The following is a 53,537-nucleotide window of genomic DNA, read 5'->3' on the forward strand; positions in this document are numbered from 1 at the left end:
CAGCGATAAATCGTTCTGCCCCAGGGTGCCCACGCGGCCCAGTTCCACCGTGCTGGCGGCCGCGCCGAAATGCTCGGCCGAATAGTAGCTGTAGGTGCCGGCCGATTGCGGGTTCATGATGATGGCGCCGATGGCCGCCTGGCCCAGCCAGGCTATCAGCTGCGCCTTGGCGTCGTCGGCAACGAGGTCCGGCACGATGGCAAACGTGGGATACACGGAGGGCCGGATGGCCGTGTGCAAATCCAGGTGCCAGCGCACGGGGCCCGCCGCTTCAAAGAACGCCTTGGTCGCAGCGATCATTTCATCGGCGCGCGCGCTTTCCGCCGCTTGCGCCAGCGACCCGCGCACGGGACGGAACATGCGATTGAGGTCGGCGTCAATGAAACGCTTGCCGGCCCGGATCGCATCGACATTGCCCACGCAAACGAGCAAGTCGACGGCCAGTGCCGACGCATCGCGCGACAGCGCGTCGAGCAGATGCGCCAGCACTTCGATCGGCCCTGTCTCGTCGCCATGCACGCCCACCGAGACGGCCACGCTGGCGCGGCCCGCATCGGCTTGCGGCTTGACGATCCGCAGCATGCCGGGCGCCGGCAGGGCCACCGTGAAGCCGGCGTTGGCGAACAGCTGGGCCACGCCGCTGAAATCGGCCTGCGCCAGCGCCTGCACGGCCGGCGGCAAGCCGCCAGCGCCCTGCACTACCTGTGTGACTACCTGCGTTACATCTTGCGTCATTACACCGCCGCTTCCGCTGGGGCTTTTGCCGTGATTTTATTCACGGCCTCGGAGAGCGTCCACACGTCCAGCATGGCTTGCTCCAGCTCCGTCGCCGCCACATAGGCCGACAAACCCAGCGCGCCCGTCACGGCATCGACGGCCTGGCCTGCATTGCCTTGCTCGGCGCGCGCCAGCACCTGCGTCAGCAGACGCTGTTGCGTGCGGCGCAGCGCTTGCTGCGCGTAGTTGCGCAACTGTTCCTGCGACTTGCCTTGCGCGGCCAGTTTCAGGCCACGCTCCAGCGTATCGATGCCCGCCTGGCTGCGCAAGGCCAGGCCCACTTGCAGGAAGGCCGCCAGGTCCATCGAGGCGGGACGCGGCACGGACAGGGCCGGGAACAGGAAGCCGGCAACGACTTCCAGGGCATCGACGGCGTCCCATGCCAGCACGAAGGCCGGCCTCAAGCCAGGCACCAGCGCCGCTTCGGACTTGATGCCGACAGCCTTGAGCAGCTCGCGCTTCGATTCCGCGCCAAACAGGCGCGTCAATTCGGCCAGTCCCGCACCGCGCAGTTGCTCGGCCGGCACGGACAGCACGCCGGCGATCATCGTCTGCTGCAGCACGCGCGTTTGCGCATCGACCTTGATCGACACCGCGCGCGGCACCGTCAAGGCGTCCGCATCGAGCGCGTCGAACACGGGCGCCAGATTCAGCGCCACCCAGGCCTGGCCCCAGGCCAGGATTACGCTTGACTCGTCCACGCCATGTTCCGCCGCCAGGTTGCGGATCGTCAGCGGGCCGCAGCGGTTGATCACTTCATTGGCCAGCACGGTCGCCAGGATGGCATTGGCCAGCGGATGGTCGAGCGCCGAACGCGTTTCCACCAGCAGCGCGGGGAAGTACGGTTTCAGCACCGGCTCGGCCCACGTTTCGTCCGTCAACGGCAGCGCGGACAGGATGCGCTTGAAGCGGTTCTTCACGTTGGCGATCACCACAGCCAGTTCCGGCGTGGTCAGGCCACGCCCGTCGCTCTTCCTGCGCGCCAGTTCGGCCACCGACGGCAGTTGCTCCAGTTCGCGCGACAGGGCGCCCTCTTCTTCCAGGCTGGCGATCAGGGCGGCATAGCCATCCTGCACGGCGCTCTCGCTTTGCGCCTGCAACTCGCGCACCAGCAAATGCGTCTGCTGCGTGTTATCGCGCAAGACCAGGCGCTCGACGTCGTCCGTCATCGCATACAGCTCGCGGTTGCGCTCCGCTTCCGTCAGCTTGCCCGCATTGACTTCCACGTCCAGCCAGATTTTCACGTTGACTTCATGATCCGAGCAATCCACGCCGGCCGAGTTGTCGATCGCATCGGTGAAGATGCGCCCGCCCGTCAGCGCGAACTCGATGCGGCCGGCCTGGGTCGCACCCAAATTCCCCCCTTCGGCCACAACCTTCACGCGCAGCTCATTGCCATTGACGCGGATATGGTCATTCGCGCGGTCCTTCACCTGCGCGTGCGTCTCCGTCGAGGCCTTGATGTAGGTGCCGATGCCGCCGTTGTAGAACAGGTCCACCGGGGATTTCAGGATGCGGTGCATCAGTTCTTCCGGCGCCAGCGAGGTTTCGGCGATATCGAGCGCGGCGCGGATCTGCGGCGACAGCTCGATGGTGCGGCTTGAACGCGGATACACGCCGCCGCCGGCCGAAATCAGCTCCTTGTTATAGTCGTCCCACGAGGAGCGCGGCAAGGCGAACAGGCGCGCGCGTTCTTCGAACGAGACGGCGACGTCCGGTGTCGGGTCGAGGAAGATGTGGCGGTGGTCAAATGCGGCCACCAGTTTCAGCTGGCGCGACAGCAATACGCCATTGCCGAACACGTCGCCCGACATGTCGCCCACGCCGACCATGGTGATCGGGGTGGTGTTCAGGTCGTGGTCCATCTCATAGAAATGGCGTTTCACGGCTTCGAATGCGCCCTTCGCCGTGATGCCCAGTTTCTTGTGGTCGTAGCCGTTCGAGCCGCCCGAGGCGAACGCATCGCCGAGCCAGAAGCCGCGCTGCACGGCGATGCCGTTGGCGATGTCCGAGAACGTGGCCGTGCCCTTGTCGGCGGCCACCACCAGGTACGGGTCGGCGTCGTCGAAGCAGACGGTATCGACCGGCGGGACGATATTGCCCAGCGAGCGGTTGTCCGTCACTTCCAGCAGGCTGGAAATGAACAGGCGGTACACGGCTTCGCCTTCGGCCGCGATGGTTTCGCGCACGGCGTCCTTCGGCATCATCTTGCAGACAAAACCGCCCTTCGCGCCGGCCGGCACGATGACGGCGTTCTTGACCATCTGGGCCTTGACGAGGCCCAGCACTTCGGTGCGGTAGTCTTCCATGCGGTCGGACCAGCGCAAGCCGCCACGGGCGACGGGGCCGCCGCGCAGGTGCACGCCTTCAAAGCGGCGCGAGAAGACAAAAATCTCGCGGTACGGACGCGGCTCCGGCACCAGCGCCAGGCTGCTGGTGTCGAACTTGAAGATGATCTTGTCGCCTTGTTGATTGTTCTGGAAGTAGCTGGTGCGCAGGGTTGCGCTCATCAGGTCGGCCAGCGCGCCGAGGATTTCCTCGGTATCGGCATGGTTCACCGACGGCAGGCCGGCCTTGATGGTGGAAATCACCTCCAGGGCGGCCGCGTGCTGTGCGTCGGACAGCGCCGGATCGAAGCGCTGCAAAAAGGCCTCGACCAGGGCTTTTACGTGGGCCGGCTGCTTGCGCAGGCTTTCGGCGATGTAGCGCACCGAGAAACGGCTGCCCGTCTGGCGCCAGTAGCTGGTGTAGGCGCGCACCAGCTGCACTTCGCGCGTCGACAAGCCGCCTTCGATGACCAGACCATTCAGGCGGCCATCTTCGGCCGTGTCGTTGAACAGGGCGGCAAACAATTCCTGCGCCACGGCGACCACGGATGGCTGCGCCAGTTTCGCCGCGCTGGCAGCATCGACCGTCAGGCTGGTGACGAAATAGCGCGTGCCGTCGGACAGAGAAACCGAATACGCCTGTTCGCGGTCGATGGCCACGCCCGCATTGTGCAGGGCTGGCAGAATGGTCGACAGCGGCGGCACCTTGTTGGCCGAATACAGGCGGATGGTGGTGACGGCGCCCGTCTCGATGCGCACGGCCACGTGCGCCGGATCGGTGTTGCGCAGGATGGTGTCGAGATCGCGGAAGGCGACGGCCGGCGCCGTGGCGGCCACGTAATCGAGCGGTAAAGTAGCGCAGAGTTTGCGCAGGCTGGCGCGCAGGGCCACGTCGGGCACGGCGTCGGCCACGGCGGCAAAGCCGTTGTGCCAGCCATCGAGCACGCTAAGGAGCGGCTGTTCGATATCCGTTTCCAGGTCCAGCGGGTAACGGGCGGCGTGGGCGATCAGGTAGACGCGCGCCAGGGGACCGTCGGCCACCAGTGTTTGCGTGCTCACGTGCGTGGCGCCGGAACTGGCTTGCAGGGCTTTTGCCAGGCTCGATGCCACGCTGGCGCTGTAACGCTCGCGCGGCAGGTAGACCAGCACGTTCAGGTGGCGCGCGTACACGTCGCGGCGCGCGAAGACCTTGGTGCGCGGCTGCTTGTACAGCGAAACGACAGAACCGCACACTTGCGCCAGCCAGTCGAGGTCCGCTTCCAGCGCTTCGGTGCGCGGCAGGGATTCGAGGATTTCACGGAATTTCTCGGCGCGGAAGCCTTGCTGGCGCACGCCGGCCAGGCTCAGCACCTTGGCCACGCGGCCGCGCGCAAACGGCAGCGCCGCCAGCGGAGTGGAATTGCCGGCGCGGGTGAACAGGCCGACGAAGCAATGTTCGCCCAGGATGGCGCCTTGCGGGTCGGTGTCGCGCACGCCGATGAAATCGAGCTGCTGGTCGCGATGCAGGGTGCCTGCCACGTCGGCCTTGACGATGGACAGCGCCGATTCGCGCTTGGCCAGGGTGTCGAAGTCGCCCGGGATATTCGCCAGGCAGGTGCCGTACACAGGGTGCGCCGTATCCTGCAGCACGCCGACCCGGCTCGGGATATCGCGTTCGAGTTCGCGCACGCCCGGCTTGACGCGATAGTAGGCATAGCCGAACACTTCAAAGCCGCCGCTGCGGGCCCACTCCAGGAAAGCGGCCACTTCCGCGCCCTCTTCGCCATGCTGCGATGCAGCCGTGGCCACTGCGGCCAAACGCTCGCTCATGGAAGCGGCGTCGCGGCGCACGACGGCGGCGTCGCGCGCCACCATGTCCAGGGAGCCGACCAGCGCCGCCAGCGCTTCCGGCGCCAGTTCCTCATCGAGCAGCACCAGCACATACGATTCGAGCGGATCGCCAGCCTGGCGCACCGCGTCGACGCTGCCGTCAGCGGCGCGGCGCACGGGCAGCACGGTATTCATCACGCCGCGCACGGCCAGGTGCTGGCGGCGCATGGCCATGACGATGGAGTCGACCAGGTATGGCATGTCTTCGTTCAGGATCAGCAAGGCACTCGCCATGCCGCCACGGCCATCCGCATAGCGCAGGGTGGCGATCTGGCAACCGCTGCCAGTGCGCTTGGCCGCTTGCGTGAAACCGTCGACCAGTACGGGCGCCAGGCTGTCGGGCGCGATATCGGCCAGGTCTTCGGCGTCGAGCGAGTCCAGCCAGGCCTGCACCAGTTGCACGACAGGCGCTGCCGCCTTGTCCTTGATCAGCTCCAGCGTTTGTGTGCGCAAATCTTGTGGCGTGTGATTCATCTTGCATCTCCATTACGGTAATGTGAATGTCCAGCGCTGTCGTTCGGGCTTGTGGCTGGGCGGCAGCGGTGTCAAGAGACGGGGGTCGCCCGTCCAATTCTTTCGATACTGCGGATAGTGTGTCTCGGATTTTCTGTGTGTTTTTCTGTCGCCTACAAGTCGTACAATCCAGGTAAGTTGAGGATGATCGTCAATTCTTCAAGCGCTGCATGCACTTCCAGCGCCAGCTGCGGGTCGGCCAGGTCGCCCGGCTCCAGATGGTCGCGGTAGTGCTTTTCCACCCACTGCACCAGCCGATGGTACAGCGTTTCCGTCATGATCACGCCCTGGTGCATGGCGCGCGCCTCGGTTTGCGTCAGGGCCACGCGCAAACGCAGGCAGGCTGGCCCGCCGCCGTTGCGCATGCTCTGGCGCAGGTCGAAATGGATCAGTTCATCGATGGGACCGGCGCCTGCCACCAGGCCTTCCAGGTAGCGCGACACGGCGCGGTTTTCCTGGCATTCCTGCGGGATCACCAGCGCCATGCCGCCGCCCTCCTTCGTCAGCAACTGGCTGTTGAACAGATAACTGCTGACGGCATCCGTAATTGGCACCTGGCCCGTGTCCACGCGCAGCGCCTGCAGTTCGGTACCCGTACCGGCAACGGCGCGGCGCAGCTGCGACAAGCTCGCCTCTTCATCGGCAAACGCCTGTTCGTGATAGAACAGCACATTGCCGTTGCCGACGGCGATGACGTCGTTGTGGAACACGCCCTGGTCGATCACTTCCGGATTCTGCTGCACGTACACGGTGCGCTTTGCATCCAGGCCATGCAGGCGCGCCACGGCTTGCGACGCTTCCAGGGTCTGGCGCGCCGGGTAGCGCTTCGGCGACGGCGCGGAAGGATCGAACTCCACCCGGCCATACACGAACATCTCGACCGATGGCGCGCCGTGGCTCGCCCCCAGCCGCGTATGATTGGCCGCGCCCTCGTCGCCGAAGGCCGGCGTGGACGGCAGCGCGTCATGCACGGCGAAGTGCTTGTCGTCGCTGAAAATGGCGCGCAGGCTGCGCGCCGACTGCGCGTGCTCGAAGGCGCGGTGCAGCTTGTTATTCAGGTTGGCTGCCGTGAAGTGCACGCGGCCGTCCTGCGTGTCGGCCGACGGACTGACCGTGGCGGCGTTCGCCGTCCACATGGGCGAGGCCGAATACGCGCAGGCCAGGATGACGGGCGACTCCTTGTAGGCGCGCGCCAGCACCTCGGCATCGCTGCCCGTGAAACCGATGGAGCGCAGCAGGCGGAAATTCGGACGGTCCTGCGGCGGCAGCAAGGCTTGCCCAAAACCGCGCGCAGCCAGTGCGCGCATCTTGGCCAGGCCCTGCAAGGCAGCCTGCTTCGGATTCGAGGCGCTTTTCACATTGCTGAACGAGGCCACGTTGCCGAACGAGAGTCCGGCATAGTTATGCGATGGGCCGACCAGGCCGTCAAAGTTGTATTCGCGCGTGCTGTGCATGGGTATTCCTTGATAAACCTACTTAAAAATTCAGGCCGGGCGACAGCTTGGCCGGCATTTCCAGTACGCTGTTCTCGATCGAGGCGACCGGATAAGCGCAGTAGTCGGCCGCGTAGTAGGCGCTCGGCCGGTGGTTACCCGACTTGCCGATGCCGCCGAACGGCGCCGTGCTGGCCGCGCCCGTGGTCGGACGGTTCCAGTTGATGATGCCGGCGCGCGCGCGCGTTTGAAACAGCTGCCACAGCGCCGGATCGTCGGACAAGAGCGCTGCGGCCAGGCCGAATTCGGTGGCGTTGGCGACCTTCAGCGCCGCATCGAAATCGGCCACGCGGATCACTTGCAGCAGCGGGCCGAACCACTCCTCGTCGGGGATGCCGGCGGCATCGGTGACGTCGACGATGCCGGCCGTGACAAAGCCCGCCTCGGGATTCAACTGGCGCATCTGCAGCAGGGTCGTGCCGCCCTTGGCGGCCATGTCCGCCTGCGCCTGCACCAGGCGCGCGGCCACGGCACTCGACACGACTGGCCCCATGAACGGCTGCGGCTGGGCGTCGGAGGCGCCAATGCCCAGTTTCGCCGCCACTTCCACCAGGCGCGCCACGAAGGCAGACCCCGCTGCGCTATCTTGCACTACCAGGCGGCGCGCGCAGGTGCAGCGCTGGCCGGCCGAGACGAAGGCGGAGAAGATCGCGTGATGCACGGCCGCGTCCACGTCCTTCACGTCCCACACGACGAGCGCGTTGTTGCCGCCCATTTCCAGCGCCAGCATCTTGCCCGGCTGGCCGCCGAACTGGCGGTGCAGGCTGATGCCCGTCTGGCAGGAGCCCGTAAACAGCACGCCGTCGAGGTGCGCATTGGCGCCCAGCGCCACGCCCGTGTCGCGCCCGCCGTTGACGAGGTTGACGACGCCGTCCGGCAAGCCCGCCTGCTGCCACAGCTGCACGGTTTTCACTGCCGTGCGCGGCGCATATTCGCTGGGCTTGAAGACGATGGTGTTACCGGCGATCATGGCTGGCACGATGTGGCCATTCGGCAGGTGACCGGGGAAATTGTACGGGCCGAAGACGCCGAAGACGCCATGCGGGCGGTGGCGCAGCACGGCGTCGCCGTCGGCGATCTTGCCTTGCGTGATGCCGGTACGTGCGTGGTACGACTGCACCGAAATATCGATCTTGTTTGCCATGGTAGCGACTTCCGTGCGCGACTCCCACAATGGTTTACCCACTTCTTCCGAGATCAAGAGCGCCAGCGCTTCCGCATGTTCCTTGAGCAGCTCGCGAAAGCGCACGCAGATGGCGATGCGCTCTTCGACGGGCGTATCGGCCCACGCGTCGAAAGCCGCGCGGGCGGCCTGGCAGGCTTGTTCGACTTCTTTCTCCGTCGCTTCCAGGCTGGCCCAGGTCTGCTTGCCGTTCGACGGATCGATGGTGACGCGTTCCCGGCCCGTACCTGGCAGCCAGGCGCCATTGATGAAGTTCGATGCTGCAGTAGACGAATTAAACACATTAGACATGGGGATGCTTCCTCGGGTTGAGTGACAAGGTGCGCACGGTGTCGCCGTTGTGGCAACGCAGCAAATGCAATTCATCGTCGTCCAGCGCGATTTTTCCGCCATGCGGATTGGCGTTGGTGACGATCATGCGGAAATCTTTCAGGTCGGTGTTGGAGACCAGGTAAGGCTCGGCTTGCGCCACCTCGCCGGCGTCCAGCGCAGTCTCGGCATCGAGCACGGCCGGCATGCTGTCGCGCATGGCGCGCAGCTCGGACACGCGCGCCTGCAGCACGGGACCGGCGTCGAAAATGTCGACATAGCCTTCGAAGTGCAAGCCTTCCTGTTCCAGCAGGCGGCGCGCGGGCGCCGTGCTCAGATGCACCTTGCCGATCACTTCCTGCGCCTCGTCGGGCAGGTAGGCCACGTACATGGGCTGGCGTGGCATCAGTTCGGCGATGAACGATTTCTTGCCCAGGCTCGTCAAATCATCGACGTGATGGAAATCCATCTTGAAGAAATGGCGGCCCAGACCTTCGTAGAACGGCGAGCTGCCGTCCGGCGCCTGGTAGCCGCGCATTTCGGCAATCAGCTTTTCCGTGAACAGGTGCGGGAACTGGGCGATGAACAGAAACCGGCTTTTCGACAGCAGCTTGCCGTTGTTGCCGCTGCGGTAATCGGGGTGCAGAAACAGCGAGCACAGCTCCGTGCTGCCCGTCAGGTCGTTCGACAGGTACAGCGTCTCCATGCGTGTAAACACGTCGAGTTCGCGGCTCGAATGCACGAGGGTGCCGATGCGGTAGTTATAGAACGGCTCTTCCAGGCCCACGGCGCCCTTGATGGCGCATACGCCAGCCAGGCGGCCCGTGTCAGTATCCTCCATGACAAACATGTAGTCGCGCTTTTCGGGCGGGATGGTTTCGGCAAACGAGGCGCAGGCGATAGCCAGGCGGTCGCCCAGCATTTTCATGTCGGGCTTGAGGGTGGTCATGCCGGTGCCGACCTGGCTGGCCAGGCCGTACAGGGCATTCAGGTCAGAGGCGTTGATGGCGCGTACAACTAGCATAAGGTTCTCTCGGTTAAATGCGCACGCAGATGACGCTGTCGCCTTCGGCCACGGCCAGCGCTTCGAGCAGCTCGGCCGGCAAGCCGACGGTGTCCTGCGCTTCGAGCGCATCGCAGGCGAAGGTGACGGCGCGGAAGTTGCGCTCCGCGCCGGACGCAATCGCGTAATTGACTTTCAGGCCCGTACGGCTGGGCGCGGCGCCCGCAACCACGCGGCGCGTGAGCGAACCCGTAAACGAGCGCAGCGAATTCTTGTGTGCCTGCAGGATCGGGCCACCATCGAAAATATCGATGTAATCGTCCGCTTCAAAGCCTTCTTCCGTCAGCAGGTTGAACGCCAGTTCGCCACTCGGGTGGATCTGGCCCATGGCCGCCTGCGCGTCGCCAGGCAACAGCGGCACATACACGGGGTAATGGGGCATCAGCTCGACGATCAGGGTGCGGTTGCGCGCGCCGCCAATGACTTTTTCGGCGTCGAGGAAATCCATCTGGAAGAACTTGCGGCCCAGCGCATCCCAGAACGGCGACTGGCCATTGGCGTCCGTGATGCCCGCCAGCGGCACGAAGAAGCGGTCGCCGAAACGGTGCGGCGCCAGCACGGCGAACAGCAGCCGCGCGCGCGACAGCAGGGCCGCTTCCAGGCCCGCCTGCTCCATGTTGCGCACATAGAAGCCGGACAGCTGCGAGTACGCCGTCAGCTCCGAGCACAGGGTCAGCGCATGCACGCTGTGGCTGATGTTCAGGTCGCGCGAAACCTGCTGGATGACGTCATTGCGAAAGGAAAAATAGGTACCGTTCGAGCCGGCCGAGGCAAAGATGGCGGCCGTGCCAAAGATGCTCTTGTCGAGCAGGGATTCAAGCACGAAGAGATATGACTCTTCGCTGGGGATATCGACGTGGGCGGCAAACGAGGCGATGGAGCGCTCGACGGAGGCGGCGATTTTATCGCGCGTCTTCGGCAGGGTATGGACACCCGGCATGGTTACCGCGGCCAGCGCTTCGAGGGCTGCAATATCCGCAATTTCTACCGGACGGACAACATACATGGGTACTCCTTCAATGCTGACGATGCTGGGGTAGAACCAAGCCGGCCCGCAGCAAAGCAGCGGGCCGGTGATCAAACAGGGAGCTGGCCTGGCCTCAGGCCTTGAGCATGCCGTCGATGGCGGCGCGCAGCAGGCGGCCCGCTTCGACGATCTGTTCGTCCGAGACGATCAGTGCCGGCGCCAGGCGCACCACGTCCATGCCGGCGATCAGCACCATCAGGCCCTGCGCTTCTGCCGCCTTCTGGATATCCTTCGCACGGCCCTTGTAGGCGTCGCTGACCACGAGGCCCAGCAGCAGGCCGCTACCGCGCACCACGGAGAACACTTGCGGATAGTCCGTGATCAGGCCTTGCAGCATGGCGATGGTGCTGACGCTCGCTTCCTTCACGCGCGCCAGGAAGGCTGGCGTGTTGATCATTTCCAGCACTTTCAGGGCCACGGTGGCAGCCAGCGGATTGCCGCCGTAGGTGGTGCCGTGGGTACCGACTGCCAGGGTTTGCGCCAGCTCATTGGTGGTCAGCATGGCGCCGATCGGGTAGCCATTGCCCAGTGCCTTGGCGGCCGTCAGGATATCCGGCGTGACGCCGTAGCCCATATAGGCAAACAACGCGCCAGTGCGGCCCATGCCGCTCTGGACTTCGTCGAAAATCAGCAGGGCGCCTGTCTTGTCGCACAGGGCGCGCAGCTCCTTGAGGAATTCCGGATTGCCTGGCACCACGCCGCCTTCGCCCTGTACCGGCTCGACGATCACGGCGCACACGTCGTCACCGATGGCGGCGCGCGCCGCTTCGATGTCGTTGTAGGCGATGTGGTTGATTTCCTGCGGCAGCGGCTCGAAGCCTTCCGTGTACTTGGCCTGGCCGCCGACGGAGACGGTAAACAGCGTGCGGCCGTGGAAAGAGCTGAAGCAGGAGATGATGCGCGACTTGTGCGCGCCGAACTTGGTGTGCGCATACTTGCGCGCCAGTTTCAGGGCCGCTTCATTGGCTTCCGCGCCGGAGTTGCAGAAGAAGGCGCGGTCGGCAAACGTCGCTTCCGTCAGGGCCAGCGCCAGGCGCAGCACGGGCTCGTTGGTGTAGCCGTTGCCCAAATGCCACAGGGAATTGATTTGCTTGGTCAGCACGTCGACCAGGGCCGGATTGCAGTGCCCCAGGCTGGTGACGGCGATGCCGGACGTGAAGTCGAGGTAATGCTTGCCGGACTGGTCCCACAGATCCAGTCCGGAGGCACGCACCGGCACCATGGCGGCGGGAGCGTAGGTAGGAACCAGGACCTGGTCAAAGGTTTCCCGGGTGACTGGGCGAGCGGTTACGGTCGAATCAAGCTTGGCATTCATAGCATTCCCCATCAATATGTTAGGTACTCCCGCAGCTACGACAGCCACGTGTGTACAGCATTATAAAAAGCGGGATGCTAAAACTCTTTTGAATCTGCGACAAGGATTTTCACAATTCATCACAGGAAAATTCCCGTGCCGCCGCGTCCTACGGGGCTGGCATGAGCTTGCGCTGCCGCTCTTCGCGGGGCGTATTGCCAAACAGGGTACCGAAGGCCGTGGAAAAGTGCGAACCGGACGAAAAACCACACATCAACCCCACTTGCACGATGGAATAATGTGTATCAAGCAATAGTTGCCTGGAGCGTTGCAGCCGCAGTTCCAGGTAATAGCGCGACGGCAGGCTGCCCAGGTACTGCTTGAACAGCCGTTCCAACTGGCGCCGCGACAGGCCCACCAGGCTGGCGATATCGTCCGTCGACAGCGGTTCCTCGATATTGGCTTCCATCAAGGTCACCGCTTCAGACAGCTTCGGCTGCAGCACGCCGAAACGCGCCTGCAGCGCCACCCGCTGGCGCTCTTCCTTGCCGCGCACCTTGTCCACGCACAGCGCTTCCTTGACGAGCGCCTGCGCGTCGGCGCCAAACACGGTTTCGATCAGGGTCAGCGAAAAGTCGATGCTGGCCGCGCCACCGCAACACGTGATGTGGGGACCATCGATATCGAACAAATGCGGCGTCAGGATGGCGCGCTCGGCCTTCGCCTCGGCGTCCGCGTACAAGGCCCACGGCAGGGCGATGCGCACGCCGTCCATGACGCCCGCGTCGGCCAGCCACAGCACGGCCGCGCCTACGCCCCCCCAGAATGGCGCCGAACGGCAACGTTCGATCACGGCCCGGCACAGCTCGGCACGCAGCGGCGCCTCCGTCTCGTCGGCCACCAGCAGGGCGATATGCCAGTTGCCGCCCTGCTGCGCCACCTGCTCGGGCGTGCGCACATCGAGTTGCAGGGCATCGGGCCCCAGCGCCCGCGCGCACAGGCGCAAAGGCTGTACCAGGCCGGCCCAGGTGATCGATTCGGCATCGCCGGCATGGATCAGCAGAAGCCGCAACGGTTTGTCGAGGCCGATACGGGAAAGATTAGCGAGGGACATCGGCGGGGCGGGATCGGGGCTATGGCTACAGTTCGCCTATCATACCGGAGTTCGACGGCGCTGCGCCCGCCATGCAAGGCGCCCGCCCGATGCGCCGGAAAAAAGCGGGACGGAAGGATATAATCATGGCCTATGGGTGAACGATATTTAAAAAGTATCCGGCTGCTGGCCGAATGCATGCAGGGCTTCGAGCGGTTTTCCGGCGACTTCGTGCGCCAGTACGGCTTGACGCATGCGCAATTCGACATCATTGCCACGCTCGGCAACACCTGTGGCATGTCCTACAAGGAACTGGGGCAAAAAACCCTGATTACCAAGGGCACCCTGACAGGCGTCGTGGACCGGCTGGAACAAAAAGGTCTGGTAATACGCGAACGTTGTACGCGCGACAAGCGTTCCTACTTCGTACGCCTGAGCTGCGAGGGAGAGCAAGTGTTCCATGACGTATTTCCCAAGCTGACCAGACAAGGGCAGCACTTGTTTGCCGACTATACCGAAGACGATTTTATTCGTCTGGAAACGACCCTGGCGGGCCTGAAACAGGCCATTGCCAATGGCCAAGGCTGACAATTCATCACGCAAACATCAGATTCAAACAAGACAAAGGAAAACAAGTTGAAAACCACACTGCTCGAAGGCAAAAAGCCCGCTCATTTCGATAAACACATCATCGGCAACTTGTTGCTCAACGCCAGCACGCCAGAACTGGTACGCCAGGAAAAGCTGATCATCGGCGTGCGCAATGAAGACGGCGAAATCTACCGCCTGATCGGCGCGACCAAGCACAACAGCTTCATGAACGCCGTCGAGGAATTGTTCGACCTGGGCCTGACGGATGAGCTGGAAGACAGCGACGAGCTGGTCGAGGGCTGCGATGCCATCTTCAGCGAATCCCTGTAACAACGCATAACAAGACCTGCTGCGCGGTGGCCCTGTCCAGCGCTTTGACGATCGTTGTCGTTAGAAAAGGCATGCCGCTGATCCAGTGGCATGCCTTTTGCCGTTTACGGGGGCTTTGCTTGCCTTTTGCCAGGCTGTTTGCGAAAAGATCACGGCTAAAAAGTTCCACACGGAAATATTGCGAGTATAATTTTTTCAATGAACAGACTCGACGCCTTTAAAAGCATCGCCGCACAAGCCGCTCGTGGCGAGCTGACCTTCCCCGCCAATGTGGACGCTTCGCTCAAGCTGCAGCAGGCGCTGGCCGATCCCGACTGCCATATTGAAGCGGCCGCCAAGCTGGTGCAGGCAGACCCGCTGCTGGCCGCGCGCACGGTGGCCATCGCCAATTCCGCGGCCTTCAACCGTTCCGGCAACGAGATCACCAGCGTGCGCAATGCCGTGCAGCGCCTTGGCGTGCGCACCCTGCAGTCCGTGGTGGCCTCGCTGATCGTACGCCAGCTGGGCAGCACGATTACCGATCCCGTCCTGCAAGCCAAAGCCACCCAGCTGTGGGAGCATACGGCCCATGTGGCGGCACTGTCGCAGGTGCTGGCCCGCCGCGTCACCAAGGTCGATCCCGATACGGCCCTGTTTGCCGGCATCGTGCACGAAGTGGGCGGTTTTTATCTGCTGTCGCGCGCGGCCGAATTTCCCGGCATTCTCGACGGCGAACCGCAGGACTGGATCGAACATGGCGAGCAGGCCATCGGCCACGGCGTGTTGACCAAACTCAAGGTACCGGAAGCCGTGATGCACGCCATCGATTCCCTGTGGGAGGGCTTGCGCGCCATCCCGCCCGAATCGCTGGGCGACACCCTGTTGCTGGCGAACGATTTGGCGCCAGTGGCGTCACCGCTCAACGAAAGCCCGGCCGCCATCGCCGTCCGGGCCGCCCGCGCCGCCCGCAGCATCGACTGCGTGATCGGCGACGACATGACCCTGTCGAACATCCTCGCCGAATCGGACGACGAAGTGCAGTCGCTGCTGAAGGTGCTGGTGCACTAGCGTTTCTTGCTGGCCGGTGGCGGCGCCACCGGCTTGGCTGTCTCGACGATCAGCACATGCTTGTCCACGGCCTTGCTCGTTTGCTCCTGCTTGACGACTTGCATGGCAACAGCCCGGGTACGTAACAGCGGCTTCGGATGGCGCGGCATGAACATGGCGGATTTTCCTGAAAAGAGAATACGGTCCACATGCGGCGCACTTGTCAACTTTTCAAGCTCCAGCCAAACACAAGGCAAAAAAAACCCGCTCGAAAGCGGGTAAAGTCCAAAGCTAGGGATGTCCTGAAAGAGACAGCCCTATCTTATGCCGCGCCGCCGTGCCGGCTCCGTGCGCTGGCTCACTTAGCAGCCACATTTATTCTCCTATCAGCGTCACTTCCGTTTCCTGCCAGGCACGCAACTGCCGCACGCGCGCAAACCAGGCCTGGATGTTGGCGTACTGCCCCAGCGGCAGTTGCACGCGCTCGCTGTACATCAGCGGCGCGGCCACGGCGAAATCGGCCAGGGTCAGCGCCTCGCCGCTGAGCCAGCTGCGCCCGGCCAGGTAGGCATCGAGCACGACGGCGCATTCAGCCAGGTCGCGCTCGCCGCGCGCCACCTCCAGCGGGTCCGCCGGGCCGCCGCCCGTGATGCCCTTCCATGCATGCTCCCAGGTCAGCACGCTGATGGCAGGCGCGAAATGTTGCGCGGCCCAGAACAGCCAGCGGTTGACGTCGGCACGAGCTTGCGGCGCCTGCGGATAAAGCGTCTGGCCTGGCACCTGTTCCGCCAGATATTGCATGATGGCGCACGACTCCCACAGCAGGAAATCGCCATCGGCCAGCACCGGCACCTTGCCGTTCGGGTTCAGCTCGGCCAGGCGGCGGCGGTCGTCCGCATTCATCAGGTCGACTTCCGCCAGTTCCAGCGGCAAATCAAGGTGGATCGCCGTCATCAGGGCACGGCGGGCATTCGAGGACATGGGGTGGTGGTACAGGCGCATGATAGATGGCTCCGGTGAGTGAAGAAGCCACCATCGTACGAGCCATCACTGACAGTTTTTGTCAGGAGCGTGGCTGCGCTTCCGGCGCGCTAGCTTTCAGGATCAATATCGTGCGCCTTGCGCCAGGCGTCCAGCAGCACGTGGCGCCGCGTGGGATAACGTTCGGCATGCGGTGCCACGCTGGCGATGCGGTCGATGCGGAAATGCCGGTAGTCGCCGCGCAGCTCGCACCAGGCGGCCAGCAGGCGCTTGCCCTCAAAAAAGGCCAGGGCAAAGGGCCACACCGTGCGTTGCGTCGCACTGCCGTGCTCATCCTGGTAACCGAGCGTGATTTTCTGCTCATAGCGGATGGCCTCGCGCACCGGCTGCACATAGCGGTCGGCCGGCTGCGTGCCATCGGCGGGACGCCCCAGCGGCACCCACAGGCTGGTGTCGGCCATGTTGTCGCGCAAGTCGCGCGGCGAGGCGGCGGCGATCTTCGCCAGGGCATTGCTGGCCGCCTGCGCCAGGCCGGCATCGCCCTGCCGGCGCACCCAGCGCGCGCCCAGCACGAGCGCCTCCAGTTCATCGGGTCCGAACATCAGCGGCGGCAGGAAGGCGCCGCGGCGCAGCACATAGCCGATGCCGGCCTCGCCCTGCAATGGCGCGCCCAGTTCGGCCAGGGTCTGGATATCGCGGTAAATCGTACGCTCGGATACACCCAGTTGCTGCGCCAGCTGGGCCGCCGTGACGGGCACGCGCCTGGCCCGCATGGCGTCCATCAGCAGGAAAAGGCGGCCGCTGCGGCTCATGGACAGCCCTGCAGAGCGTGGTCGCCCATGACGAGGGCAGACAGGGCTGGCACATACAGGTAGTCGTCAGGCGCCAGGCGCGCCGCGCGCGCCCCCTCTTCCACGCCCGCGATGCCGTAGCAGCGCTGCAGGCGGGCGGCGGCCGGCCACCAGTAGACGGCGGCATCCTGGTCAGGAAAGCGCTGCCGCACGACGTCCGCCAGTGCGGCGACCTGCCGGAAGTCGCGATAGAAGGCGGGCGCGATGCCCAGCTCCGCGGCAAACGCCGCTTCCTGCACTGCCACGCCGGCCAGCCGCGCGGCCAGCGCTTGCGTCTCGCGGTTCAGGTCCTGGGCCGCCACGCCCGCGTCAACCAGGGTGCGGCGCATCTGTGCCGGTCTCGCCTGCGCGCGCAGAAAAGCCGATTCCTGCAGCGCCAGCACGGCGTCTGCGGGAATGTGCTTGCGGTAAGCTGCCGGGAAGACATACAGGGCGCAGCTGCCCGCGCACACCGTGTCGATGGCGAGATCAAGCCGTAGCTGGCGCACCAGGCGTCCCAGCTGCATCGCCGCCAGCGGCTCGCCGCCGTCACTATTGATGCGCAACAAGGTCGTCTCGTGCGTGTACAACTGGCGCAGCCGGTCCGCATCGCCATCGGCAATCGCGCCGCGCATGGCGATGCTGCCGGCGTCGACACGGCTGAAATCGGCCGCGCCGGCCAGCGCCGTCACGCCGGCCATCACACCTACCCATAAAAAACGCTTCATCATCATCCATTACAAAAAAAAACGACCACCGCAAACGGTGGTCGTTCTTCATTCAACCTGCAAAAGACCTGCGCTTACACCACGGCGCCGTCGGTTTCGTCTTTTTCCTTGACCGGCTTGATCAAGTCTTCGCGCTTGACGCCCAGCCACATGGCGATGGAGGCCGCGACGAACACGGACGAATAAATACCGAAGCAGATACCGATGGTCAGCGCCAGGGCGAAATGGTGCAGGGTCTGGCCGCCGAAGACCAGCATCGACAGCACCATCATCTGGGTCGAGCCGTGGGTGATGATGGTACGCGAAATGGTGCTGGTGATCGCGTTGTCGATCACTTCATGCACGGAAGCCTTGCGCTGCTTGCGGAAGTTTTCGCGGATACGGTCAAAAATCACCACCGATTCATTAACCGAATAGCCCAGCACCGCCAGGATGGCCGCCAGTACGGTCAGCGAGAATTCCCACTCGAAGAAGGCGAAGAAGCCCAGGATGATCACCACGTCATGCAAGTTGGCGATAATGGCCGAGACAGCGTATTTCCATTCAAAGCGCACGGCCAGGTAAATCATCACGCCGATAATCACCACCACCAGCGCATTCAAACCGTTCTGCGCCAGCTCCTCGCCCACTTGCGGGCCGACGAATTCGACTTTCTGCAGGACCACCGCTTCGCTGCCGGCAGCATCCATGCAGGCGCTCTTGAGCACATGTTCGCCCTTGGCGGTAACGGTGTCGATGGCCTTGGTCGTGCCTTGCTCGGCCTTGCACAACGCTTCAAACACGCGCTGCGAGGTGTTCGCGGCGCTGACGCCCTTTTCCACCGGCAGGCGGATCATCACATCGCGCGCCGTGTCGAAACTGGTCACGCCCGGCTCTTCATAGCCCATGGCGATCAGGGTGCCGCGTATGCCTTCAAGATTGGCCGCCTTGGGGTATTTCACCTCCATCAGGGTGCCGCCCTTGAATTCCACGGACAGGTGCAAGCCCTTGTGCACCAGGAAGAAGACGGCGGCAAGGAAGGTCACGGCCGAAATGACGTTGAAAATCAACGCATGGCGCATGAAGGGAATATCTTTTTTGATCCGGAAAAATTCCATGAAATCCTCTGAGTTCTATTCTGTGCGTCCGGCGGCTGGGCCACCGGACGCGATCGCTGTTGACGCTATTGGGTGAGTCGGGGCCGTCGCTTATTTGCTGGCGCCCGGCACCCACACCGTGCCGATCGACAAGGTCGTCAGCTTTTTCTTGCGGCCGTACCAGAGGTTGACCACGCCGCGCGACACGAAGACGGAGGAGAACATTGAGGTCAGGATACCCAGGCAATGCACGACAGCGAAGCCGCGCACGGGACCGCTGCCAAAGGCCAGCAGCGCCAGGCCGACGATCAGGGTGGTCACGTTCGAGTCCAGAATCGTCGCCCAGGCGCGGTCGAAGCCGGCAGCGATCGCCGCTTGCGGCGTATTGCCGGCACGTAGCTCTTCGCGGATACGTTCATTGATCAGCACGTTGGCGTCAATCGCCATGCCCAGCGCCAGCGCGATAGCGGCGATACCTGGCAAGGTCAAGGTCACCTGAATCATCGACAGCAAGCCGACCAGCAACAACAGGTTGGTGGCCAGGGCCAGCACGCTGAAGGCGCCGAACAGCATGTAGTAGGCGATCATGAAGATGGCGATGGCGATGAAGCCGTACAAGGTCGAGTGGAAGCCCTTGGCGATGTTTTCCGCGCCCAGCTGCGGTCCGATCGTGCGTTCTTCGATGACTGTCATCGGCGCCGACAGGGCGCCCGAGCGCAGCAGCAGCGCCAGTTCATTCGCGTTTTCCGCGCCGCCCATGCCGGTGATCTGGAAGCGCGAACCGAGTTCCTGCTGGATGGTCGCAACCGACAGCACTTCCGGCTTGCCCTTTTCAAACAGCACGATGGCCATGCGCTTGCCCACGCGTTCGCGCGTCGCTTCGCGCATCTTGCGTCCGCCGTCGCCGTTCAGGTCGATCGACACGGCCGCCTGCTGGTTCTGATCGAAGCTGGCCGTGGCGCTGGAGATATAGTCGCCCGTCAGGATCACGTCTTTCGCCAGCACGACAGGCACGCCCTTGCCGACGGTGAACAATTCCGAGTTGAACGGAATGGCGCTGGACAGTTCGGTGCCGGGCACGATGGTTTCGTCGACCAGGCGCACTTCCAGGGTCGCCGTGCGGCCGATGATGGCTTTCGCGCGGGCCACGTCCTGCACGCCAGGCAGTTGCACCACGATACGGTCGGGACCTTGCTGCTGGATCAGCGGCTCGGCCACGCCCAGCTCGTTGACGCGCTTGGACAGGGTGGAAATATTTTGCTTCACGCCTTCGTCAATGGTGGCCTTCAGGGCCGCCGGCTTCAGGGTGATGTTCAGTTTCAAATCGCTGCCTTCGCCCGCATCGGCAAAGGCCAGTTCCGACATCTGGTCGGACAACACATTTTTTGCCTTCAGGCGCGTTTCCGCGTCGCGGAAGTTGATCTGCACGCTGTCGCCCACGCGCTCGATGCCGGCGTGGCGAATATTTTTGTCGCGCAACACGCTACGCGCGGCGGACTGCACGCCCTGGACTTTCTTGTTGAGTACGGCTTTCGCATCGACCTGCATCAGGAAGTGCACGCCACCGCGCAAGTCCAGGCCCAGGAACATGGGCAAGGCATGCAGTTTCTGCATCCACATCGGCGTATTGGCTTGCAGATTGACCGTCACGATGTAGGCAGGGTCGCTGGCATCCGTATTCAGATCCTTTTCCAGCACCAGTTTTGCCTTGAACTGGGTATCGGGATCGGCAAAACGCACGCGCACGGAGGCGAGGTTGCCGGCGCCATCCATGGTGACACCTTCCGACTTGACGTTCTCTTTCGTCAATATTTGCTCGACTTGCGTCATCAGTTCGCCCGTCACTTTGACGGTCGACTTGCCGCTGGTTACTTGCAGCGCCGGTGATTCACCGAAATAATTGGGCGCCGTGTAGAGTGCGCCCAGCAATAAGGCGACGGCAATGATGATGTATTTCCAGGCAGGGTAGCGATTCATATTGATTCAGCGTTCAGTGTTGAGCGTCGGAGGCGTCGCGAGGGGCGGCGGGTAGCCGCCCCGGTGAATCATTGCCGAAGCAATGACAGCGAGGAATTACAGCGCCTTCAGGGTGCCTTTAGGCAGCAAGGTGGTGATGGCGCTCTTTTGCACCGTGATTTCGGTGCCGGTCGCCACTTCGATGGTGACGTAAGCGTCCACTACCTTGGATACACGGCCCAGCATGCCGCCAGCGGTCACGACTTCGTCACCTTTGGTCAGCGCATCCATCATCGCCCGTTGTTCTTTGGCGCGTTTTTGCTGTGGGCGGATCATCAGGAAATACATGACCACGAACATCAGTACCAGCGGCAGGAAGCTGGTCAGGTTGCCGCCGAAACCCAGGGCATCGGCAGGGGCTTGCGCATAAGCGTTGGAAATGAAAAACACGGTGACTCCAGTTCTAATCAGTTTGAAAAAATAGCGCTGTATTCTAGCATTGGCAATACGCCAAGCCCCCAATTGCAGGCATGGCAGCTTCAAATGGGGCTAAAAAGGCATTATGCAATGCTTTATCGCCTGCTCCAAGCATCTATCAAGAAATCCTCGGGACAAGACGCCCGTGCGCCTCGTCCTAAGCTTTTCTTAAGCACCCCGCGCCCGTTCGGCGTGAAATTGCAGCGTAAACGCGTGGAAACGGTCCTCGTCCAGCGCTTCACGCATCTGGCGCATCAGGTCCAGGTAGTAATGCAGGTTGTGGATGGTGTTCAGGCGCGCGCCGAGGATTTCCTTGGAGCGGTGCAAATGGTGCAGATAGGCGCGCGAGAAGTTGCGGCAGGCGTAGCAGCTGCAGGTCTCGTCCAGCGGCGCCTGGTCTTCCTTGTACTTGGCATTCTTGATCTTGATGTCGCCGAAACGGGTAAACAGCCAGCCGTTGCGGGCGTTACGCGTCGGCATGACGCAGTCGAACATGTCGATGCCGTTCGATACGCCCGCCACCAGGTCTTCCGGCGTGCCCACGCCCATCAGGTAATGCGGCTTGTTGGCCGGCAGGCGCGGACCCACGTGGGCCAGCATGCGCATCATGTCTTCCTTCGGCTCGCCGACGGACAGGCCGCCGATGGCGATGCCGGGGAAGTCGATTTCTTCGAGCTTGGCCAGCGACTCGTCGCGCAGCATCTCGAACATGCCGCCCTGCACAATGCCGAACAGCGCATTCGGGTTTTCGCCACGGTGGAACTCGTCCTTCGAGCGCTGCGCCCAGCGCAGCGACATGCGCATCGACTTGGCCGCTTCCTCGATGGTGGCCGGACGGCCCTGGATCTCGTACGGCGTGCATTCGTCGAACTGCATGACGATGTCGGAATTCAAGACGCGCTGCACCTGCATCGACACTTCCGGCGACAGGAACAGTTTATCGCCGTTGATGGGCGAATTGAAATGCACGCCCTCTTCCGTGATCTTGCGCATGGCGCCCAGCGAAAACACCTGGAAACCACCCGAATCCGTCAGGATCGGCTTGTTCCAGCCCATGAAACCGTGCAAGCCGCCGAATTTCTCCATGACAGTGTTGCCCGGACGCAACCACAGATGAAACGTGTTGCCCAGGATAATCTGCGCGTCGATCTCGTTGAGTTCCAGCGGCGACATGGCTTTCACGGAGCCGTAAGTGCCCACTGGCATGAAGATCGGCGTCTGCACGACGCCATGGTTGAGTTTCAAGGTGCCGCGGCGTGCCTTGGTCAGGCCGCTCGTGTCGGTCTTGAGAAGGGTAAATTCCAGCATTCTTATTCTTTCACGGGATGGGTAAGGTTCAACGGGGCGCGCGATTGCGTGGTCAGCAGCATCGCGTCGCCATAGCTGAAGAAACGGTAGTTCTGCGCGATCGCATGCGCGTAGGCGCGGCGGATCGGCGCATAGCCGGCAAAGGCCGACACCAGCATCAGCAGGGTCGACTTCGGCAAATGGAAGTTGGTGATCAGGCGCGTCACCGTTTTAAAGGCATAGCCGGGCGTGATGAACAGGGCCGTATCGGCGCTGCCAGCAAGCAGCTGGCCGCTTTGCGAGGCCGATTCCAGCGCCCGCAGGCTGGTTGTGCCGACAGCGACCACGTCGCGCCCGGCCTGCTGCGCGGCGCGCACGGCGTCGACGGTTTCCTGCGGCATGGTGTACCACTCGGTATGCATCTTGTGCTCGGCCAGCACTTCCGTGCGCACGGGCTGGAAGGTGCCGGCGCCCACGTGCAGGGTGACATAGGCAAAGTTGACGCCCTTGGCCTTCAGTTGATCGAGCAGGGCCTGGTCGAAATGCAGGCCCGCCGTCGGCGCGGCGACAGCGCCCGGCACCTTGTTGAAGACGGTCTGGTAGCGCGTTTCATCGAATGCATCCGCATCGTGTTCGATGTAAGGCGGCAGCGGCAAGCGGCCATGCGCCTCGATCAGCTCGAACACGTCGGCCTCGAAGTGCAATGTGAAAAATTCGCCGGCGCGCTGGCCGACCGTCACGTCGAAGGCGTCGGCCAGGCGGATGCGGCAACCGGGCGGCGGCGATTTCGAGGCGCGCACCTGGGCCAGCACCGTGCGGTCGTCCAGGACGCGCTCGACCAGCGCCTCGATCTTGCCGCCGCTTTCCTTGACGCCGAAGAAGCGCGCTTTCAGCACGCGCGTGTCGTTCATCACCAGCAGGTCGCCCGCGGCTAGTTGTCCGACGATGTCAGAAAACTGGCGGTCGACCAGGGTGTCGCCGTCCAGCTGCAACAGGCGCGACGCGCTGCGCTCGGCCAATGGTGTTTGCGCAATATTTTCTTGCGGCAAATTAAAATCGAAATCGGAAAGCGAATACATGGCTTCAAAAGTACGTCAAAAATGATTAGGAATGCGTAACTGGACATCTGGCACTATACTGTGCGCCTATACAGGCATTACAATGATCCGCCGCAATGAATATATGACTGCGGCAAGCACAGGATGTGCCGGCCAACCCTCTATTTTACGCTAACGGCATCAAAACCTTGCATATGCCCGATTCCAAGCCCGATCTTCCTCCCACCGCCAAGCCTGTTGCGAAGCCGAAAGCCGCCAAAAAAGTGGTCAGCACGGAAAGCAAGCTGGCCAGACTGGGCTTGCGCACCGATATGGACCTGGTGCTGCACCTGCCGATGCGCTACGAAGACGAGACCAAGGTGTACACGATACGCGACGCCTGCCTGCGCGGCGGCGAGTCGTGGCAGGTCGAAGGCGTCGTCACCAAGTGCGAAGTCAGCTTCAAGCCGCGCAAGCAGCTGCTGGTGACGCTGGCCGACGAGACGGGCGATCTGCTGCTGCGCTTCATGAATTTCTACGGCAGCCAGGTCAAGCAGCTGGCCGAGGGCACGCGCGTGCGCGCCCGGGGCGAACTCAAACATGGCTTTTTTGGCGCCGAGATGGTGCACCCGACGTACAAGGTGGTGAACGAGGGCGCGCCGCTGCCCACGGCCCTGACACCCGTGTACCCATCCGGCGAGGGCCTGTCGCAGCACGTGCTGCGGCGCGAGATCGCCGACGCCATGCGCCGCATCGACTGGCAGGACACCTTGCCGGACCAGCTGCTGCGCGACATGCGCTTGTCGCCGTTTCAGGCGGCCGTGCGCCTGCTGCACTATCCGCCCCAGGAAATCGATGAAAGCGCGCTTTCCGACCGCTCGCACCCGGCCTGGGTGCGCATGAAGTTCGATGAACTGCTGGCGCAGCAGCTGTCGCTGAAACGCGCCCAGCGCGCGCGCCGCTCGAAAGGCGCCGCCTCCTTGCCCATCGTCGGCACCCTGTCGGAAGCCTTCGGCGCCGCCCTGCCCTTCAAGCTGACGGGCGCGCAGGCGCGCGTGCTCGAGGAAATCCGCGCCGACCTGCGCCAGCCGTATCCGATGCAGCGGCTGCTGCAGGGCGACGTCGGCAGCGGCAAGACGGTCGTCGCCGCCCTGTCGGCCACGCAGGCCATCGACAGCGGCTACCAGGCCGCGCTGATGGCGCCCACGGAGATCCTGGCCGAGCAGCACTTCCGCAAGATCGCCGCCTGGATGGAGCCGCTGGGCGTCAAAGTGGCGTGGCTGACGGGCAGCCTGAAGAAAAAGGAAAAGACGGCGGCGCTGGCCCTGATCGAATCGGGCGAGGCGCAACTGGTGATCGGCACGCATGCGCTGATCCAGGATAACGTGCTGTTTGCCAAACTGGGCCTGGTGATCGTCGACGAGCAGCACCGCTTCGGCGTGGGCCAGCGCCTGACCCTGCGCAACAAGGGCGACAGCGCGGCCGTGCCGCACCAGCTGATGATGTCGGCCACGCCCATCCCGCGCACCCTGGCCATGACGTATTACGCCGACCTGGAAGTATCGGTGATCGACGAGCTGCCGCCCGGCCGCAGCCCCATCGTCACGCGCGCCATCGACCAGAACCGGCGCGACGAAGTCATCGCCCGCGTGTATGCGGCCGCGCTGGAGGGCCGCCAGGTGTACTGGGTCTGCCCGCTGATCGAGGAATCGGAAGCGCTGCAGCTGCAGACGGCCACCGACACCTACATGATGCTGGCCGAGGCCCTGCCCGCACTGCAGGTGGGCCTGGTGCACGGCCGCCTGAAGCCGGCGGAAAAGCAGGAGGTGATGGATGCCTTCATCGCCGGCCAGATCCACGTACTGGTGGCCACCACCGTCATCGAGGTGGGCGTCGACGTGCCGAATGCCTCCCTGATGGTGATCGAGCACGCCGAGCGCTTCGGCCTGTCGCAGCTGCACCAGCTGCGCGGCCGCGTGGGGCGCGGCTCGGCGGCCAGCGTCTGCCTGCTGCTGTACCAGGGTCCGCTGGGCGGCGTGGCGCGCCAGCGCCTGATGACCATGCGCGAGACAACGGACGGTTTTGAAATTGCCCGGCGCGACCTGGAAATCCGCGGTCCAGGCGAATTTCTCGGCGCGCGTCAGTCCGGCCAGGCCATGCTGCGCTTCGCCGACCTGGAAACGGACCAGTGGTTAGTAGACCAGGCCCGCGACGTGGCGCACGATCTGCTGCACGCCACCACGGCCGCCGCCGCGACCACCGTGGAAGCGCACCTGGCGCGCTGGCTGGGCGGGAAAGAGGAGTTTTTGAAGGTGTAAGGCCCGGCGCCCTACATGCACATCCAGAAGCGGTTTGCCAGGTCGAGCATGAAGTCGGGCCGCAGATAGGCAAGGAAGACGATGGCCAGCAGCACGGCGCCAGCCAGGCGCCATAGCCATGCGCGCCAGCTGGCCATTACGCGGCCACCGCCACGCGCTTGACGGCGCGCTCGTCGATCGGCAGGTTGATCAATGCGGCCAGCAAGCCCAGGCCGATGGTGATCAACCACACGACGTGGTAACTGCCCTGGTGCTCGTACAGGTAGCCGCCCAGCCACGCGCCGAGAAAGCTGCCCACCTGGTGCGAGAAGAACACCATCCCTGCCAGCATCGACAGGTGTTTCACGCCAAAGATGCCGGCGATGATGCCGTTCGTCAGCGGCACGGTCGACAGCCACAGCACGCCCATGGCGGCGGCAAACAAGTACACGGACCACGCCGACAACGGCGCCAGCAGGAAAACGGTGATAACCACGGCGCGCGTCACATAGATGGCCGACAGCAGATAGCGTTTCGCGATTTTCCCGCCGAACTTGCCCGCATAGTAGGAGCCGACGATGTTGAACAGACCGATCAGAGCCAGCGCCGTGACGGCGACATTCGGATTCATCAGGCCCTGGTCCTTCAGATAGGCCGGCAAGTGCACGCCGATGAACACCAGCTGAAAACCGCAGACAAAATAGCCAGCCAGCAGCAGCCAGAACGAACGGGTACCGACTGCTTCGCTGAAGGCGGCGCCAACGCTTTGCTGCGGCCCGCTGGCGTGCGAAACGGGCGGCTCGCGCAGGTAGGAGGCCATGGGGATCATGGCCAGCAGCACCAGCGCGGCCAGCACATAAAAGGCATTTTGCCAGCCCACGGCGGAGATCAGCTGCTGCTCCACCGGCATCATCAGGAACTGGCCGAACGAGCCGGCCGCAGACGAGATGCCGAAGGCCCACGAGCGCTGCTCTGGCGGCGCACTGCGCCCGATGATGCCGCTGATGGCGCCAAAGGCCGTGCAGGCCAGCGCCAGGCCGATGAAGATGCCGGAACCGACGATGAACAGGGTGGGCTGCGTCACCAGCGCCATCCAAACGAGGCCCGCCATGTAACTGATGGCGCCAACGATGACGACGCGCATGGTGCCGAAACGGTCGGCCGCCATGCCGGCGAACGGACCGAAGACGCCCCACATCAGGTTTTGCATGGCCAGCGCCAGCGAATAGGTTTCGCGTGTCCAGCCGTTGGCTTGCGAGATCGGCTGCATCCAGAAGCCCAGGCCGTGGCGCACGCCCATCGCCAGGGTCAAGACGACGCCGCTGGCGATCAGGACGGTTTTCAGGCTGGGACGGGAAGAGTGCAATGTCATGGAATATTCCTGCTTAGGCCTGGTCGGCACGGTAAACGAGACCGATCTGGCCGCGCATGGTGTCCAGATTATGCATGAGCGCCACGCTTTCCGCTTGCGGCATGACGGGGCTTTCCAGCAGGCCGGCGCGGATGCAGCGCATCGCTTCGATCGCTTCATGCGCGTAGCCATTGCCCAGATGCGGCGCGGCGACGACGCGGCGCGCGCCATCCATCGCTTCGACGATCAGGTGATCGGGCTTGTAAAACCGGTTCGGCAGGCGGATGCGTCCCAGGCTGCCGGAAATGGTCATTTCCGTCGGCGTTTGCGCGCGCAGGCTGCAGGCGCAGGATGACGTGCCGCCACCCGCGTGCAGCAGCGAGAACACCACCTGCTCATCGACGCCGGTGGCGCCCGTCTCGGCCAGCGCCTGCACGGCCGACACGGGTCCGAGAAAGAAGGCCGCCATCGACAGCGGATAGATGCCCACGTCGAGCAGCGCGCCGCCGCCGAGCTCGGGATTGAACATGCGGTGCTCGGGCGGGAAACTGGCAACAAAGCCGATATCGGCCTGCACCTGCCGCAGCACGCCGATTTCGCCGCTGGCGATGATGCGCCGCGCTTCCTGCACGGCGGGCAAGAAGCGGCTCCACATCGCTTCCATCAAAAACAGCTTTTTCTCGCGCGCCAGGTCAACCACGGCCTGCGCTTCGCGCGCGTTCATCGTGAACGGCTTTTCGCACACGACGTGCTTGCCGGCGGCCAGGCACATCAGGGCGTTTTCCGCATGCAGGGTATGCGGCGTGGCGATGTAGATCACGTCCACGTCCGGGTCCATGGCCAGCGCCTGGTAGGAACCGTGGCAGTGCTCGATGCCGAATTCGGCGCCGAAAGCCTGCGCGCCGGCGCTGCTGCGCGAAGCGACCGCCACCAGCTGCGCACCGGGCGCGTCACGCAAGCCATCGGCCATTGCGCGGGCGATCTTGCCGGTGCCGAGGATGCCCCAGCGGATGGTGTTTTCCATGCTCTACTCTCTTTCTGCGCCAGCCGCCTTGCGCTTCGGGCGGAACACCGCCGCGTCATTGTAAAAATCGTCGTCCTGGCCCTCGCACCAGCCGGGCAAACCCAGCACAGGCAGCGGCGTGAAGTCCGCCGTGGTCAGTCCTTGCTGCGCCAGGTCTAGCGCCACCCGCTCGTCAAGCCAGGCGCGCCGTGCAGCATCGTCCAGGGTGAAATAGGCGTCGCCGGCAAAGATCACGCGCGTATGCGCCGTGATGGCCTTGCGCGGCGCCACCAGTTTTTCCATCAGCGCGTGGCCGAACAGCCAGACTTCGGCGTCGCCGCCCACGCCAAATTTATCACGCTGCGCGATGAACGCGCTGCGCCAGTCGTGCCCGCGCAAGGCCGCTTCCAGCGCGCGCCCCGCATCGCTGTCGCGCAGCACCAGCAAGGCGGAATTCTCGTCGAAAATCGTCGCGCCGTCGCGCGCGGGACCGCGCGATTTGCCGACGCCGGACAGGGCGATCTGCGCCGCCTGCAGCGCATTCAATTGCCGCTTGATACGCGGGAAAGTGAGCCACACGAGTGCGTTGAAAAAATCATGCAGATTGTCGCGCGTGGGCACGCCGCCCGTGGCGCCGATGAACTCCTCGTAGGCCACGCCTTCGGGCAGGTCCGCCTGCGGCACGAAGGCCAGCGGCAAGCCGGACGGATTGCGCAGGCCCAGCGCCTGCGCGCGTCCGTTGAGCGCGGCAATCACCGTGTCGCGCTGCAGGTCCAGCTGCCGTCGCGCCGGCAGCACCGTGGCAAACCAGGGGCGGGTCCAGTCTATCGATGGCAGCATGGAGAGATCAGACCATTTTCCAGTTGATCTGCTCGCCCGCGTTGAGCGGAATCACGTGGCTGTCGCCCAGCGGCAGCGAGGCCGGCAAGGTCCAGCTTTCGCGGCGCAAGGTGATGGTGTCCGTGTTGCGCGGCACGCCGTAGAAGGCCGGGCCGTGGAAGCTGGCAAACGCTTCCAGTTTATCGAGCGCGCCGGCGCGTTCGAACGCTTCGGCATACATTTCCATCGCGTGCAGGGCCGTGTAGCAGCCGGCGCAGCCGCAAGCCATTTCCTTGGCGCCCTGCGCGTGCGGCGCCGAGTCGGTGCCGAGGAAGAAGCGCTCGTCGCCGCTGGCAGCCGCCGTCATCAGGGCCAGGCGGTGCTCTTCGCGCTTGAGGATGGGCAGGCAGTAATAATGGGGGCGGATGCCGCCCTTGAAAATCTCGTTGCGGTTGTACAGCAGGTGATGCGCCGTGATGGTGGCGGCGATCGGGCCCTCCGCTTCGGCCACGTACTGCGCCGCATCCTTGGTAGTGATGTGCTCGAACACGACGGACAGCGCCGGGAAGGCGCTGCGCAGCGGGCGCATCACGCGTTCGATGAAGACGGCTTCGCGGTCGAAAATATCGATTTCCGGGTCCGTCACTTCGCCGTGCACGAGGAAGGGCATGCCCACTTCCTGCATCACTTCGAGCACCTTGTAGCAATTCTTCAAATCCGTCACGCCCAGGTCGGAATTCGTCGTGGCGCCGGCCGGATACAATTTGACGGCTTGCACGATGCCGCTGTCCTGCGCGCGGCGAATTTCATCGGGCGAGGTGTTGTTCGTCAGATACAGCACCATCAGCGGATCGAAGTTCACGCCTTCCGGCACGGCGGCCAGGATGCGCGCGCGGTAGGCCGCGGCATCGGCCGTGGTGGTGACCGGGGGTTTGAGGTTCGGCATGACGATGGCGCGGCCGAACTGGCGCGCGCTGTGCGGCAGCACGCTGGCCATGACGGCGCCGTCGCGCAAGTGCAAATGCCAGTCGTCGGGACGGGTGATGGTGATGGAATCTGGGGTGTGATCGAGTGTGGACATGGCGGCTGCTCTCAGGCGGTCATTGCGGATAGCGCCATTTTACCAGCCGCGCGCGCGCCCCGCCCGCCGGGAAGGCCGGTATGCGACGCCTGCCAGAGAACAAAACGGCCTGTGCGCACCGGCCGTTTTGTTCTCCTGAGTACCTGCGAATCAGGACTTGTCCGGCACCGCCTCCTGCTGCGCCACCCAGGCGCGCAGTTCGGCCAGCATGCGGTCCAGCGCGGCGCGGTCGTACACATGGCCGCGGCTGACCACCAGGCGGATCTGGCGCGTGGCGCCGATATCCTGCAGCGGGTTCGCGTCGAGTACCAGCAAATCGGCCGCCTTGCCGGCCGCCACGCTGCCGTAGCGGTCCAGCTTGCCCAGGAAACGGGGGCCGTTGATGACGGCCGACTGCAAGGCTTGCTGCGGCGTCAGCCCGTACTGTACATACAGGCCGATCTCGTCGTGCAGGGCCTGGCCCGGATAGTCGAAGGAATTCAAAAAGCCCGCATCGGTGCCGGCGATGATGCTCACGCCCTGCTGCTGCAAAATCGGCAGCAGCTTTGCCGATTGCTCGAACTGCGCGTGGCGCTGGGCGATCGCTTCCGGGCCATCCTTGGCGGCGCGCTGCACGCGCCAGTCGTAGGTGGCGCGCAAGCCTTTGCCGATGTACTGCAAGGCCGGATCGTGCGTGTGGTCTTCGCGGTCCAGGTAAGCCGTCACGCGCGAGCCCCACAGGGTCGGCACGATGGCCGTGCCGCGCGCGGCCAGGTAGCTGAAAGCCTTGCGCGCCGTCGGCTCGTCGTAGCTTTGCACGCTGGCGTGCATCGCTTCCTTGCCCGTCATCGCGCCGGCGGCCACCTTGGCGGTCAGCTCCTGCTCGCGCGGCGTGGTGGCACGCAGCAGATATGATTGATGCTCGATCGTGCCCAGGCCCGCATCGGCCATCTGCTCCAATGTGAGCTGCACGGGGATATGGCCCGAAGTGCGCATGCCCCGTTCGCGTGCCTGGTGCAGCGCTTCCAGGTACAGCTCCGGTTTCAGGGTGTTTTCCGTGATCTTCACGAAGTCGACCTGCTGCGCCTGCAGGCCGTCCAGCGCGCGCGTGACTTCCTGCGGCGTGCCCACTTCGATGGTGCCCTTCCACAGCGGCTTGATGCCTTCGAGCTTCGCGCCGGAAGTAAAAATCGTCGGGCCTTGCAGCTGGCCCGCGTTGATCTGCCGGCGCCATGCCAGCACCGTGTCGGGCAAGTCGCCCGAACAGTCGCGCACCGTGGTGATGCCGTGCGCCAGGTACAGGGGCAACAGCTGCTTGTTCTCGTCGATCAGCTCGGGGCCGCCGCCGAAATGCACATGCGTATCCCACAGGCCCGGCATCAGATATTTGCCGGGCAGGCGGATGGTCTGCTTCGGCGCGTAGCTGCGCAGCTGCGCGTCATCGACGACGGCGACGATGCTATCGCCCTTGAGCAGCACGGTCTTGCCCTTAACGGCGCGGCCAGCGGCAACGTCGATCACGGTGGCATCGCGCAGAGCGATATCGATGGCGATCCTGTCAGCCGCGTGGGCATGGGCCAGCATGCCCAGCGCCAGCATGGCGCCGGCGATTTGTTTCATGTCAGGCATTCGCACTCAACTTCAAAGTAATGGAAAATTAATGGATGATCTTGGCGAGGAAATCGCGCGCCCGGTCCGAACGCGTCGTGTTGAAGAAGTCATCCTTGCTGCAATCCTCGATGATCTTGCCCTGGTCCATGAAGACGATGCGGTTGGCCACGCGCTTGGCAAAGCCCATTTCGTGCGTGACGACCATCATCGTCATGCCTTCCTGCGCCAGGCCCACCATCACGTCAAGCACCTCGTTGATCATCTCCGGGTCGAGCGCCGAGGTGGGCTCATCGAACAGCATGGCGATCGGATCCATCGACAGCGCGCGGGCGATCGCCACGCGCTGCTGCTGGCCGCCCGACAGCTGGCCCGGGAATTTATCCTGCTGCGACAGCAGGCCTACGCGGTCCAGGTATTTCAAGCCCTTGGCGTTGGCTTCATCGGCGCCGCGGCCAAGCACCTTGATCTGGCCGATGGTCAGATTTTCGCGGATGGACAGGTGAGGAAACAGCTCGAAATTCTGGAACACCATGCCGATGCGCGCGCGCAGTTTCGACAGATTCGTCTTCGGGTCGTTGACGGCGATGCCGTCGACGATGATCTGCCCCTGCTGTATCGGTTCAAGGCCGTTGACGGTCTTGATCAGGGTCGACTTGCCGGAACCGGACGGGCCGCAAATGACCATCACGTCGCCCTTGGCGACCTTGGTGGTGCAGTCGGTCAGTACCTGGAACTGGCCATACCATTTGCTGACGTTATTGAGTTCGATCATCTTATTCTTTCTTTTACGGTTAGCGAATGATGGCGACGCGTTTCTGCAGGCGTTTGACGAGGAACGACAAGGCATAGCACAGCACGAAATACACGACGGCGACAAACACGTACATCTCCACCAGGCGGCCGTCGCGCTGCGCGATTTTCGATGCTGCGCCGACGAAATCGGGGATCGACAGCACGTACACGAGCGACACGTCCTGGAACAGCACGATGGTCTGCGTCAGCAGCACGGGAATCATGTTGCGGAAGGCCTGCGGCAGCACGATGCTGGCCATGGTCTGCCGGTAGTTCATGCCCAGCGCCTGGCCCGCCCACACCTGGCCGCGCGGAATCGACTGTATGCCGCTGCGCATGATCTCGCAATAGTAGGCAGCCTCGAACATGATGAAGGTGATCAGCGCGGACGAAAACGCGCCCACTTTCACGGGTTCGCTGGCGCCGATGATCCAGGCGGCGATATACGGTACGAGGAAGTAGAACCAGAAGATCACCAGCACCAGCGGGATCGAGCGTATCAGGTTGACGTAGGTCGACGCCACGCCCGAGACGATGCGGTTGCCGGACAGGCGCATCAGCGCCAGCAAGGTGCCCAGCACGATGCCGCCCACCATGGCCAGCGCCGTCAGCTGCAAGGTAAACACCATGCCGGTCTGGAACAGGTAGACCCATGAGCGGGAGATGACGTCGAAGTCGAAGTTACCGAACATATCAGTGTCCTCCCGTCTTGGCGCCGGCGACGATGAAGCCCGGGATGGCGACCTTTTTCTCGATCAGGTGCATCAGCACCACGACCAGCAGGTTGACGACGATGTAGATGATGGTGGCGGCCGAAAATGCCTCGAACACCTGGAAAGAAAACTCCTGGATGGCGCGCGCGCTGGCCGTCAGTTCTATCAGGCCGATGGTCAGCGCCACGGAACTATTCTTGATGATGTTCAAAAATTCGCTGGTGAGCGGCGGCAGGATGACGCGCGCGGCCATCGGCAGCAGAATAAAACGGTAGGTTTGCGGCAGGGTCAGTCCCAATGCCGTGCCGGCCAGTTTCTGTCCGCGCGGCAGCGCCTCGATACCCGTCGTCACCTGCACAGCCACGCGCGAGGATGTGAAAAAGCCCAGGCACAGCACGGCCGTGACGAACGGCGCATTCGGCAACGACTTGACCCAGGCGCCCAGATCCGGCGGCAGCAGTTCCGGCATGACGAAATACCACAGGAACATCTGCACCAGCAGCGGCACGTTGCGGAACAGTTCGACGTAGGCATTGGCCACGCCGACTATCCATTTATTCGGCAGGGTGCGCACCGTGCCGATCACCAGGCCCAATATCAGTGCCATGATCCAGGCCGCACCCGCCGTGGCCAGGGTCCACGTCAGGCCGGACCACAGCGTGTCCATATACGTGCCGACGCCATCGGGAGATATCTCCCAGAAAATGCGCCAATTCCAGTTGTAATTCATGATCATCCTTCCCGTGCAGCTCCAGGGGCGCGGCCAGCCAGCCACCCGCCCCGCAAATGAATCGGGAGGCTTGCGCCTCCCGGTTTGTTACGCAGTCTTTACTTTTTCCGTTTGTCCGAAGTCTTCTGCGCTTCCGGCACGGCCGCATACGCGGCCGGGTCACCGGAGTCGGTCGGATTCATGAACACGGCTTTCAATTGCGGCGGCATGGGGAATTTCAGGTTGATGTTTTTCGGCGGGATCGGCGACGTGAACCACTTGGCGTAGATGCGGTTGATGTCGTCGCTCTTGTACAGGCGAATCAGCGCGTCGTCGACCACTTTCTTGAAGGCCGGGTCGCCCTTGCGCAGCATGATGCCGTACGGTTCGACGGACAGCGCTTCCTTGGTGATTTCGTAGTCGTTCGGGTTCTTCGAGTTGGCCACTTGCGACGCCAGCAAAATGTCGTCATTGGCCTCAGCCACCGCGCGGCCCGTTTCCAGCATCAGGAAGGACTCAGGATGATCCTTGCCGACGGCAATGGTCATGCCCAGGTTCTTTTCCTTGTTCAAAATCGTCATCTGCTTGATGGTCGACGTGCCGGCCGTGGCCACCAGGGTCTTGCCGCGCAAATCTTCCAGGGTCTTGATGTTCGAGGATTTTTTCGACAGCACGCGGTTGCCGATGACGAACATGGTGGGGGCGAACGCCACCTGCTGCTGGCGCTCCAGGTTATTCGTCGTCGAGCCGCATTCGAGGTCGATGGTGCCGTTGGCCATCAGCGGGATGCGGTTGGCCGACGTGACGGGACTCATCACCACTTTCAGTTCGCTCAGGCCCAGGTGCTTTTGCAGGGCCGTGACGACTTTCATGCACAGGTCGATCGAATACCCCTGGTATTGCTGCTTGTCATCGAGATAGGAGAAGGGCACGGAGCCGTCACGCACGCCGAGGGTGACGGAGCCGGCTTTCTTGATCTTGGCCAAGGTGCCGGTCAATTCCTGGGCCTGGACTGGCGACATGCTGCTGATGACACCGACGCTGAGCAGCGTGGCGATGATTTTGGTCAATTTCATAAATTCTCCTGGGCGGACAAACCGGATGTACTCCGAACGAAACAACTGTGGTGCAGACGCCACCAATGGAATTAATTTTATTTCATTTTCAGCGCCGGACCAGCCGTTTTCTGCGATTGCCGTCAAATAGGCGCTATGCGCGCGCCTGAATCAGGGCGCGTGTAGCATTTTTCCTACTGATTTCCCCCCAGCGATTTATTTTGCCGGTGCCAGCGCGGCGAATTCGTCGGTTTGGCCTTGCTCTTCGTCATCGTCCTGGTTCGCCTGCTGGCGTTGCCACATCTGCGCATACAAGCCGTCAAGCACCAGCAATTGCGGATGCGTGCCCCGTTCGACGATGCGGCCATGGTCAAGCACGAGGATTTGCTGGGCATCGGCCACCGTCGACAGCCGGTGCGCAATCACCAGGGTGGTGCGGTTCCTGGCAATGTCCTTCAATTGCGCCTGAATCGCCTGCTCGGCCTTCGAATCGAGCGCCGACGTGGCTTCGTCGAAGATCAGGATGGCAGGGTCTTTCAGCAGAGTGCGGGCGATGGCCACGCGCTGCTTTTCGCCGCCCGACAGTTTTAACCCCCGCTCGCCCACCATGGAGTTGTAGCCATCTGGCAAGCTTTCAATAAAGTCATGGATCGACGCCGCCTTGGCCGCCGCCACGATGGCCTCCTTGCCGGCGCCCGGCTTGCCGTAGGCAATGTTGTACTCGATGGTGTCGTTGAACAGCACCGTATCCTGCGGCACGATGCCGATGGCCGCGCGCAGCGAGTCCTGGGTGACGGCGCGCACATCCTGGCCATCGATGGTGATGCCGCCGCCATCGACCTCATAGAAGCGGAACAGCAAACGCGACAGCGTCGACTTGCCCGAGCCGCTGTGCCCCACCACGGCCGTCGTGGTGCCGGCCGGTATCTGGAAATCGACGTCAAACAGGATTTGCCGCTTGGCTTCATAACTGAAATCCACATGCTCGAAACGCACGGCCGCGCCCCGCGTGACGAGCGGTTTTGCCTCGGGCGTGTCGGCGATTTCGCGGTTTTCGTTCAGCAAGGAAAACAATCGCTCCATGTCGGCCAGGCTTTGCTTGATTTCGCGGTAAATGACGCCCAGGAAATTGAGCGGAATATACAGCTGGATCATGAAGGCGTTCACCAGCACCAGGTCGCCCAGGGTCATCGTGCCCGCAATCACGCCCACTGTGGCGCGCCACAGGATCAGGGTGACGGCCGTGGCGATGATCAGCGACTGGCCCGTATTGAGCAAGGACAAGGAAGTCTGCGATTTCACGGCCGCCGATTCGTAGCGCTGCAAGCCTTCGTCATAGCGCTTCGCTTCGTAATCCTCGTTGCCGAAATATTTCACGGTTTCATAGTTGATCAGCGAATCGATGGCCTTGGTATTTGCCTTCGAATCGAGGTCGTTCATGGTGCGGCGGAAATGCGTGCGCCAGTTCGTCACCAGCACGGTAAACGCGATATACGACACCAGCGCCACCGCCGTGATCACGGTGAACCAGATGTCGTAATGCAAGACCAGATAAGCGAGCACGAGGGTGATTTCCACCAGCGTCGGCAAGATATTGAACAGGGTGTAGGAAATGAGCGAGCCGACGCTGCGCGTGCCCCGTTCAATATCGCGCGTCATGCCGCCCGTCTGGCGGTTCAAGTGGAAACGCAGGGACAGCGCATGCAGGTGGCGGAACACTTGCAGGGCGATGGTGCGCACGGCGCGCTGCGTGACGCGGGCGAACAGGAATTCGCGCAATTCCGTAAACAAGGTCGTCGACAGGCGCAGCAAGCCGTAGGCCACCAGCAAGCCCACGGGCAGCACCAGCAACGCTTGCGGGTGCGTCGCCGTGATCGTCATGGCGTCGACGAGTTTTTTCAGGATCAGGGGCACGCCCACGTTGGCCAGCTTGGCGCCGACCAGACATAGCAGCGCCAGCAATACGCGCCATTTGTAGACCCACAGATACGGCAGCAAGGTCCTGATGGTGGCGAAGTCGCTGTGGCTGGCGGAAGCTGGCGAGCGGGGCGGAGGGGGAGTCTGGGAACGGCGCATGGCGAAGGTCGGCTTTTTATGGTTCAATCGCAGCAATTGTAGCCTTTCATGAGAATAAAAGATGAGCACCTCCCCCGCCCGCCCCGACAACTGCCTCGCCTCCGGCCTGCCCGCCGGAAAAATGCCCGAACTGCGCATGATGCCCGCGCCGTCGGACGCCAATGTATACGGCGACGTCTTCGGCGGCTGGATCATGGCGCAAGTCGATATCGCCGGCTCGCTGCCGGCCACGCGGCGCGCCAACGGCCGTGTCGCCACCATTGCCGTCAATTCCTTCGTCTTCAAAAATCCCGTCTTCGTCGGCGATCTGCTGTCCTTTTACGCCGATATCGTCAAGGTCGGCAATACTTCGATCACCGTTAATGTCGAGGTGTATGCCGAGCGCAACCGCCTGCAGGCCTGCATCGTCAAAGTCACGGAAGCAACCCTGATCTACGTGGCGACCGATTCCGACCGCAAGCCGCGCAAGGTGCCGCCGATCGAGACCTTATTGTCGTCTTGACTGTCGCAATAATCCCACGTTTGATTTTCAGACGGCATGGATAGCCAGCGCCGCATCTTCCTGCACAGCGCCGCCCGCATAGTGTCGCTGGCTGCCGCCGGCAGCGTGCTGTCCGGTTCCAGCGCCGGCGCCGCCACGCGCCTGAACGGCACCGGCTATCCGTTTGCGCTCGGCGTCGCCTCCGGATCGCCCTTGCCGGACGCCGTCGTGCTGTGGACGCGCATCTGCTACGATCCGCTGCAGGGCGCCGCCACGCCCGCCATCGCCCTGAATGTGCGCTGGGAAGTGGCCGAAGACGAGGCTTTCCGGCGCATCGCCGCCAAGGGGCAAGCGACGGCCACGCCGGCCCTCGCGCACAGCGTGCACGTTGACGCGGGCGGTCTCGCACCAGGACGCTGGTACTGGTACCGCTTCATGCTGGGCGACGCCGTCAGCCCAGTGGGCCGCACGCGCACGGCGCCCGCGGCCGATGCCATGCCCGCGTCGCTGAAACTGGCCGTGGCCTCGTGCCAGCACTGGGAATTCGGCGCGTATGCGGCGCACCGGCATATCGCCGCGGCCGCGCCCGACCTGGTGGCCTTTCTCGGCGACTACATCTATGAATGGGGTCCATACCAGCTGCAGCACCCGGAGCGGGCCGTGCGCACGCACGAAAGCTTTACCCTGGACGAGTACCGCGCCCGCTACGCACAATACAAGAGCGACCGCAACTTGCAGGGCGCGCATCTGGCCGCGCCATGGATCGTCACCTGGGACGACCATGAAGTGGCCAACGACTACGGCAACGACCGCGACGAGTTGCTCACGCCCACGTTCCTGCAGCGCCGCGCGGCCGCCTACCAGGCGTTTTATGAGCACATGCCGCTGCGCCTGCTGCCGCTGGGGAGAAGCGGCTTTGTCGACATGCGCATCTACCAGCGCTACGACTGGGGCCGCCTGGCACGCTTCCACGTGCTGGACGACCGGCAATACCGTGCCTACCACGCCTGCGCCAGGCCGGGCCGCGGCGGCGCGAATTCCGTCACCACGCGCAACTGCCCCGACTTGCGCAAGCCGGAACGCACCATGCTGGGCGAGGAACAGCAGCGCTGGCTGCAAGCCGGACTCGACAATTCGCCCGCGCGCTGGAATATCCTGGCCCAGCAAACCCTGATGGCGCAGTCGAGCCAGGTGCCCATCCTGCGCCCCGGCGACGAGCGCATCTGGACCGATGGCTGGGATGGCTACCCGATGGCGCGCCAGCGCCTGCTTGACGCCTTGCGCAGCAGCCAGGCCAGCAACCCGCTGGTGCTGTCGGGCGACGTGCATACGTTTTATGCCACGGAACTGAGCCGCAACGCCATGCGTCCCACCGGCAAGGATAATCCCGTGCTGGCCACGGAGTTTTGCGGCACCTCGATCACATCAAGTTCCCGCCCGCAGGCGCGCACCGAACAGTACGTGGCGATGAACCCGCATATCCGCTACGGACGCAGCGACAAGCGCGGCTATATGTTGCTGGAGATCACGCCAGAAAAAAGCACGGCCCAGTTCCAGGGCCTGGAAAATGTACGCGACAGCGCGTCCGGCATCGCGACACTGGCCAGTTTCACCGTGCAGGACGGCAAGGCGGGCTTGCAGGCAAGCTAGGCTATGCTTTTCAAGGCATCGCGGTAGCGCCGGCTGACGGGCACTTCGCCGCCCGTGGATAGCAGCGCGCGCGCATCGCCCGATTCCAGCGGCACAATAGTTTTCACAAAATCAATATTGGCGATATAGCTGCGGCGTACGCGCAGGAAGCGCTTACTATCGAGGCGACGCTCGATGGCCGCCATGGTCGAGCGCAACGGATAATCGTGCCCGCGCACGTGCAAGTTCACATAGTTGCCCCAGGCCTGTATCCACTCGATATCGGCAGCCGGCAGCAGAAAATCCTTGCCCAGCTTGCGCACCAGAAACCGCTCCGGCTGTTGCACCGGTTCCACGGCCGGCCCCTCATCGGGCTCACCCAGCAGTGTCGCTTCGCCTTGCCAGCGCATCAGCAGCAACTGGTAAAAACCCACCGCCAGCAGGACGAGGAAGTAAGCACGCACATCTTTCAGGTATTCATACGGCAACTCGCGCCACCAATTACCGAAATCGTAAGCGCTGCCGACGCTCCAGTACGCCAGCTTGCGCAAGGCCACCATGGCCGCCACGTGCACCACGCTGTACACGACCGACGCGGCCAGGTGCCAGCGCAGGTTCTGGCGCTGGAACACCAGGTGCAGCGGCCTGTACTGCCCCGCCAGCACGACCACGGGCACCAGCGCCAGCAGCACCAGATTGCTGCTCCATTCCCATACGGCCACTTCCCAAAACGCCGTGCCGACTCCGCTGCGCTGCAGGTCGATCCACGCCAGCCAGCTGTTCACGCTGGCCTGCAGCAGGGTCAGCACGATCCAGAATCCCGGCTCGGCCACGCGGCGCCAGCGTTGATAACGTTGCAACAGATCTGTGGAAGCGATGTGCATGGTCTCGGATGGTGAATTAGTTGCATGATTGTAAGGTCCCGCACCCGTCCCAGGCGATCCATTCGTCCCAGCCAGCCGTCCGCTGGTCCCATTTCGCTGGCACGCTGCCCCGTCGCTGCCTATGCTGGGCCTTCCTTCACCACTCGTCCCCCAACCATGACCATAGCCTCCCGCCGTCACGATATCGACGCCCTGCGTTTTCTCGTCTTCAGCCTGCTGATTGCCTATCACACTGCCCTCGTGTACATGGATGGTTGGAACTTTCACATACACAGCAGCTACGCCACCGACGCCTTGAACATGCCGTTGATCTTTCTCAACCGCTGGCGCATGGAAATCGTCTTCCTCATTTCCGGCGTCTCGTGCGCCATGATGACGCAGCACACACGCGGCGCCTTCCTGTGGCGCAGAGTCAAGCGCCTGTTGCTGCCGCTGCTGTTCGGCATGGCCGTCATCATTCCCATCCAGCCCTATTGCGAAGGCGTCAGCAACGGCCTGGTTGAGCCTGGATTTGGGCAATTCCTGCTCCATTACTATGGCGGCTACGCCTGGCCCGCCCGTGCATTTGCCGGCTGGCAATTTGGTTTTACCTGGAACCATCTGTGGTATCTGGTGTACTTGCTGCTGTACACCGTTGTGCTGGTGGCGCTGCAGCCGCTGCTGGCCAGGGCCAGGCCGCTGTTCACGGGGCTGCGCGGCTGGCGCCTCCTGGTCTTGCCCGCACTGCCGGCGCTGGCGGCAACGGTCTTCCTGAAACTGCGCTATCCGGAAACCCACGCGCTGGTCAAGGACTGGTACGCGCACGCCATGTATTTCACGCTGTTCGTGTATGGCTGGTGGCTGGGCAATGACAAGGGTTTATGGGGCGAACTGGCGCGGCTGCGCTGGCATGCGCTGTGGCTGGGCCTGGGCGCGTTTGCCGTGTACATGTTTTTTGACCAGATTTCTTCGGAAAACCTGCTGACCTGGGCCTCGTTCGGCTCCTGGCCCATGCGCAACCTGTACATGTGGCTGGCCATCTGCACCATCCTGGGCTGGTCGCATGCGTTATTGAACCGCCCTTTTGCCTGGTTGCCATGGGCGCGTCAGGCCGTGTTTCCCTGGTACATACTGCACCAGAGCGCGATTATCCTGCTGGCTTACTGGCTGGTGCCGCTGAAGCTTGGCCCCGTGCTGGAGCCGCTGCTGGTGCTGGCCGGCACGGTGGCCATCTGCTGGCTGGGCACGTCGCTGCTGATCAGCAAGGTGCACTGGCTGCGCCCCTGCTTTGGCCTGTCCGCCCGGCCACGGCAAGCCGTGGCGGCGGACACGGCCCTATCGGCGCATTAAGCCGCTTTTTTTTCGTCGCGTAATTGACGGCGCAAGATCTTGCCGACGTTGGTTTTCGGCAATTCATCGCGAAACTCGATGTATTTCGGCTTCTTGTATGCCGTCAATTCATGCTTGCAATGCTCGCGGATCTGTTCCACTGTCAGGTTAGGGTCCTTGCGCACGACAAACACTTTCACGGCTTCGCCCGAGTTCGCGTCCGGCACGCCGATGCAGGCACATTCGAGCACGCCCGGGCAGGAAGCGACCACGTCTTCCACCTCGTTCGGATACACATTGAAGCCGGAGACGATGATCATGTCTTTCTTGCGGTCGACAATCTTCACGTAGCCGCGCTCGTCCATGACACCCACGTCGCCCGTCTTGAAGTAGCCGTCGGCCGTCATCGACTTGGCCGTCTCGTCCGGACGCTGCCAATATCCCGCCATCACTTGCGGGCCGCGCACGGCGATTTCGCCCGGCTCGCCCAGCGCCACTTCCACGCCGTCGTCATTCAAAATGGCCACTTCCGTCGACGGGAAAGGCAAGCCGATGGTGCCCGTGAATTCCGTGATATCGACGCGGTTGCCCGTCACCACGGGCGACGTTTCCGACATGCCATAGCCTTCGATCAGCGGGCAGCCCGTCAGTTTCAGCCAGCGTTCGGCCACGTTGCGCTGCAGCGCCATGCCGCCGCCATTGCACACCTTGTAGCTGGAGAAATCGAGCTTGGCAAAGTCGGCATTGTTCAGCAGCGCGTTGTACAAGGTATTGACGGCCGGGAAGACGACGATCTTGTGCTTGCTCAATTCCTTGACGAAACCGGGGATGTCGCGCGGATTCGGGATCAGCACGCACATGCCGCCCAGGCGCATGCCCATCAGGGCGCTGACCGTCAACGAATAGATATGATACAGGGGCAGGGCGCACATGAAGCCCATCGACGTGGCGCGCATTTCCTTGGTCATCACAGGCGCCATCCACGCCTCGTTCTGCAGCACGTTGGCGATCACATTGCGGTGCAACAACATCGCGCCTTTCGACACGCCCGTCGTGCCGCCCGTGTATTGCAGGAAGACGATATCGTCATGGCCCTGCTCTACCGGCTTCAAGGTCAGGCGCACGCCTTCGGCCAGCATCTTGTTGAAGCTGATGGCGTTCGGCAAGGAAAACGCCGGCACCATTTTCTTGATCTTGCGCACGACGAAGTTGACGATCGTGCCCTTCAAGCCGCCCAGCAAGTCGCCCATGGTGGCGACGATCACGTGCTTGACCTGGGTGTGCGGCAGCACCTGCTCGACCGTGGTGGCAAAGTTTTCCAGCACGATGATCGCTTCGCTGCCCGAATCGATCAGCTGATGCTGCAATTCGCGCGGCGTGTACAGCGGATTGACGTTCACCACCGTATAACCGGCGCGCAGGATCGCCGCCATCGCCACCGGGTATTGCAGCACGTTGGGCAGCATGATCGCCACGCGCGCGCCCCGTTGCAAGCCCTTGCTTTGCAGCCAGGCGCCCATTTGCAGCGACAGCTTGTCGAGTTCGCGGTAGGTGAGGAATTTATCCATGCACACGAAGGCATTGCGGTCCGCATAGTTCTGGAACGACTCTTCCAGCAAATGCGTGACGGAACGGTATTGCGTGCAATCAATCTCTGCGGGAACGCTGTCCGGGTACGACTTCAACCAAATCTTGTCCATCTCGCCTCATCTTTATCTGTAAAAGGGATGCCCCCCCTGGCGCATCCACATTGTTTATGCTGCTATCTTTTTCTCGTCGCGCAAGGCGCGACGCAAAATCTTGCCGACGTTGGTCTTCGGCAGTTCATCGCGGAATTCGATGTATTTCGGCCGCTTGTAGCCCGTGAACTGCTCCTTGCAATACGCGGCCAGCACTTCCTGGGTCAGGTTGGGGTCCTTGCGTACGACAAAGACTTTCACGGCCTCGCCCGAGTGTTCATCGGGTACGCCCACGCAGGCGCATTCGAGCACGCCCGGATGGGCCGCGATGACGGCCTCGACTTCGTTGGGATAGACGTTGAAACCGGAGACGAGGATCATGTCTTTCTTGCGGTCCACGATCTTCACGTAGCCACGCTCGTCCATGATGCCCACGTCGCCCGATTTGAAATAACCATCTTGTGTCATGACCTTGGCCGTCTCATCGGGACGGTTCCAGTAGCCGCTCATCACTTGCGGGCCGCGGATGGCGATTTCGCCCGTCTGGCCCAGCGGTACTTCCTTGCCGTCATCGTCGAGGATGGCGATGTCGGTCGATGGCACGGGCAAGCCGATGGTGCCGGAAAACGCCGTGCTGTCGGCGCGGTTGCAGGTGGCGACGGGCGACGTTTCCGACAAGCCATAACCTTCGATGATGGACACGCCCGTCACCTGCAGCCACTTGTCGTTGACGGCTTGCTGCACCGCCATGCCGCCGCCATTGGCGATCTTCAAGCCCGAGAAATCGAGTTTGGCGAAATCGGGGTGATTGACCAGCGCGTTATACAACGTATTGACCGCCGGCAACAAATTGAATTTGTATTTGCCCAGTTCCTTGATCAGGCCCGGGATATCGCGCGGATTCGGGATCAGGATATTCAGGGCCCCCACGCGCGTGCCCCACATGGCGCACGCCGTCAGGGCAAAGATATGGTACAGCGGCAAGGCGCAGACGATGATCAGTTGCTCGCGGCTATTCTGGTCGAGCGCCGCGCCCGACCACGCTTCGCTTTGCAGCACGTTGGCGATCACATTGCGGTGGCTCAAGGTCGCGCCTTTCGACACGCCTGTCGTGCCGCCCGTATATTGCAGGAAAGCGGCGTCGTGGATGCTCAGCTCGACGGGCGTGAGCTTCATGCGGCTGCCCAGCGCCAGCGCCTGCTTGAAACGCATGGCGTTCGGCAGGGAATACGCGGGCACCATCTTCTTGACGTTGCGCACGACAAAATTGACGATCATGCCCTTCAAGCCACCGAGCATCTCGCCCATGCTGGCGACGACGATGTGCTTGACGGCCGTCTTGCTCAATACTTGCTCGACCGTATGGGCAAAATTTTCCAGCACGATGATGGCTTCGCTGCCCGAATCGTTGAGCTGGTGCTCAAGTTCGCGCGGCGTGTACAGCGGGTTGACGTTGACCACCGTATAGCCGGCGCGCAGCACGGCGGCAATGGCCACCGGATACTGCAGCACGTTCGGCATCATCAGGGCGACTCTGGCCCCCTTCTTCAGCCCACGGCTTTGCAGAAAGGCCCCCAGCTGGCGCGAATAGGTATCGAGTTCGGCGTAGGTGAGAAATTTGTCCATGCAGACATAGGCATTGCGGTCCGCATATTTTTGAAACGCTTCTTCCAGCAAATGCACCAGCGAACGATATTGATCAGGATCGATGTCGGCGGGGACGCCGGGAGGGTACGACTTCAGCCAAATTTTTTCCATCCTGTGCCTCTTGTCTCGAATCATCGTGGGGGAGCCGGCGCACCTTGCCGGCGCGGATCATTGCTGCGGATTCTGTTGTCCGGCAGTCAGTTTGAGCATTCTGACGAGCAATTGCTCTATGCTACTAATGCGATGCTATCGGGCGCCGCGCTTCCATGCAAGCGCTTTCAACAGTATTCGAGCGGCAACTCTAGGGGTATTTTATGCTGCAATGCAGCATGGCAAATACACTGTTGCAGGATCACTCGCCCTGACGTGCGGGACAAACTTTACGGGTCAGGGGCTGGACAATTGTTCCAGCGCCTGCCTGCGCTCAGGCTTCTTGATCTGGGCCATTGTGTGCACTGCAGCATAAAAAGCACGAAAGTTCTTTTTTTCTTCCAGCAATTTTTTGAAGGCAGGCAAAAATTCATTGTAGGTGGAGATGGAAGCCAGGTGCGCATTGCTCAAGGGCTGCTCGAACCAGCGGTCGTAACCGGCAAAACCACCCCAGTGTTGCTTGAGCAACTGATAGGCGTCTTGCAACGCCGCGAATATCTGCGCCTTGCGCGCGCGCTTGTCCGTATCGCTGGCCTCGCTCGCATACACGGCTTCCAGTTCCCCCCGATACTTCAGCAGCAGGGCCAGAAAATCCTGGCGCCGCGCCGTGTACTGGGCGTAGGCCATGCGCATGGCATCATTGCCCTCATGCGCCAGCCAGCGCTGCACGCCCGCCTCTTCCACGGCGCTGGCAAACGATTCGTTGAAAGCGGAATCGCCGGGCACGTACACCACCTGGTGCGCCAGTTCATGGAAAATCAGACGCGCCAGTTCCGCATCGTTGTAGTTGATAAAGGTCGACAGCAGGGGATCGTCAAACCAGCCCAGCGTGGAATACGCAGGCACGCCGCCCACCTGCACGTCGTAATGCTGGGCGCGCAACTCGTCGGCATACGCGAGCGCCTCATCCTTGCTGTAATAGCCGCGGTAATTGACGCAGCCGGCGATGGGGAAACACCATTGCAGCGGCTGCAGCGACAGTTCCGGCGTGGCCACCACATTCCACAGCACAAAGGGGCGCCGCAAGGCCGCGTAATTCTTGTAGCTGCCATTGTCGGGCAAGTCCAGTTCGCTGACGGCAAAGCGGCGGATCTGCTGCGCCTTGGCCAGGCGCACTTTCAGGCGCGGTTCGGTGGCCGGGTCATCGAGCCAGGCATCGACGGGGCGCGCGCCGGACCACAGTGCATATTGCCCCTGCGCCGCCTGGGCATAATAGCGCAGCTGCGTGCAGCCGCCCAGCGACAGGCACAGCACGCCGACAAGCAGCCGGGCCGGCCAGTGCACCATGTCAGGCAACCTTTTCCACTTCGACCAGCGTGTCATAAAAGGTGGGCGCACGGCCCATGTCCGTCAGGCGCTGGCTGGTGACTTCATTGGCGTTCTTGCCATCGCTGGCGAGCTTTTTCCACCACACGGACAAGCCCACCACCAGGCCTCTTCTCGCCTTGTCCGTGACCCTGGCCTTGGCGACAAAACTGCCGCGGTCATTGAAGATGCGCACCATGTCGCCCGCCGCGATGCCGCGTGCGGCGCTGTCGTCAGGGTGGATGTCCAGGTGCGGCTCGCCCTCGGCTGCGCGCAGGCTCTTCACGTTCACAAAGGTGGAATTGAGAAAATTGCGTGCCGGCGGGGAAATCATGGCCAGCGGGAAGCGCGCCGCCAGCGCGGGATTGCTGGCCAGCGATTCGTGCGGCGCAATATAGGTCGGCAAGGGATCGAGTCCCGCCTGCGCCATGGCCTCCGAATACAGCTCGCACTTTCCCGATGGCGTGGGGAAACCACCTTCGGCAAAGGGTGCCTCGGGCATGGCCAGCTTTTGCCAGCCCCTGCGTTTCAGCGATTCCCAGTCGAAATGCACGGCGCGCGCATCTGTGTTGTCGAACGCCCTGGCCGCCAGCGCATCGTCGCTTTCCTGGAAGCAAGGGTCATCAAAGCCCATGTATCGGGCCAGCAGGCGGAAGATTTCCGTGTTCGCCTTCGCTTCGCCCAGCGGCGCCACGGCCGCGTTGTTCGCCATCATGTACAGATGGCCATAGGTGGAATGGGCGTCGACGTGTTCCAGCTGCGTGGTGGCGGGCAGCACGATGTCGGCGTAATCGACAGTATCGGTCTGGAAGTGTTCGAGCACGACCGTAAACAGGTCTTCGCGGGCAAAACCCTGTGCCACTTTCGCGGAATCGGGCGCCACCGCCAGCGGATTCGAGTTGTAGACGATGACGGCCTCGACTTGCGGGCCGAACTCGGGCGAGCTTTCTTTCAATAAATCGTCGCCGATGGTACTCATGTTGATCGTGCGCGGCGTGCCTTTGAGCAAATCTGGACGCTGCAGGGCCTTGCGGTTGACGGGGAAGGAACCCGAGCTCGACAGCTGCATGCCGCCGGCCGGATGGCGCCACGCGCCCGTCAGGGCCGGCAGGCAGGCGATATTGCGCACGGCCATGCCGCCGCCATGCACGCGCTGCACGCCGTAGTTGGTACGGATGGCGGCGCCCTCGCCAGAACGGCAGGCCTGGCCGTACAGGCGCGCCAGTTCCACCACTTCCGTGGCCGTGATGCCGCACACTTCGGCCACGCGCTCGGGCGGCCATTCCAGGGCCCGCTGCTTCAAGGCCTCGTAACCAATAGTGTAGCGCTCGATGTAATCGTGATCGAGCATATCTTCCACAATCAAGACATGCATCAAACCCAGCGCCAGGGCGGCGTCGGTGCCCGGCAGCAAGGCGATATGCTGGTGGCATTTTTCGGCCGTCAGCGAACGGTACGGGTCGATGGCGATCAGCGTGGCGCCATGACGCTTGGCTTCCTGCGCGCGCATCCAGAAGTGCAGGTTCGAGGCGATCGGGTTGCCGCCCCAGATGATGATCAATTTGGCGTTCTGGAACTGCTCCAGGTCCGTGCCGATGCTGGCGCCCACCGTGTAGCGGTAGCCCGTGGCGCCGGCCGACGCGCAAATGGTGCGGTCCAGCAAGGAAGCACCGAGCTGGTTGAAAAAGCGCGACGACATCGATTCGCCCTGCACCAGGCCCATGGTGCCGCAGTAGCTGTACGGCAAGATCGCCTGCGGATCGCGCGCGGCGATCGGTTTCAGGCGGGCCGCGATGGTCGTCAGTGCCTCCTCCCAGCTGATGGGCTCGAACTTGCCTTCGCCTTTCCTGCCCACGCGGCGCAGCGGCGTCAGCAAGCGGTCCGCATGGTAGGTGCGCTCCGTGAAGCGCGACACCTTGGTGCACAGCACGCCAGCCGTGGTCGGGTGGTCGGGATCGCCCTTGACGGCGGTGGCCACGCCATCGGTCACCGTGACCAGGAGGGCACAGGTATCTGGGCAATCGAGCGGGCAGGCGGCGCGCACTTGGGTGGTGGTCATGGTGCAATCCAAAAACGTTGGCGGAAGGCGATACTGTAAACCATTCCGCGCGCTTGCTGTTGGCGCCATGGCAAGCTGGTCCGTGCGCTGGATTTACCCGGCAAACAAGGGCTACAATGCATTGTTAGCCGCGCCTGTTTTTGATCAAACAGACGCGGTCCGGCGCGCCATACATTGCTGCGTGCCAGCATCCACAGGAGAGTCCCATGAAACTAGTTGATCCGATCTTGGCGTTTCAATCCGAGCTGCAAGGTATCCGCCGCGACCTGCATGCGCACCCCGAGCTGTGCTACGAAGAACAGCGCACCTCGGACGTCGTCGCCGCCAAACTGACGGAATGGGGCATTCCCGTGGTACGCGGCCTGGGCCGCACTGGCGTGGTCGGCATCATCCAGCATGGCAGCTCCAAGCGTGCCATCGGCCTGCGCGCCGACATGGATGCCTTGCCGATGCAGGAAATGAATACCTTTGAGCATGCCTCGCGCCACCCGGGCAAGATGCACGCCTGCGGCCACGACGGCCACACGGCCATGCTGCTCGGCGCGGCCCATTATCTGGCGCAACACCGCAACTTCGATGGCACGGTCTACCTGGTCTTCCAGCCGGCCGAGGAAGGCGGCGCCGGCGCGCGCGAAATGATAGCAGACGGCTTGTTTACCCGCTTCCCCATGGACGCCATCTACGGCATGCACAACTGGCCAGGCGCGGAAACGGGCACGCTGAGCGTGGTGGAAGGGCCGATGATGGCGTCGAGCAATGAATTCCACGTCACCGTCAAGGGCAAGGGCGCCCACGCGGCCCAGCCCCACAAGGGCATCGACCCCGTGATGGTGGCCGTGCAGATCGCGCAAAGCTGGCAAACCGTCATCACGCGCAACAAGAGCCCGCTCGATACGGCCGTGCTGTCGATCACGCAAATCCATGCGGGCAGTGCCACCAACGTGATTCCCGATGACGCCAGCCTGGTCGGCACCGTGCGCACCTTCACCACGCCCGTGCTGGACCTGATCGAAGAGCGCATGCGCGACATCGCCGTGCACACGGCGGCCGCTTTTGGCGCGGAAGTCGAGTTCCACTTCAAGCGCAACTATCCGCCGCTGGTCAACCATGCGAAAGAAACGGCGTTTGCCGTCGACGTGATGAAAAGCGTGGTGGGGGCCGAGAAGGTCAACGCGAATGTCGAACCGACCATGGGCGCGGAAGATTTCGCGTTTTTCCTGCAGGAAAAAGCCGGCTGCTACATCTTCATCGGCAATGGCGATGGCGAGCACCGCGATGGCGGCCACGGCCTGGGGCCGTGCGTCTTGCACAATGGCAGTTACGACTTCAACGACCAATTACTGCCGATCGGCGCCAGTTTCTGGGTCAGACTGGCCGAAGCGAGCCTGCCCATCGCTTGAATCAGCTCAGTTTATCCGGGGCAATGCCCAGGCGCTGGCCCGGATTCAACGCTTCCAGGGCCAGTAAGGCCGCCGCATGGTCGGCCGTCGGGTACGTTTCGGCAAGAGTTTCATAGCGCTGCGTCACCAGTTGCGTCACCGGCAAGGTGACGTGCGCCGCTTCCGCCGCCGCCAGGATATTGTGCATATCCTTGATCTGACTCTTCACCTGCCCACCGGCAACAAAATTGCGTTCCAGCATGCGCTGGCCATGCACGTCCAAAATCTTGCTCTCAGCAAAACCGCCGCGGATGGCCGCCCGCACGGCAGCCGCATCGGCGCCGGCCGCCTGGGCCAGCAACAGCGCTTCCGCCACGATATTCAGGGTGGCGCCCACGATCAGCTGGTTGCACAGCTTGGCCACTTGGCCGCTGCCGGGCGGCCCGACCAGTGTCGGCCGCCCCATGGCCGCCAGGATAGTTTCCACGCGCGCGTAATCGCTGCTACTGGCGCCGGCCATGATGGCCAGCGTACCGGCCTGCGCGCCGCCAACCCCGCCCGACACGGGCGCGTCGATGAAGCCATGGCCGGCGGCGTGCAAAGTGGCATGAAATTGCTGGGCTTCCGATTGCTTGGTGGAACTCATGTCGATCCACAGCGCCCCAGCGCGCAAGGCCGGCAGCGCTTCCTGCAGCAGTTGCGCCACGATGGGACCGGCTTCCAGCATCGAAATGACCACGTCCGCGCCGCTGACCGCCTCAGCGATGGAAACAGCCGGCTGCGCCCCTGCCGCGCGCAGGACTTGGGCCTTGCTGTGCGTGCGATTCCAAATTGTGACAGAATATCCAGCGCGTAGCAGGCACCGGACCATCGGATCCCCCATCAGACCGATACCGAGAAATGCGATTTTTGTAGAGAATGTCAATTGAACCCCTGATATCAACAAGTGGCGAAAGCGGCATGCAAAACAAGGTGCCTGTGCAAACAAGACAAGCCTATCGGCCAATTTTACGATGAAAGCCTCTATGTTCTTCAAGAAGAATCTCCTCAAGTCCATCGCCGCCCTAGCCGCGCTGATGGCAGCCAACGCCGGCTTTGCTGCCGACGGCAAACTGATCGACTCCGTCTACGGCGAATATGCCAAGGGTGTCAAGGTGCAGATGCTGCGCGCCGGCGTGACGTCGAACTGGGATAAAGCCTGGTTTGTATCGAATGGCACGCAGCTCAGTGGTTACTGGGATGCGAGCATCGGCGGCTGGGATGGCAAGAGCTATCGCAACGTCCCTGGCCAGCATCAAAAACTGTGGGATCTGGGCTTTACTCCCGTCTTCCGCTTTGAAAACACGAATAAGCTGGGCTTCTATGCGGAAGGCGGTATTGGCGTACACATGCTGTCCAAGCTGTACGACAACGACGATAACCGCCTGTCGACCCACTTCCAGTTCGGCGACCATATCGGTGTCGGCTATGTGTTCAATAACAAATGGGAAGTCGCTGCGAAAATCCAGCATTTCTCGAACGGCGGCTACAAGAAACCGAATAGCGGCGTCAATTACATGAACGTCAAAGTCGCTTATCACTTTTAATGGGTTTGATAAATGACAAAGGCAGCGCGCAGCGCTGCCTTTTTTTCGTCCGTGCGCCGTGCAAGCGCGGCAATCTGTGGACGTAAAAAAACCCCCACCGGATCACCGATGGGGGTTTTTTCGAATAACAAGCCTGACGATAACCTACTTTCACACTGGTTGCAGCACTATCATCGGCGCAAAGTTGTTTCACGGTCCTGTTCGGGATGGGAAGGGGTGGGACCAACTTGCTATGGTCATCAGGCATAACTTGTACTGACGCTTGTTCTCTATTGAGCAACAAGGCCATGAATCTGGAAGAAGTAGGATTATTTACTGAGATATTAGTGTTACAACACTAAGGGGTAATGATTGCGATCAACATTCACGCAACATGTACTTTCTTATCCTCTGTACCTGCTAAGGTTATAGGGACAAGCCGTACGGGCAATTAGTACTGGTTAGCTTAATGCATTACTGCACTTCCACACCCAGCCTATCAACGTCCTGGTCTCGAACGACCCTTCAAAGAGCTCAAGGCTCTGGGAAATCTCATCTCAAGGCAAGTTTCCCGCTTAGATGCTTTCAGCGGTTATCTCTTCCGAACTTAGCTACCCGGCAATGCCACTGGCGTGACAACCGGTACACCAGAGGTTCGTCCACTCCGGTCCTCTCGTACTAGGAGCAGCCCCCTTCAAATTTCCAACGCCCACGGCAGATAGGGACCAAACTGTCTCACGACGTTTTAAACCCAGCTCACGTACCACTTTAAATGGCGAACAGCCATACCCTTGGGACCGGCTACAGCCCCAGGATGTGATGAGCCGACATCGAGGTGCCAAACTCCCCCGTCGATATGAACTCTTGGGAGGAATCAGCCTGTTATCCCCAGAGTACCTTTTATCCGTTGAGCGATGGCCCTTCCATACAGAACCACCGGATCACTATGTCCTACTTTCGTACCTGCTCGACTTGTCAGTCTCGCAGTTAAGCACGCTTATGCCATTGCACTATCAACACGATGTCCGACCGTATCTAGCGTACCTTCGAACTCCTCCGTTACACTTTAGGAGGAGACCGCCCCAGTCAAACTGCCTACCATGCACTGTCCCCGATCCGGATAACGGACCAAGGTTAGAACCTCAAACAAACCAGGGTGGTATTTCAAGGTTGGCTCCACGAGAACTAGCGTCCCCGCTTCAAAGCCTCCCACCTATCCTACACAGATTGGTTCAAAGTCCAATGCAAAGCTACAGTAAAGGTTCATGGGGTCTTTCCGTCTAGCCGCGGGTAGATTGCATCATCACAAACATTTCAACTTCGCTGAGTCTCGGGAGGAGACAGTGTGGCCATCGTTACGCCATTCGTGCAGGTCGGAACTTACCCGACAAGGAATTTCGCTACCTTAGGACCGTTATAGTTACGGCCGCCGTTTACTGGGACTTCAATCAAGAGCTTGCACCCCATCATTTAATCTTCCAGCACCGGGCAGGCGTCACACCCTATACGTCCACTTTCGTGTTTGCAGAGTGCTGTGTTTTTATTAAACAGTCGCAGCCACCAGTTTATTGCAACCCTTTCACCCTTCCACAGTAAAGTGGTCAAGCTACCGGGGCGTACCTTTTCCCGAAGTTACGGTACCAATTTGCCGAGTTCCTTCTCCCGAGTTCTCTCAAGCGCCTTAGAATACTCATCTCGCCCACCTGTGTCGGTTTGCGGTACGGTCTCGTATGACTGAAGCTTAGAGGCTTTTCTTGGAACCACTTCCGATTGCTTCGTGAACAAGTTCACTCGTCCCATCCCCTTGAATTCCGCGCCCGGATTTGCCTAAGCGCCTTCTATGAGACAGAAACTGACTATTCCAACAGTCAGACAACCTTCCGCGATCCGTCCCCCCATCGCATCATACGACGGTGCAGGAATATTAACCTGCTTCCCATCAGCTACGCATCTCTGCCTCGCCTTAGGGGCCGACTCACCCTGCTCCGATGAACGTTGAACAGGAAACCTTGGGCTTACGGCGTGGAGGCTTTTCACCCCCATTATCGCTACTCATGTCAGCATTCGCACTTCTGATACCTCCAGCATCCTTTACAAGACACCTTCGCAGGCTTACAGAACGCTCTCCTACCATATCCAATAAAGGATATCCGCAGCTTCGGTGACTGGCTTAGCCCCGTTACATCTTCCGCGCAGGACGACTCGATCAGTGAGCTATTACGCTTTCTTTAAATGATGGCTGCTTCTAAGCCAACATCCTGACTGTTTTAGCCTTCCCACTTCGTTTTCCACTTAGCCAATCTTTGGGACCTTAGCTGGCGGTCTGGGTTGTTTCCCTCTTGACGCCGGACGTTAGCACCCGACGTCTGTCTCCCAAGCTCGCACTCATCGGTATTCGGAGTTTGCAATGGTTTGGTAAGTCGCAATGACCCCCTAGCCATAACAGTGCTCTACCCCCGATGGTGATACTTGAGGCACTACCTAAATAGTTTTCGGAGAGAACCAGCTATTTCCAAGTTTGTTTAGCCTTTCACCCCTACCCACAGCTCATCCCCTAATTTTTCAACATTAGTGGGTTCGGACCTCCAGGGCGTGTTACCGCACCTTCATCCTGGCCATGAGTAGATCACTTGGTTTCGGGTCTACACCCAGCGACTGATCGCCCTATTCGGACTCGATTTCTCTACGGCTTCCCTAT

Annotated in this window: 43 protein-coding genes and 2 rRNA genes (1 of these 45 cut by a window edge); 9 read left to right on the top strand and 36 right to left on the bottom strand. The window is 62.3% G+C overall.

What is annotated here, in order from left to right:
• The 8 genes from AC07VI_RS06310 to AC07VI_RS06345 form a co-directional block, all read right to left on the bottom strand.
• Positions 1 to 735, bottom strand: the 5' portion of a protein-coding gene (locus AC07VI_RS06310; protein ID WP_086144714.1) for a succinylglutamate desuccinylase. 297 nt of this gene lie to the left of the window's left edge; only the first 735 of its 1,032 coding nucleotides appear in the window; its start codon is at positions 733 to 735; its stop codon lies beyond the left edge, outside the window.
• Positions 735 to 5,447 (bottom strand): NAD-glutamate dehydrogenase domain-containing protein, encoded by a 4,713-nt coding sequence (locus tag AC07VI_RS06315; RefSeq protein WP_492996179.1) that lies wholly within the window; start codon positions 5,445 to 5,447, stop codon positions 735 to 737. Before AC07VI_RS06315 ends, AC07VI_RS06310 begins: the two co-directional genes overlap by 1 nt.
• Before the next feature lie 152 nt (positions 5,448 to 5,599).
• The gene (gene astB, locus AC07VI_RS06320; RefSeq protein ID WP_492996181.1) at positions 5,600 to 6,940 is read right to left on the bottom strand and encodes an N-succinylarginine dihydrolase; all 1,341 of its coding nucleotides are present in this window, start codon (positions 6,938 to 6,940) and stop codon (positions 5,600 to 5,602) included.
• Positions 6,941 to 6,962: 22 nt separating this feature from the next.
• On the bottom strand, positions 6,963 to 8,453 hold the full coding sequence (gene astD / locus AC07VI_RS06325; protein ID WP_099419391.1) for a succinylglutamate-semialdehyde dehydrogenase: 1,491 nt from the start codon (positions 8,451 to 8,453) through the stop codon (positions 6,963 to 6,965).
• Entirely contained in the window at positions 8,446 to 9,495 is a 1,050-nt protein-coding gene (gene astA / locus AC07VI_RS06330; protein WP_086144718.1) for an arginine N-succinyltransferase, read from the bottom strand. The genes astD and astA overlap by 8 nt, the downstream gene beginning before the upstream one ends.
• Positions 9,496 to 9,508: 13 nt before the next feature.
• Positions 9,509 to 10,540, bottom strand: coding sequence for an arginine N-succinyltransferase (locus AC07VI_RS06335; protein WP_086144719.1), 1,032 nt, complete (start codon positions 10,538 to 10,540; stop codon positions 9,509 to 9,511).
• A 94-nt stretch (positions 10,541 to 10,634) separates the two neighbouring features.
• Positions 10,635 to 11,876 (bottom strand): acetylornithine/succinylornithine family transaminase, encoded by a 1,242-nt coding sequence (astC, locus tag AC07VI_RS06340; protein ID WP_086144720.1) that lies wholly within the window; start codon positions 11,874 to 11,876, stop codon positions 10,635 to 10,637.
• 148 nt (positions 11,877 to 12,024) lie between these two features.
• Complete coding sequence (locus tag AC07VI_RS06345; protein ID WP_086144721.1) at positions 12,025 to 12,969, bottom strand: GlxA family transcriptional regulator; 945 nt, start codon at positions 12,967 to 12,969, stop codon at positions 12,025 to 12,027.
• A 132-nt stretch (positions 12,970 to 13,101) separates the two neighbouring features.
• Here AC07VI_RS06345 and AC07VI_RS06350 point away from each other — a divergent pair, with 132 nt between their 5' ends.
• The 3 genes from AC07VI_RS06350 (at position 13,102) to AC07VI_RS06360 (ending at position 14,916) form a co-directional block, all read left to right on the top strand.
• Positions 13,102 to 13,536, top strand: coding sequence for a MarR family winged helix-turn-helix transcriptional regulator (locus tag AC07VI_RS06350; protein WP_172404688.1), 435 nt, complete (start codon positions 13,102 to 13,104; stop codon positions 13,534 to 13,536).
• A gap of 48 nt (positions 13,537 to 13,584) precedes the next feature.
• A complete protein-coding gene (locus AC07VI_RS06355; protein WP_070290811.1) occupies positions 13,585 to 13,869 on the top strand; it encodes a hypothetical protein in 285 nt (94 codons plus the stop codon).
• Positions 13,870 to 14,067: 198 nt separating this feature from the next.
• Positions 14,068 to 14,916 (top strand): HDOD domain-containing protein, encoded by an 849-nt coding sequence (locus AC07VI_RS06360; protein WP_086144723.1) that lies wholly within the window; start codon positions 14,068 to 14,070, stop codon positions 14,914 to 14,916.
• Here the strand turns inward: AC07VI_RS06360 and AC07VI_RS06365 are convergent.
• The 9 genes from AC07VI_RS06365 to queA all read right to left on the bottom strand — a co-directional run bounded on the left by AC07VI_RS06365 (position 14,913) and on the right by queA (position 23,309).
• Complete coding sequence (locus AC07VI_RS06365; RefSeq protein WP_172404689.1) at positions 14,913 to 15,071, bottom strand: hypothetical protein; 159 nt, start codon at positions 15,069 to 15,071, stop codon at positions 14,913 to 14,915. The two genes, AC07VI_RS06360 and AC07VI_RS06365, sit on opposite strands and share 4 nt — an antisense overlap.
• 199 nt (positions 15,072 to 15,270) lie before the next feature.
• The gene (locus AC07VI_RS06370; protein ID WP_086144724.1) at positions 15,271 to 15,897 is read right to left on the bottom strand and encodes a glutathione S-transferase family protein; all 627 of its coding nucleotides are present in this window, start codon (positions 15,895 to 15,897) and stop codon (positions 15,271 to 15,273) included.
• Between the two features lie 89 nt (positions 15,898 to 15,986).
• Positions 15,987 to 16,688 (bottom strand): helix-turn-helix transcriptional regulator, encoded by a 702-nt coding sequence (locus AC07VI_RS06375; RefSeq protein WP_172404690.1) that lies wholly within the window; start codon positions 16,686 to 16,688, stop codon positions 15,987 to 15,989.
• Positions 16,685 to 17,434: a hypothetical protein gene (locus AC07VI_RS06380; RefSeq protein ID WP_139842413.1), complete on the bottom strand. Its 750-nt coding sequence runs from the start codon at positions 17,432 to 17,434 to the stop codon at positions 16,685 to 16,687. Before AC07VI_RS06380 ends, AC07VI_RS06375 begins: the two co-directional genes overlap by 4 nt.
• Before the next feature lie 74 nt (positions 17,435 to 17,508).
• Entirely contained in the window at positions 17,509 to 18,531 is a 1,023-nt protein-coding gene (gene secF / locus AC07VI_RS06385) for a protein translocase subunit SecF (protein ID WP_086144726.1), read from the bottom strand.
• A gap of 90 nt (positions 18,532 to 18,621) precedes the next feature.
• Positions 18,622 to 20,487 (bottom strand): protein translocase subunit SecD, encoded by a 1,866-nt coding sequence (gene secD / locus AC07VI_RS06390; RefSeq protein WP_086144727.1) that lies wholly within the window; start codon positions 20,485 to 20,487, stop codon positions 18,622 to 18,624.
• Positions 20,488 to 20,583: 96 nt separating this feature from the next.
• Entirely contained in the window at positions 20,584 to 20,916 is a 333-nt protein-coding gene (gene yajC, locus AC07VI_RS06395) for a preprotein translocase subunit YajC (protein ID WP_076571845.1), read from the bottom strand.
• 195 nt (positions 20,917 to 21,111) lie between these two features.
• A complete protein-coding gene (gene tgt / locus AC07VI_RS06400) occupies positions 21,112 to 22,251 on the bottom strand; it encodes a tRNA guanosine(34) transglycosylase Tgt (RefSeq protein WP_086144728.1) in 1,140 nt (379 codons plus the stop codon).
• Between the two features lie 2 nt (positions 22,252 to 22,253).
• Positions 22,254 to 23,309 (bottom strand): tRNA preQ1(34) S-adenosylmethionine ribosyltransferase-isomerase QueA, encoded by a 1,056-nt coding sequence (gene queA, locus AC07VI_RS06405; RefSeq protein WP_086144729.1) that lies wholly within the window; start codon positions 23,307 to 23,309, stop codon positions 22,254 to 22,256.
• Between the two features lie 173 nt (positions 23,310 to 23,482).
• Here queA and recG point away from each other — a divergent pair, with 173 nt between their 5' ends.
• A complete protein-coding gene (gene recG, locus AC07VI_RS06410; RefSeq protein WP_086144730.1) occupies positions 23,483 to 25,585 on the top strand; it encodes an ATP-dependent DNA helicase RecG in 2,103 nt (700 codons plus the stop codon).
• 11 nt (positions 25,586 to 25,596) lie between these two features.
• Here recG and AC07VI_RS06415 read toward each other — a convergent pair whose 3' ends face one another.
• From AC07VI_RS06415 to AC07VI_RS06465, 11 genes are all read right to left on the bottom strand, one after another.
• Positions 25,597 to 25,722 carry a hypothetical protein gene (locus AC07VI_RS06415; protein ID WP_264296513.1) on the bottom strand — a complete coding sequence of 42 codons (126 nt, stop codon included), beginning with the start codon at positions 25,720 to 25,722 and terminating at the stop codon, positions 25,597 to 25,599.
• Positions 25,722 to 26,936 (bottom strand): MFS transporter, encoded by a 1,215-nt coding sequence (locus AC07VI_RS06420; RefSeq protein WP_492996189.1) that lies wholly within the window; start codon positions 26,934 to 26,936, stop codon positions 25,722 to 25,724. The genes AC07VI_RS06415 and AC07VI_RS06420 overlap by 1 nt, the downstream gene beginning before the upstream one ends.
• A 13-nt stretch (positions 26,937 to 26,949) precedes the next feature.
• Positions 26,950 to 27,939 carry a Gfo/Idh/MocA family protein gene (locus AC07VI_RS06425; protein WP_086144732.1) on the bottom strand — a complete coding sequence of 330 codons (990 nt, stop codon included), beginning with the start codon at positions 27,937 to 27,939 and terminating at the stop codon, positions 26,950 to 26,952.
• Between the two features lie 3 nt (positions 27,940 to 27,942).
• Entirely contained in the window at positions 27,943 to 28,758 is an 816-nt protein-coding gene (locus tag AC07VI_RS06430) for a DUF3025 domain-containing protein (protein WP_086144733.1), read from the bottom strand.
• Between the two features lie 7 nt (positions 28,759 to 28,765).
• Positions 28,766 to 29,818, bottom strand: a complete 1,053-nt coding sequence (gene pyrC, locus AC07VI_RS06435; protein WP_099374036.1) for a dihydroorotase — start codon at positions 29,816 to 29,818, stop codon at positions 28,766 to 28,768.
• A 150-nt stretch (positions 29,819 to 29,968) separates the two neighbouring features.
• Positions 29,969 to 31,417 carry an amidohydrolase family protein gene (locus AC07VI_RS06440; RefSeq protein WP_492996192.1) on the bottom strand — a complete coding sequence of 483 codons (1,449 nt, stop codon included), beginning with the start codon at positions 31,415 to 31,417 and terminating at the stop codon, positions 29,969 to 29,971.
• Positions 31,418 to 31,454: 37 nt separating this feature from the next.
• Entirely contained in the window at positions 31,455 to 32,180 is a 726-nt protein-coding gene (locus AC07VI_RS06445) for an amino acid ABC transporter ATP-binding protein (RefSeq protein WP_086144736.1), read from the bottom strand.
• Positions 32,181 to 32,199: 19 nt separating this feature from the next.
• A complete protein-coding gene (locus AC07VI_RS06450) occupies positions 32,200 to 32,892 on the bottom strand; it encodes an amino acid ABC transporter permease (protein WP_086144737.1) in 693 nt (230 codons plus the stop codon).
• 1 nt (position 32,893) lies between these two features.
• Complete coding sequence (locus AC07VI_RS06455; protein WP_086144759.1) at positions 32,894 to 33,643, bottom strand: amino acid ABC transporter permease; 750 nt, start codon at positions 33,641 to 33,643, stop codon at positions 32,894 to 32,896.
• 98 nt (positions 33,644 to 33,741) lie between these two features.
• Entirely contained in the window at positions 33,742 to 34,698 is a 957-nt protein-coding gene (locus AC07VI_RS06460; RefSeq protein WP_086144738.1) for an amino acid ABC transporter substrate-binding protein, read from the bottom strand.
• Positions 34,699 to 34,893: 195 nt separating this feature from the next.
• Positions 34,894 to 36,753 (bottom strand): ABCB family ABC transporter ATP-binding protein/permease, encoded by a 1,860-nt coding sequence (locus AC07VI_RS06465; protein ID WP_492996195.1) that lies wholly within the window; start codon positions 36,751 to 36,753, stop codon positions 34,894 to 34,896.
• Positions 36,754 to 36,814: 61 nt separating this feature from the next.
• Here AC07VI_RS06465 and AC07VI_RS06470 point away from each other — a divergent pair, with 61 nt between their 5' ends.
• Positions 36,815 to 37,255, top strand: coding sequence for an acyl-CoA thioesterase (locus AC07VI_RS06470; RefSeq protein WP_086144739.1), 441 nt, complete (start codon positions 36,815 to 36,817; stop codon positions 37,253 to 37,255).
• A gap of 36 nt (positions 37,256 to 37,291) precedes the next feature.
• Positions 37,292 to 38,884 carry an alkaline phosphatase D family protein gene (locus AC07VI_RS06475; protein ID WP_492996197.1) on the top strand — a complete coding sequence of 531 codons (1,593 nt, stop codon included), beginning with the start codon at positions 37,292 to 37,294 and terminating at the stop codon, positions 38,882 to 38,884.
• Here AC07VI_RS06475 and AC07VI_RS06480 read toward each other — a convergent pair.
• Positions 38,881 to 39,747: a LytR/AlgR family response regulator transcription factor gene (locus tag AC07VI_RS06480; RefSeq protein ID WP_492996199.1), complete on the bottom strand. Its 867-nt coding sequence runs from the start codon at positions 39,745 to 39,747 to the stop codon at positions 38,881 to 38,883. The two genes, AC07VI_RS06475 and AC07VI_RS06480, sit on opposite strands and share 4 nt — an antisense overlap.
• A 156-nt stretch (positions 39,748 to 39,903) precedes the next feature.
• Here AC07VI_RS06480 and AC07VI_RS06485 point away from each other — a divergent pair, with 156 nt between their 5' ends.
• Positions 39,904 to 41,076 (top strand): acyltransferase family protein, encoded by a 1,173-nt coding sequence (locus tag AC07VI_RS06485; RefSeq protein WP_099374034.1) that lies wholly within the window; start codon positions 39,904 to 39,906, stop codon positions 41,074 to 41,076.
• Here the strand turns inward: AC07VI_RS06485 and AC07VI_RS06490 are convergent.
• The 4 genes from AC07VI_RS06490 to AC07VI_RS06505 form a co-directional block, all read right to left on the bottom strand.
• Entirely contained in the window at positions 41,073 to 42,755 is a 1,683-nt protein-coding gene (locus AC07VI_RS06490) for a long-chain-fatty-acid--CoA ligase (RefSeq protein WP_099374033.1), read from the bottom strand. The genes AC07VI_RS06485 and AC07VI_RS06490 overlap by 4 nt on opposite strands.
• Positions 42,756 to 42,809: 54 nt before the next feature.
• Complete coding sequence (locus AC07VI_RS06495; protein ID WP_086144744.1) at positions 42,810 to 44,492, bottom strand: long-chain fatty acid--CoA ligase; 1,683 nt, start codon at positions 44,490 to 44,492, stop codon at positions 42,810 to 42,812.
• A gap of 276 nt (positions 44,493 to 44,768) precedes the next feature.
• A complete protein-coding gene (locus tag AC07VI_RS06500; RefSeq protein ID WP_086144745.1) occupies positions 44,769 to 45,818 on the bottom strand; it encodes an aminopeptidase in 1,050 nt (349 codons plus the stop codon).
• Position 45,819: 1 nt separating this feature from the next.
• Positions 45,820 to 47,895 (bottom strand): molybdopterin-containing oxidoreductase family protein, encoded by a 2,076-nt coding sequence (locus AC07VI_RS06505; RefSeq protein ID WP_492996203.1) that lies wholly within the window; start codon positions 47,893 to 47,895, stop codon positions 45,820 to 45,822.
• 206 nt (positions 47,896 to 48,101) lie between these two features.
• Between AC07VI_RS06505 and AC07VI_RS06510 the strand changes: the two genes are divergently transcribed.
• The gene (locus tag AC07VI_RS06510; RefSeq protein ID WP_086144747.1) at positions 48,102 to 49,295 is read left to right on the top strand and encodes a M20 aminoacylase family protein; all 1,194 of its coding nucleotides are present in this window, start codon (positions 48,102 to 48,104) and stop codon (positions 49,293 to 49,295) included.
• 1 nt (position 49,296) lies between these two features.
• Here AC07VI_RS06510 and AC07VI_RS06515 read toward each other — a convergent pair whose 3' ends face one another.
• Positions 49,297 to 50,199, bottom strand: a complete 903-nt coding sequence (locus AC07VI_RS06515) for an NAD(P)-dependent oxidoreductase (protein WP_492996205.1) — start codon at positions 50,197 to 50,199, stop codon at positions 49,297 to 49,299.
• Between the two features lie 88 nt (positions 50,200 to 50,287).
• On the opposite strand from AC07VI_RS06515, the gene AC07VI_RS06520 reads away from it, so the two are divergent.
• On the top strand, positions 50,288 to 50,860 hold the full coding sequence (locus tag AC07VI_RS06520; RefSeq protein WP_226936392.1) for an acyloxyacyl hydrolase: 573 nt from the start codon (positions 50,288 to 50,290) through the stop codon (positions 50,858 to 50,860).
• Positions 50,861 to 50,991: 131 nt separating this feature from the next.
• Here AC07VI_RS06520 and rrf read toward each other — a convergent pair.
• Together rrf and AC07VI_RS06530 are read right to left on the bottom strand one after the other, a co-directional pair.
• Positions 50,992 to 51,104, bottom strand: a 5S ribosomal RNA gene (gene rrf, locus AC07VI_RS06525).
• Positions 51,105 to 51,269: 165 nt separating this feature from the next.
• Positions 51,270 to 53,537, bottom strand: a 23S ribosomal RNA gene (locus tag AC07VI_RS06530); the annotation flags it as partial.

It is taken from the genome of Janthinobacterium sp. GW821-FHT03A03, from assembly GCF_059421435.1.

What these genes read in the sequence shown, in the direction of transcription:
- AC07VI_RS06315 (WP_492996179.1), bottom strand. Translation starts at nt 5,447, where the DNA reads ATGAATCACACGCCACAAGATTTGCGCACACAAACGCTGGAGCTGATC.
- astB (WP_492996181.1), bottom strand. Translation starts at nt 6,940, where the DNA reads ATGCACAGCACGCGCGAATACAACTTTGACGGCCTGGTCGGCCCATCG.
- astD (WP_099419391.1), bottom strand. Translation starts at nt 8,453, where the DNA reads ATGTCTAATGTGTTTAATTCGTCTACTGCAGCATCGAACTTCATCAAT.
- astA (WP_086144718.1), bottom strand. Translation starts at nt 9,495, where the DNA reads ATGCTAGTTGTACGCGCCATCAACGCCTCTGACCTGAATGCCCTGTAC.
- AC07VI_RS06335 (WP_086144719.1), bottom strand. Translation starts at nt 10,540, where the DNA reads ATGTATGTTGTCCGTCCGGTAGAAATTGCGGATATTGCAGCCCTCGAA.
- astC (WP_086144720.1), bottom strand. Translation starts at nt 11,876, where the DNA reads ATGAATGCCAAGCTTGATTCGACCGTAACCGCTCGCCCAGTCACCCGG.
- AC07VI_RS06345 (WP_086144721.1), bottom strand. Translation starts at nt 12,969, where the DNA reads ATGTCCCTCGCTAATCTTTCCCGTATCGGCCTCGACAAACCGTTGCGG.
- AC07VI_RS06350 (WP_172404688.1), top strand. Translation starts at nt 13,102, where the DNA reads ATGGGTGAACGATATTTAAAAAGTATCCGGCTGCTGGCCGAATGCATG.
- AC07VI_RS06360 (WP_086144723.1), top strand. Translation starts at nt 14,068, where the DNA reads ATGAACAGACTCGACGCCTTTAAAAGCATCGCCGCACAAGCCGCTCGT.
- AC07VI_RS06365 (WP_172404689.1), bottom strand. Translation starts at nt 15,071, where the DNA reads ATGTTCATGCCGCGCCATCCGAAGCCGCTGTTACGTACCCGGGCTGTT.
- AC07VI_RS06370 (WP_086144724.1), bottom strand. Translation starts at nt 15,897, where the DNA reads ATGCGCCTGTACCACCACCCCATGTCCTCGAATGCCCGCCGTGCCCTG.
- AC07VI_RS06375 (WP_172404690.1), bottom strand. Translation starts at nt 16,688, where the DNA reads ATGAGCCGCAGCGGCCGCCTTTTCCTGCTGATGGACGCCATGCGGGCC.
- AC07VI_RS06380 (WP_139842413.1), bottom strand. Translation starts at nt 17,434, where the DNA reads ATGAAGCGTTTTTTATGGGTAGGTGTGATGGCCGGCGTGACGGCGCTG.
- secF (WP_086144726.1), bottom strand. Translation starts at nt 18,531, where the DNA reads ATGGAATTTTTCCGGATCAAAAAAGATATTCCCTTCATGCGCCATGCG.
- secD (WP_086144727.1), bottom strand. Translation starts at nt 20,487, where the DNA reads ATGAATCGCTACCCTGCCTGGAAATACATCATCATTGCCGTCGCCTTA.
- tgt (WP_086144728.1), bottom strand. Translation starts at nt 22,251, where the DNA reads ATGCTGGAATTTACCCTTCTCAAGACCGACACGAGCGGCCTGACCAAG.
- queA (WP_086144729.1), bottom strand. Translation starts at nt 23,309, where the DNA reads ATGTATTCGCTTTCCGATTTCGATTTTAATTTGCCGCAAGAAAATATT.
- recG (WP_086144730.1), top strand. Translation starts at nt 23,483, where the DNA reads ATGCCCGATTCCAAGCCCGATCTTCCTCCCACCGCCAAGCCTGTTGCG.
- AC07VI_RS06415 (WP_264296513.1), bottom strand. Translation starts at nt 25,722, where the DNA reads ATGGCCAGCTGGCGCGCATGGCTATGGCGCCTGGCTGGCGCCGTGCTG.
- AC07VI_RS06420 (WP_492996189.1), bottom strand. Translation starts at nt 26,936, where the DNA reads ATGACATTGCACTCTTCCCGTCCCAGCCTGAAAACCGTCCTGATCGCC.
- AC07VI_RS06425 (WP_086144732.1), bottom strand. Translation starts at nt 27,939, where the DNA reads ATGGAAAACACCATCCGCTGGGGCATCCTCGGCACCGGCAAGATCGCC.
- AC07VI_RS06430 (WP_086144733.1), bottom strand. Translation starts at nt 28,758, where the DNA reads ATGCTGCCATCGATAGACTGGACCCGCCCCTGGTTTGCCACGGTGCTG.
- pyrC (WP_099374036.1), bottom strand. Translation starts at nt 29,818, where the DNA reads ATGTCCACACTCGATCACACCCCAGATTCCATCACCATCACCCGTCCC.
- AC07VI_RS06440 (WP_492996192.1), bottom strand. Translation starts at nt 31,417, where the DNA reads ATGAAACAAATCGCCGGCGCCATGCTGGCGCTGGGCATGCTGGCCCAT.
- AC07VI_RS06445 (WP_086144736.1), bottom strand. Translation starts at nt 32,180, where the DNA reads ATGATCGAACTCAATAACGTCAGCAAATGGTATGGCCAGTTCCAGGTA.
- AC07VI_RS06450 (WP_086144737.1), bottom strand. Translation starts at nt 32,892, where the DNA reads ATGTTCGGTAACTTCGACTTCGACGTCATCTCCCGCTCATGGGTCTAC.
- AC07VI_RS06455 (WP_086144759.1), bottom strand. Translation starts at nt 33,643, where the DNA reads ATGAATTACAACTGGAATTGGCGCATTTTCTGGGAGATATCTCCCGAT.
- AC07VI_RS06460 (WP_086144738.1), bottom strand. Translation starts at nt 34,698, where the DNA reads ATGAAATTGACCAAAATCATCGCCACGCTGCTCAGCGTCGGTGTCATC.
- AC07VI_RS06465 (WP_492996195.1), bottom strand. Translation starts at nt 36,753, where the DNA reads ATGCGCCGTTCCCAGACTCCCCCTCCGCCCCGCTCGCCAGCTTCCGCC.
- AC07VI_RS06470 (WP_086144739.1), top strand. Translation starts at nt 36,815, where the DNA reads ATGAGCACCTCCCCCGCCCGCCCCGACAACTGCCTCGCCTCCGGCCTG.
- AC07VI_RS06475 (WP_492996197.1), top strand. Translation starts at nt 37,292, where the DNA reads ATGGATAGCCAGCGCCGCATCTTCCTGCACAGCGCCGCCCGCATAGTG.
- AC07VI_RS06480 (WP_492996199.1), bottom strand. Translation starts at nt 39,747, where the DNA reads ATGCACATCGCTTCCACAGATCTGTTGCAACGTTATCAACGCTGGCGC.
- AC07VI_RS06485 (WP_099374034.1), top strand. Translation starts at nt 39,904, where the DNA reads ATGACCATAGCCTCCCGCCGTCACGATATCGACGCCCTGCGTTTTCTC.
- AC07VI_RS06490 (WP_099374033.1), bottom strand. Translation starts at nt 42,755, where the DNA reads ATGGACAAGATTTGGTTGAAGTCGTACCCGGACAGCGTTCCCGCAGAG.
- AC07VI_RS06495 (WP_086144744.1), bottom strand. Translation starts at nt 44,492, where the DNA reads ATGGAAAAAATTTGGCTGAAGTCGTACCCTCCCGGCGTCCCCGCCGAC.
- AC07VI_RS06500 (WP_086144745.1), bottom strand. Translation starts at nt 45,818, where the DNA reads ATGGTGCACTGGCCGGCCCGGCTGCTTGTCGGCGTGCTGTGCCTGTCG.
- AC07VI_RS06505 (WP_492996203.1), bottom strand. Translation starts at nt 47,895, where the DNA reads ATGACCACCACCCAAGTGCGCGCCGCCTGCCCGCTCGATTGCCCAGAT.
- AC07VI_RS06510 (WP_086144747.1), top strand. Translation starts at nt 48,102, where the DNA reads ATGAAACTAGTTGATCCGATCTTGGCGTTTCAATCCGAGCTGCAAGGT.
- AC07VI_RS06520 (WP_226936392.1), top strand. Translation starts at nt 50,288, where the DNA reads ATGAAAGCCTCTATGTTCTTCAAGAAGAATCTCCTCAAGTCCATCGCC.